Origin of the sequence: Streptomyces sp. MMG1121, from assembly GCF_001280015.1 — a bacterium.
GTDB lineage: Bacteria > Actinomycetota > Actinomycetes > Streptomycetales > Streptomycetaceae > Streptomyces.
The window spans coordinates 55,781-113,014 of record NZ_LGDV01000002.1 but is presented as its reverse complement, the minus strand read 5'-3'; the positions used below and the strand labels follow the sequence as shown (position 1 = coordinate 113,014).

Here is a 57,234-nt window from a genome sequence, read left to right as displayed (position 1 = left end):
GCGCAGCCGTTCGGCGAGGGCGGGCTGGTCGGGCCAGGCGCGGATGGACTCGGCGAGGTAGACGTACGCGTCCGGGTTGGAGGACACCGCACGCGCGACCGGCGGCAGGGCCCGCATCAGGTACTCGGTGTAGACGGTGCGGAAGGGCGTCCACGTCGGGGTCGAGAACTCGCAGATCACCACGCGGCCGCCGGGGCGGGTCACCCGGTACATCTCCCGCAGCGCCACGTCCGTGTCCTGGACGTTGCGCAGCCCGAAGGAGATCGTCACGGCGTCGAAGGTGTCGTCCTTGAACGGCAGCTTCGTGGCGTCCCCGGCCGTGAACGGCAGCCAGGCGTGCTTCTTCTTGCCGGCCCGGAGCATCCCGACGGAGAAGTCGCAGGGGACGACGTACGCGCCGCTCTGCGCGAAAGGCAGCGAGGAGGTGGCCGTACCGGCCGCGAGGTCGAGGATCTTCTGCGCGGGGCGCGCGTCGACCGCCTTCGCCACCTCCTTGCGCCAGCGCCGGTCCTGGCCGAGCGACAGCACGTCGTTCGTCAGGTCGTACCGTTCCGCCACGTCGTCGAACATCGAGGCGACTTCGTGCGGCTGCTTGTTCAGGGAAGCGCGGGTCACCCGCCCATTGTTGCAGCAGGGCCTCCCGGGATCAGTCGCGGCTTCTTCCCGGCGGCCACGTCCTCCACCCAGCCGCACGCCAGGACGAATGCGGCGATCAGGATCCAGCCGATGCCGAACATGAACCACTGGCTGTCCAGCGGCAGGTACGTCTCGAAGGCGGGCACGTTCCAGAACCGGTCGATCAGCGGGACGGCGAGGATCAGGGCGATCTCGTGCCAGAGGTAGATCGTCACCGCGCGCGTTGAAGATCGTCACCGTGCGGTCGAGGCGCCGGAAGCGGGTCAGCCAGGCGAAGTCGATACGGAAGTACGCCTTCGCCCACATCAGCAGCAGGACGAAGCCGGCCGACCAGAAGGCCTGCGCGAGGGGGTTCTCGTCGAGGTCGTAGGTGCCGAAGTCGGCCTGGTGCGAGAAGGCGTACCAGGCGCCGTAGACCATCGCCGCGAGGGAGAGCAGGAGTGCCGGGGCCGGTTTCGTCCGCCGGAGCGGGCCGTCGCGGTGGGCGAAGCCGAGGATCCAGCAGAAGAGGTATGTCGACAGGTCCCACAGGGCGCTGCCGAAGCGGCCCGCCGGGCCCGGCCAGAGGAAGGTCAGCACCAGGATCGGGGCGAGCGACAGGAGCAGGACCGGGACGCGGGACCTGCGGAAGATCCACAGCAGGGCCGGGGAGAGCAGGACGAACCAGAGGTACGTGCGCAGGTACCAGAGGATCTCCCAGGCCTGCTCGCCCCACGCGTTGCCCGGGGGATCGCCGAGCGGGACGACCCAGTAGACGATCTGCCAGCCGGGCATCCAGTCGTGGACCAGCATCGCGAGGACGACGAAGAGGCCCCAGAACCAGAAGGGCGGCAGGAGTCTTCTGAGTCTGCTCTGCACGACCTTCAGCGCCGGGCGTTCCAGGGACTTGGCCATCAGGGTGCCGGCCAGGGCGAACATGATGCCCATCGAGGGGAAGGCCATGCCGCACCAGGCCCAGCCGAAGGTGTGGTACGTGACGACCCTGATCAGCGCGAGTGCCCAACCTGATGACCATGAACTACGGCGAGTCGTACACCGGGGACATGGGCGAGTACGCCATCACCTCCGCCGGGGCCGCGCACGCCCAGCTGAAGAAGGTCTTCGGGCTGTCTGACGCGGGCGCGTGGCGGGGCATCGCGCTCACCGCGATGATCGGGGTCAACGACGTGGCCCGGGAGACGTTCACGCTCTCCGACGCGGCGCAGGTGCGGACGTTCGCGAAGGAGAAGGAGATCGCCTGGGTGTCGATGTGGTCCTCCTTCCGCGACCGGCAGTGCGAGGACGACGACTCCACGTCCGACGACGCCGCGACCAACTGCAGCGGGGTGCACCAGAGTTCGGGAGCGTTCGGCAAGGCTTTCGCCGGCTGAGGCAGGCCGCTTCGGGCGGCCGCCGCAGCCGCCCGAAGCGGCGCCCCGAGGGGTCAGCGGCGGCGGAAGACCAAGCGGCCCGCCAGCACCGTCGCCACGCACGTCCCCGCTCCCCGCTCGGCCAGCTCCGCCTCGTCGCGAACGTCGAAGACGGCGAAGCGGGCGGCCGAGCCGCGGACGGGTGCGGGCACGGACGCCACCGCGACCCCGGCGGCGAACGGGTCGAGGGACGGGATACCGGCCGGGCGGCGGGCGCGGCCGGTGACCACCAGTCCGGTGCGCTGGACGGCGTCCCGAACGGCGCGGTTGCGCAAGGGATCGCAGGCGGCCGCGACCGTGCCGTGCGCCAGCATCCGCTGCACCCCACGCCGGGCGCTCGCGCCCCAGCGGGTGTCGTCCAGCGCGAGCGCGATGAGCGCGTCGCCGGTCAGCGGCTCCGTGCCGAGGTCGTCGGCCTCCCGGGGGTCCGGGTGGTACGCCTCCTCCAGCAGCTCCGTGCCGTGGGCGTTGACGAGACCGGGCGTGAGGATGCCGGGCCAGGTACGCACGCGCGCGTGCGGGTACCCGGCGGCCAGCTCCTCCAGGGACCCGACGGCCGCGACCAGCTCGCCCTCGACGGCGACGGCATCGCCCCTGGAGTCGGCGTGAATCGTCAGCACGGCGGCGTCAGTTGGACGTCAGCAGCTTCAGCTCGGGGTGGGCGGTGCCGCCCTCGATGGCCGTGGAGGAGATGTGGGAGACCACGCGGTCGTCGAGGGGGTCGTTCGCCGGGTCGTCGTGCACGACGAGGTGCTCGTACGTCGTGGCGCGCTGCGCCGGAACACGGCCCGCCTTGCGGATCAGGTCGATGATCTCCAGGCGGTTGGAGCGGTGCTTGGCGCCGGCCGAGGAGACCACGTTCTCCTCCAGCATGATCGAGCCGAGGTCGTCCGCGCCGTAGTGCAGCGACAGTTGGCCGACCTCCTTGCCGGTGGTGAGCCACGAGCCCTGGATGTGCTGGATGTTGTCCATGAACAGCCGGGCGATGGCGATCATCCGCAGGTACTCGAAGAGCGTGGCCTGGGTACGGCCCTTCAGATGGTTGTTCTCGGGCTGGTAGGTGTACGGGATGAACGCGCGGAAGCCGCCCGTGCGGTCCTGGACGTCCCGGATCATCCGCAGGTGCTCGATGCGCTCGGCGTTGGTCTCGCCGGTGCCCATCAGCATGGTGGAGGTGGACTCCACGCCCAGCTTGTGCGCGGTCTCCATGATCTCCAGCCAGCGCTCGCCGCTCTCCTTGAGGGGCGCGATGGCCTTGCGGGGGCGCTCGGGGAGCAGTTCCGCGCCGGCGCCGGCGAAGGAGTCGAGGCCCGCCTCGTGGATCCGGGTGATGGCCTCCTCGACCGACACACCACTGATCCGGGCCATGTGCTCGACCTCGGAGGCGCCCAGCGAGTGGATCACCAGCTGCGGGAAGGCGTCCTTGATGGCCTTGAAGTGCTTCTCGTAGTACTCGACGCCGTAGTCCGGGTGGTGACCGCCCTGGAACATGATCTGGGTGCCGCCCAGCTCGACGGTCTCGGCGCAGCGGCGCAGGATGTCGTCGAGGTCGCGGGTCCAGCCCTTGGCGGTGTCCTTGGGGGCCGCGTAGAAGGCGCAGAACTTGCACGCCGTGACGCACACGTTCGTGTAGTTGATGTTGCGCTCGATGATGTACGTCGCGATGTGCTCGATGCCCGCGTACTTACGGCGGCGTACGGCGTCGGCGGCGGCGCCCAGCGCGTGCAGCGGGGCGTCCCGGTAGAGGACGAGGGCCTCTTCGGGAGTGATCCGCCCACCGGCGGCGGCACGGTCGAGGACAGACTGGAGGTCGGCCTTCTCGGTCACCAGGGCGTCCCTTTCGTCAAGGGTTGTGGACAGACCGGGCCAGCCTACGCCAGGCGTTCCGCCCGGCAGACGTCAGGCCGCGTACGCGCCGATCAGCAGCCCGGCGAGGGCCCCGGCCAGCAGGAACGGGCCGAACGGTATCGCCGTCCTGCGCCCCGCGCGCCGGGCGACGACGAGCGCACCGCCGTACAACGCGCCGAGCAGGAAACCGGCGAAGGCGCCGAGCAGGAGCGTGGACCAGCCGTACCAGCCGAGTACCGCGCCCATGCCGACGGCCAGTTTCACATCGCCGAAGCCCATGCCGGCCGGGTTGACGAGGAAGAGCACGAAATAGCCGGCGCCGAGCGCCAGGGCTCCGTACAGCGCGCCGAGCCAGTGGCCGGCGTGCTCGGGCAGCAAGGCGGCGGGGCACAGCAGGACGAGGGCGGCCGCTGCGAGCGGCAGGGTCAGCGGGTCGGGCAGCCGCTGCACCCGGAAGTCGATCGCGGCCAGCAGTACCCCGACGGGCGCGAGCAGCAGCCAGACCGCGAGTTCCGGCCGGGTGCCGGTGGCGGCGGCGAGGGCGGCGCAGGTCAGGGCGGTGGCGATGGAGAGGAGAGGGCCGGAGGGAGCCGCCGTCGCGGTGGCGGCCGGCGTGGCAGGACGCGCATGCGACGACTCGGCCGCGTACCGCGGCGCGGAAAGACGCGCGCCACCTTGTGCACCACCCCGCGCGCCACCTCGTGCGCCACCCCGCGCGCACTCCCCGCAGCGCGCCGGTCCGAGCCAGCCCCGGAGCGCGTGACCCCGCGAGCACTGATCTCGCCAGCGCTCCCCCGCCGGGACGGCGAAGCGGTACGCGGCCCTGGGCAGCAGCCCTCCTGCCGCCGCGCCCCACAGCGCGGCGACGGCCCACAGCGGCACGTCACTCACCCGGATCTGGGCGATCTGCACCCGTACTGCCTCCCTTCAGCCCGTGCCGCCGGGCAGCGGGCCCACCGAGGTTCCCGCCCTCACACGGCCGGCATGCCATAGATCTGCGGCCCGTTCGCCACCATCAACCGGTCTCCGGCGAGGGCGATCTGCCAGGTGCCGGTGGCTTCGTCCGTGTCGGCGAAGGTCCAGCGGATCCTGCCGGTACGGGCGTCGATGGCGGCGACGCCGCCGGCCAGCTCGTCACCGGCCCCGTACAGCGTCGTCCCGGACTTCACGAAGGTCTGCGCTCCCCTGTTGGGCTGGTCGCAGAGCCACAGCCGTTTCCGTGTCTTGAGGTCGACCGCCCAGACGCCCCGGTCGAAGTCTCCGACGTAGAGCACACCGTCGATGACGGTCGGGTTGTAGAAGCTGCGCCGCCCGTTGGCGGACAGGGTCCAGCGGGTGTCGCCCGTCTCGACGTCCACGGCCGTCAGTTGCTCACCCGGCAGGAAGACGAGCCCGTCCGCGACCGTGGGGATCCAGCTCCACTTGTCCCCGATCTTCTTGGTCCACAGCTGCCGGCCGGTGGCGGTGTCGCGCACGGTGAGGTTGTAGCGGGAGTCGGTGTAGAGAAGACGCTTGCCGTAGACGGCTCCCTGGACCTCGTACTCGTCGGTGCCCCAGTCGCGCTTCTGCAGCCACACCGTCTTCCCCGTGGTGTGGCTGATCGCGGCGATGGCCGTGCGGTACTCGGTGGCGCTCTTCGATTCGCCGGACTCGGACAGGGTGACGTAGACGTTCTCGTCGTCGATCCCGATCGTGCGCTGGATGTCCACCTGCTTGTCCAGCCGACTGCGCCAGACCTCCTGGCCGGTCTTGATGTCGTAGGCGATCAGGATGCCGTCGTATTCGCCGTCCATCAGGAACAGCTTGCCGTCGTGGCAGAACAGCTGGGCGGCGACACGGCAGACGTCCGGCTTGGACCAGCGCTTCTTCCCCGTCTTCACGTCGTACGCCACCAGCGGATCACCGCTGACCAGCAGCAGACCGTCGTAGGTGAGGAGCGGCACCTCCATGCTGACGTCGTCGCTCGACACACTCTGGCGCCACAGGGGCTGCGGGGCGACGCCGGCCGGCGGGGTGGTGAAGTCGTCGGCGGCGGGCTCGGCCGAGGCTCCGTCGTGGCGCTTGCCGTCGGTCCCCACGCCGCCGGCGCCGCCGCCCCGCCCGAACCACCAGGCCGTCCCTCCGCCGACGGCCGCGACGGCGACGGCACCGCCGAGGGCGAGGGAGAGGGCGCGGCGGCGGGTCGGGGCGGTCTCGGGACCGGCGCTGCCGAGCCGCACGGCGGCGGGCTCCGGGCCGGCTCCCGCGGCAGGTACGGACGGACCGGCAGGCGAATGACCGTAGCCCGGTGCGGGAGCCGCGGGCGAGCCGTAGCCCGGTGCGGGGGCCGCGGGCGGGTAGCCGTACCCCGCAGCCGCCGGTCCCGCCGCAGGCATCCCCTGGGCGCCCGGCATCGCCGGTGCCGGGCCGAATCCCGGCGCTGCCCTGCCCGGCTGCGGCTCCGGTGCCTCCAGGTCCAGGATGCCGGCCGCGTGGGTGGCGATCGTGGAGGCCACCGCCGAGGGCAGCCAGTCGCTCAGGACGCCCTCGACGCCCTGCGGGACCAGGGCGGAGGCCAGCTCGGCAGGGGTGGGGCGGTCGGCGGGGTCCTTCTGCAGACACGCACGGATCAGGCCGAGGAGCGGGCGCGGGGTGTCGGTGAGGTCCGGTTCGCCGTGGACGACCTGGTAGAGCAGCGCCGCGTGCGAGACGGCTCCCTCGCCGAAGGCGGTACGGCCGGTCGCCGCGAACGCGAGGACGGCGCCCAGCGAGAAGACGTCGCCCGCCGGGCCGACGTCCTTGCCCAGCGCCTGCTCCGGGGGCATGTAGCCGGGCGAGCCGACCACGACTCCCGTCTGGGTCATCCGGTTGCCGTCCACCGCCCGGGCGATGCCGAAGTCGATGACGCGGGGGCCGTCCGCGGCCACCAGGACGTTCGACGGCTTGAGGTCGCGGTGGATGAGCCCCGCGGCGTGGATCTCCTGGAGGGCGGCCGCGAGGCCCGCGCCCAGCGCCCGCACGGTGTGTTCGGGCAACGGGCCGTGCGCGGCGACGACGTCGGTCAGGTCGGGGCCGAGGACGTACGACGTCGCCAGCCACGGCAACGGTGCGTCGGGGTCGGCGGCCACGACCGCGGCGGTGTAGTGGCCGGAGACAGCCCGGGCGATCTCGACCTCGTGCCGGAAACGGTCACGGAAGCCGGTGTCGGCGGCGAGGTCGGGACGGACGACCTTCACGGCGACGGTACGACCGCCCGGTGAACGGGCCAGGTACACCCGGCCCATGCCGCCGGCGCCGAGCCTGCGCAGCATGCGATAGCCGCCCAACTCCGATGGATCGTCAGGCTGCAGTGTCTCCATGGCGGGACTACCCCGTCCTTCCCCGTCGTGCGTACGGCGGTGATCGCCGGCCTGGGACACAGTAATCACCGCGGGGACGGGAAAGGTGGCGGGGGCGAGTGGACGAGGAGAGGATCGGAGCGACACCCGGATGCCGGTCCCTCAGCCCGCCTTCGACATCCGCGAGACCGGATTGCCCTCCGCCTGGCTGTCGGACGTGTACGTCAGGTCGTCGCCGACCGGCGTCAACTCGATCTGGTGCGGGGACGGATCGCATCCCTCGTGGTTGCCCTTGGCGCCCGTCGAGGTGACCAGGAGCCTGGCCGGCGTCACCTGCTTCAGCGTGAGGATGTCGGTGCACACCCCGCCGAGCTGGTCGGTCTGGACGAGACGTCCCAACTCCTCGCCCACGCCCGCCGGGTGGACGGTCAGACGGAAGGTGCCGATGGGCAGGTTGCCGTCCAGTGCTGTGGCCCGGCCCTGCCAGGTGCCGAGATAGCGGGAGGGCACGGACGCCGGTCCGGACGGTCCGGAGGTGGCGCCGGGGTCGGCGCTGGGCGCCGGGGAGTGCGCCGTACCGCTGCCACGGCTGCCCGCGTCGCTGTGGCCGCCGTCCAGCCACGGCCGCAGCAGGGCGCCCAGCCCCACGGTGGCCACGGCGAGCGCACCGGCCACCGCCAGCGCCACCGTGCAGCTCACCCTGCGCCCCCGGCCGCTCTCCGCCTGGGTGGCCGTGGCGGCCACGCTGACACTGACCTTGCCGTGCGGCGGCGCGTCCCGCCGGGCGGGTACGGCGGGAGGCGCTGCGGGCGGCGGCGCCGTGGGCGGAACCGTCACCGGTGGGGCTCCGAACGCACCGGGCCGCGACGTCGGTTCCCCGGAACCCCGCTCCGAGGGCCCGCTCACCGAAGGGCCGGCGAACCCCACCGGCCCTGAGCGCACCGTCTCCCCCGTGTCCAGATTGAGCAGTTGTACGGCGCTGCGGCTGACCTGTTCCACCAGGGGGCCCGGCAACCAGCCGCCCGTGATCAGGCGGGCGGCGCCTTCGGGGGCCAGGTGATGGGCCAGTTCGCGTGGGGTCGGCCGGGACGACGGGTCCTTGGCCAGGCAGGTCGCCGCCAGTTCCCGCAACTGACCGGTCATTGTGCCGAGTTCGGGCTCCTCGTGTACGACCTGGTAGAGCAGCGCGGCCGAGAAGTCGCCACGGAAGGGCGGTTCACCCGTGGCGGCGTGGACGAGGACCGCGCCCAGGGAGAAGACGTCGGAGGCGCCCGTGGCCCCCTTGCCGAGGATCTGCTCGGGTGCCATGTAGCCGGGGGAGCCGAGCGACACGCCGGTCGACGTCAGGGACGCCGTACCGTCCGTGGCCCGGGCGATGCCGAAGTCGATCAGAAGCGGCCCGTCCAGGGTCAGCAGGACGTTGGACGGCTTCACGTCCCGGTGGACGAGTCCCAGTGCGTGGACGCCCGCGAGCGCCTCGGCGAGGCCCGCGCCAAGGGCCCGTACGGTGTGCGCGGGCAACCGGCCGGTGCCGGTGACGGCCGCCGCGAGGGACGGGCCGGCCGCGTAGGCGGTGGCGACCCAGGGCACCGGGGCGTCCGGGTCGGCATCCAGGACCGGCGCGGTCCAGGCGCCGCCGACCCGGCGGGCGGCCGCCACCTCGCGCCGGAAACGGGCACGGAACTCGTCGTCCAGCGCGAAGTGCGGATGCACGGTCTTCACGGCGACGGTCCGGCCACCCGCGCTGCGGCCGAGATAGACCCGGCCCATGCCGCCGGAGCCGAGCCGGCCGAGCAGCCGGTAGGGCCCGACGGTGGCCGGCTCGTCGGCTTCCAGCTCCAGCATGGCGCACTCCCCCTCAACGCCTCCTGGGCAGCAGCGTAGTGACGCCCGCTTACGGCTGCAGCAGGTCCACCTTCACGTCCGCCGGGAAGCCGGTCGACGGGCCCACCCGGCGGGCGAACTCGGTCACGGCACTCAGCTGCGGGACGCCGAAGCTGAAGTCGAGGGTGGTGAAGTACTGCTCCAGGGTCGCCTCGTCGAAGTTCTCCCAGCGGGCCGCCTGTTCGGCGACCTTGCCGACCTCCTCCAGGGAGACGTTGCGGGAGTCGAGGAAGGCCTCGTGGACCTTGCGGGTGATGAGCGGCTCGCGCTCCAGGTAGTCCCGGCGGGCCGCCCAGACCGCGAAGACGAACGGCAGGCCGGTCCAGTCCTTCCACATCTGCCCGAGGTCGTGGACAGTGAGGCCGTAGCGCGGGCCGTCGAGCAGGTTGGCGCGCAGCGCCGCGTCGCCGATCAGGACGGCCGCGTCGGCCTCCTGCATCATCAGGCTGAGGTCGGGCGGGCAGGTGTAGTAGTCGGGCTGGACGCCGTAGCGCTCCTGGAGCAGCAGCTGGGCGAGCCGGACGGAGGTGCGGGAGGTCGAGCCGAGGGCGACCCGGGCGCCGTCCAGGCGGTCGAGGGGGACCTGCGAGACGATCACGCAGGACATGACGGGGCCGTCGCAGCCGACGGCGATGTCGGGGAAGGCGACGAGGTCGTCGGCATTGCGCAGGAACTCGACGAGGGTGATCGGACCGATGTCGAGATCGCCGCGCACGAGCTGCTCGCTGAGCTTCTCCGGGGTGTCCTTGGTCAGCTCGAAGTCGAGGAGCGTGCCGGTTCTCGCGAGCCCCCAGTAAAGGGGCAGGCAGTTCAGGAACTGGATGTGGCCGACGCGCGGCCGGGTGCGAGAATTGTCCACATCGCGAGACTAGACCCCGCCCGGTACGGCCCCGGACCGACCCCGCCGTCGAACGGACTAGCAGACGTTCAAACATCCGGGTGAAGTGATCTTGGCCTCTATTGCATTCCGCCGCCCGCGTGCTAGGCTCGCCGCAAGTTGCAGTTTGGTTTCCCTTGCAGTACAGAGCCTGCGGAGCATGTGACCGCGGGCTCTCGTCGTTTTCAGACATATGCAGTCGTGCAGCACCGTTTCGCACTTGCAGGTTCTGGAGCAGGGCAACCCTTTTGAGCCCAAGGAGGGCTTATGGCTACCGGAACCGTGAAGTGGTTCAACGCCGAAAAGGGCTTTGGCTTCATCGCCCAGGAGGGCGGCGGCCCCGACGTCTTCGTCCACTACTCCGCGATCAACGCGCAGGGTTTCCGTTCCCTCGAGGAGAACCAGCAGGTCTCCTTCGACGTGACGCAGGGCCCGAAGGGTCCGCAGGCGGAGAACGTCACCCCCGCCTGATCACAGCCTGATCGCAGAACCTGAGTGCAGTACCCAAGGAGCCCCGCGCCGTTCCGGCGACGGGGCTCCTGCCTTTTCGGTCCGGGCCCCGGATGAATTCACGGCGAATTCTCTACACGTGCTGCATGACGAGGATGAACGTCGTGCCCGGCACCAGCGCCTCGTACGAGTGGGCGACGTCCCCTCGGTACGTCATGTAGTCACCCGGGTCCAGTTCGGCCTCTTCTCCGGCCGGCCCCGCCTTCACCCGCCCCGTGCCGACGATCAGGTGTTCCACCGTGCCCGGGATGTGCGGCTCCGCCGCGCGGGCCGAGCCCGGTTCCGCACGGATGCGGTAGATGTCCCGGCGTGCCCCGGGCGGGCTCGCGGACAGCAGGGTGCCGACGAAGCTGGCCTGCTCGGAGGCGACCCCCGGGCCCTGCCCGGCGCGGATCACCTGGACGGCCGGCGTCGGCGGCTCCACCAGCACGCTGAACGGCACTCCCAGCGCGACGCCCAGCGCCCAGATGGTCTCCACGCTCGGATTGCCGCCGCCCGCCTCCAGCTGGGACAGCGTGGACTTCGCGACCCCGGCGCGCTTGGCCAGCTCGGACAGGGACAGCCCGGTGCGGGCGCGCTCGCGCTTGAGGGACGCCGCGATCCACTCCATCGACAGCCGGTCGGGGGGCCGGGGAGGCGGCTCAGCCATACTCGTTCGCTCCATCGGTACGATCGTTCGCCTTGACGGACAGGCGGTCTGCTGTCCATTGTAGGAAACATGCGTTCGGTACAACGAACAACTCAGACATCGGGCCCGGCCGACGACCGGTCCCTGGTCCGTGACAGCTCGCTCGTCTGGCTGGCCAGCGGCATCGTCGGCGTCTCCTTCGGAGCGGTCTCCGTCGCCGGCGGGCTGCCGCTGTGGGTGCCGGTGCTCATGTCCGTGCTGGTGTACGCGGGATCGGCCCAGTTCAGCGCGGTCGGCGTCCTGCTCGCCGGGGGCGGCCCGGTGGCCGCCGCGGCCACCGGGCTGCTGCTCAACACCCGCACGGCCGCGTTCAGCCTGGCCGTGGCGGAGATCCTCGGCACGAGCCGAGCGGCCCGCTTCCTCGGCGCGCACCTCGTCACCGACGAGACGGTCGCCTTCGCCCTCGCCCAGAACGATCCGGTACGGCAGCGGCGGGCGTTCTGGATCTCCGGGCTCGGGCTGTTCGCCGTGTGGAACATCGGGGTGCTGGCCGGCGCGCTGGCCGGCGGCGCACTCGGCGACACCGCCCGCTACGGCCTGGACGCCGCCTTCCCCGCCGTGCTGGCCGCCCTGGTCCTGCCGGCGCTGCGCGCGGACGCGACGGTACGGCGGTGCGCCCTGCTCGGCGCTGCGCTGGCGCTGGCCGTGACGCCCGCCGTACCGGCCGGGGTGCCGGTGCTGGTCGCTCTGGCCGGGCTCTTCCTGCACCGGGGGCCGGCCCGGAAGGAGGCCTCCGTATGAACGCCACGGTCCTCGTGATCCTGGCCCTGGCCGTCGGCACGTATGCCTTCCGGCTGGTGGGGCCGGTGCTGCACGGGCGGGTCGAGATACCCGCCCGCGTGCAGGAGCTGGCCTCGGCCGGGGCGGTGGTCCTGCTGGTCGCCCTGCTGGCCACGGGTGCGCTGACCGAGGGCGGCGGGTTCGCGGGGTGGGCCCGGCCGGCCGGGGTGCTGGTGGGAGTCCTGCTGGCCTGGCGAAAGGCGCCGTTCGTCGTGGTGGTCGTGGGGGCGGCTGCGGCTACGGCGTTGCTGCGGGTGGCTGGGGTCGCCTGAGGTCTTCGCCCACCCGGCTCGCCGCCGCCCGGCCCCCGCCTCGCTTGTCAGTGACTCCCCCTATCGTGCCCCCTCATGACCGACACGCAAGACTTCGTGAGCGCCACACGCACCTTCTACGACGCCATCGCCGACGACTACGCCGACCATTTCCAGGCCGAGTTGACCCACCGGCCGCTGGAGCGGGCGCTGCTCGGGCTGTACGCCGGGCTGGTGGGACCCGGTGGTGCGGTGGCCGATCTCGGGTGTGGGCCGGGGCGGACCACCGCGCGGCTCGCCTCGCTCGGGCTCGACATCTTCGGACTCGACCTGTCCGCGTCCATGCTGGCTGTCGCCCGGCGCGAGAATCCCGGACTGCGGTTCGAGCGGGGCTCGATGCTGGACCTCGACCTCGCGGACGGCTCGCTCGCCGGTGTCGTGTCCTGGTACTCGTCCATCCACACCCCCACGGACCGACTCCCGGCGCTCTTCGCCGAGTTCCACCGGGTCCTCGCGCCCGGCGGCCATCTCCTGCTCGCCTTCCAGGCCGGGGACGAGCCCCGGCGGCTGGAGCGCCCCTTCGGTCATCCGGTGACGCTGGACTTCCTCCGCCGACGCCCGGACGACATGGCGCAGCTGCTCACGGCCGCCGGTTTCACCCTGCTCTCCCGCACGGTCCGCGAACCCGAGGAGCGGCTCGAAGAGAAGGTTCCGCAGGCCTTCCTCTTCGCCCGGAAAGCCGCGTAAAGGCACTCGAGAGCCACTGGAGGCGCACTGGAGGAACGCTTGAATCCGGGAGTACCGGGGGCCTGACCTGGTACGGGAACCAGCGGGGACGGCATGGGGATCGTTCTTCAAGAGCATCGGTCACGACGTCGGGGAGAGCCCGGCGGCCGGATCACGATCCGTCTCATCCTGTCTTCCTGGGGGATACACCATGCGTTCCATCGCACTGCGTACGAAGACGGCTCTGACCGCACTCGCCGGCGCGGGTGTGCTGACGCTCGGCATCGCCACGGCCGCGCCGGCGAACGGCGTGGAGCGGGACCTGACGCACCTCGCCGCCAGGCTGCCGGGCGAGCAGGTGAAGTCCGGACCGGTTCTGGCGGACGAGCGCGACCCGCGCAACGTCACCCCCTGACCGACCTCGCACGGAGCACGCACCACGACGGAGACTGCACCGACAGGGCACAGCCCCCGTCGGTGCAGTTCTTCCTGAACGCCTGCTCGACAGGTGCTGCCGCCTACAGCCGCCTGCCCGCCCCAGTCACGCCCATCGCGTCGTACAGCGCCTCCGCCGCCTGCCTGTGCCGACGGGCCGACAGGCCGTCGCCCAGCGCATCCGCCGCCTCCGCCATGCCGTGCAGCGCGCGGGCGACCTCGAAGCGGTAGCCGAGGCGGGAAGCCAACTCGTGTGCACGGCAGTGCAGTTCCATCGCCCGGTCGGGCGCGCCACGGTGCAGACAGACCAGACCCACCAGGTTCGCCACGGTCGCCTGCCGCAGGGCGTTACCCTCGGCGGTGACCAGATCCAGGGCGCGCTCGGCGTGCTCAGCGACCGAGCGCACATCGCCGAGGCGCTGGCAGACCTGCGCCCACAGCGCGAGGACGACCGCCACGTTCCCCGGTTTGCGCGACTCGTCGCACAGTTCGAGCGCTTGGGCCAGGCAGGCACGAGCCCGCTCGTCGTCGCCGGTGCCGAGGTGGGCGAGGGCCAGCCAGGTCAGTGAGGAGATCTCGTTGTTGCGCTCGCCGAGGCGCCGGTTGAGTTCGGTGGCCCGGGCCGCGTGCCGGGCGCCCTCGGCGTAGTGGCCCGCCCAGGTCTGTACGGTGCTGAGGTTGACCAGGGCCTGCGCCTCGTCGCGGGGTGCTCCCAGCTCCCGGTGCAGACGGATGCCCTCGGACAGGTGGGTGCGGGCCTCGTCGAAATGGCCGAGCGCCCCGTGCAGCAGGCCCAGCACGTCGAGGCAGAACGCCTTGGTGCTGCGATCGTCAGCACTGGCCAGGCCCAGGGCCTCCTGCGCGGTGGCGATGCCGTCCTGGAAGTCGCCGAGCCACCAGTGCGCAACCGCCAGGTTGGTCAGGCTCAGACCCAGCAGCTCCCGGTCGCCAAGTTGCTGGCAAACACCTACCGCGATGCAGCTGACCACTCGGAACTGCTCGTTGTGTCCGCGCAGGTTGAGATAGAACAGCAGGTTGCGGGCCAGCAGCGCGGCGGTGCGATGCAGATCCTGCGCTGCCGCCTGGGCGACGATCGCGAGCAGTGCCTCGTACTCACGGTCGAACCACCGCAGCGCCTGCTCGCCGCCGTCCAGCGGAGGCAGTTCCGGCGCGTCGTCGGCCGGTGGGTCACCGAAGGGCTCGCGACCGGGAAACAGCACTTCACACGCCACATCAGTAGCCAACGTGTAATAAGAAACCAACCTCCCCACCGCCCCCTCCTCATCGTCCTCCGCCTCCCGCACGCTCATCGCATAGGTGCGCACCAGGTCGTGGAACCCGTACAGCCCCGCCTCGTGCTGTTCCAGCAGATGGGCGTCGAGGAGGTTCTCCAGGGTGTCCTCGGCGTCGTGGACGTCGGTGCCGAGCAGCGCGGCGGCCGAGTGGACGTCGATGGCGCTGCCGGGGTGCAGGCCCAGCAAGCGGAACGCGACCCGCTGGCCCTCCTCCATCGCCTGGTACGACAGCCGCAGCGTGGCCTCGACGCTGCGTTCCCCGGCGCTCAGTTCGCGCAGCCGCCGGGTCTCGTCGGCGAGCCGGTCGACCAGGTACTGCACGGTCCAGCGGGGGCGGTTGCGCAGCCGGGCGGTGGTGATGCGCAGGGCCAGGGGGAGCCCGCCGCACAGCCGGGCCAGCCGGGCGGTGGCCTGGGGTTCGGCGGTGGTGCGGTCGGCACCGAGGGTCCGGGTGAGCAGGGTGGCGCTGTCGTCGGCCGAGAGCAGGCCGAGGGAGAGCCACTCGGCGCCGTCCAGGTCGAGCATCCGGACCCGGCCGGTGAGGACGGCCAGGCAGTCCTCGGAGGCGGGCAGCAGCGGGCGTACCTGGGCCGCGTCGGCGGCGTTGTCGAGGAGCAGCAGGAGTCTTCGCTGCGCCGAAACGGTTCGCCACAAGGTGGTGCGGCGCTCCAGGTCGTCGGGTATCCGGTCGTCCGGGATGCCGACGGCGCGCAGCAGGGAGTGCAGCACGGCGGACGGCTCCTGCGCCTTCTCGCCCGGGCTGAAACCGCGCAGGTCGACGAAGAGCTGCCCGTCCGGGTAGTCGGCGGCCAGCAGATGCGCGGCGTGCACGGCGAGCGCGCTCTTGCCGCTGCCGCCCATGCCGTCGACGCCGACGATCCGGGTGCTCCCGGTGGCCGGGGCCCGCCCCACGGCGAGGATCCGCGCCAGCTCCTGCTCCCGCCCGGTGAAGTCCGGCAGGTCGTAGGGCAGGGTGCAGGGCGCGGGCTCGGACGCGGACGGCTGGAGGTAGGCCGCGGGCGCGAGGAGGGCGGCGCGGTCGGCGACGGACTGCGGTACCCGCGGGGCGACTTCGGGACTGTCGCACAGGATGGCCTCGTACAGCCGGGTCAGTTCGGCGCCGGGGTCGATGCCCAGCTCCTCCACGAGCAGCGCGCGGACCCGGCCGAACTCCTCCAGTGCCTCGGCCTGCCGGCCCGCCCGGTACAGGGCGACCATCAGCCGGCCGCGCAGGGTCTCCCGCAACGGGTGCGCGATGACCAACTCGCGCAGGGGGCCGACCAGTTCGGCGGACTGGCCGAGTTCGAGCTGTAACTCGAAGTACTGCTCGGCGACCGCCATGTGGCGCTCCTCCAGCGCCGCGGAGGCCGCGGAGATCACCGTGCCGCCGGCGCCCGCCATGACCGGGCCGCGCCACAGGTCCAGGCAGGCCCGCAGATGCCCGACCGCCTCGGCGGGTCGTCCGGCGGACACCGCCTGCCGGGCCTGGCGTGCCCACTGCGTGAACTCGTGCAGATCCAGCTGCTGTTCGCCGAGCATGGCCCGGTATCCGGCGCCGTCGGTGACGATCGTCGAGGCGCCGTCGGGGATGTGGGTGCGCAGCGCGGCGACGGACTTGCGGATCTGGTGGCCGGCGGTCTGCGGTGGCTCCTCGTCCCAGGCGGCGGCGACCAGCCGGGTCAGCGGCACCATGCGCCCGGGCTCCAGCAGCAGGGTCACCAGGACGCGTTCCTGGGTCGGGCTGCCGAGCCGCAGCCGGCGTTCGCCGTGCCAGCCTTCCAGCGACCCGAGGATGTTGAACCGTACGACAGGACGACCGGATGCCGCCGATTCCACGAACCCGTCCCCTCCGCCCCGTCGCACCGACCGGCCCGAGATGTTCGGGACCACCTAGGTTGTACCCGAACGAGCGGCACGGAGGGGATGATTCCGCCGTCCCGGCGCCCGGCCCGGTCCCGGTGAACGGCCCGGTCCCGGTGAACAGCTGGGTCCCGGTACCCCGTTCGGTCCTGGCGGACAGCTAACCATCTTCACGCGAGCTGGAGGAGGGTCGAATGCATATCGCCTGCCAGGGCCGGGTCGTGGCACAGGATCGCGTTCTCCACGCGGCGCAGCGCCGGGGAGGGCTGGATGCCCAGCTCGGTGTCCAGCAGGCGGCGCATCCGGCGGAAGACGTCGAGGGCGTCGGCCTGTCGGCCCGCGCCGTACAGGGCGATCATCAGCTGCTCGCAGAACCGTTCCCGTAACGGGTGGTTGGTGTGCGCCTCGGTCAGCTCCGCGAGGACGGCGGCGTGCCGGCCGAGGCGCAGCTCGGCGTCGAAACGCAGCTCCATGGCGCGCATCCGGTACTCCTCGTAGCGGGCGCCGGCCAGCTGGCACAGGGTGCCGCCGGGGAAGCCGCCGAAGACGGGCCCGCGCCACAGCGCCAGCGCCGCGCCGAGCAGCCGGGCGGTGTCGTCCGCGTCCTCGGGGGCGGCCGCCTCGGCCCGTCGTACGGCGCTGACGAACTCGGCGGCGTCCAGTTCGCCCTCGGCCACGGTGAGCCGGTAGCCGGAGGGGTGGATGGTGACCCGCGAGGCCGGCCGGTCCGGTTCCAGGGCGCGCAGCTTGCGGCGCAGCCGGCTGACGTGCGCCTGGAGGGCGTTGGCCTGGTTGTCGGGCACGGCCTCGCCCCACATCTCCTCGACGAGGCTCTCCCCGCAGACCGGCCGGCCCTCGCTGATCAGCAGCGTCTGCACGAGGGTGCGCTGCAGGTCGCCGGAGATCTCCGCGGGACCGGACACGGTACGGATCTGCAGTGCCCCGAGGACCGAGAACTTCAGCATCCTGACTCCGCCTCCCGTTGGTGTCGCTGGCGTCGTCGTCCTTCTTCCGGCGACATATCAACGGTGCCCGCGGGCCGTACCGGTTCGTTCCCGATCCGTTCCCGGTCCCCGGATCAGCTCGCGTCGCCGGTGACCAGCGCCGTCAGGGAGGTCACCCGCTGGGCGGCCACCTCGGGCGAGTCGGCGTGCACGACGAGGTGTCCGGGGCCGAGGGCGTCCGGGGGCGAGACGTGCCGCACGTGCGGCAGGACGCCCACCTCGGCGGTCTCCAGCCGCCACGGCGGGTTCAGCACGGCCGCCGCCGCGAACCGGCCCGGCCGCACGGTGTCCACGAGCCGTCCGGACAGCACGTCGACGGCGCCGGCCGCCAGGTCGCAGCCGCCGGCCGCCTTGAGCAGCTCGGGCACCGGGTCCCGGGCGAGGCCCGCCCGGCAGCCGGTGATGACCGGGCCGCGCGGGGTGAGGGCGACGCTGGTGTGGGCGGGCCCGTACTGGTATCCGGTCAGGTCCAGCAGGGCGGTCACCACGGCGCGCACCTCGGCGGCGGTGTCCTCGGTCAGCGGGGCCGGGTGCAGCAGGCCGTAGGGCATGCGCGCGGTGATCCCGACGGCCTGGTGCATGCCGTGCACGCTCAGCGTCTCCACGGTCAGCCCGAGGGAGCCGGGGGCCACCTGGGCGTCACCGGGCGAGAGCCGGTTGTCGCGGACCAGCCGCTGGACGGCCTCGGGGTCGGCCAGCAGCGTGAGGGAGCGGGCGGGGTTGACGAACAGCCCGGCCGCCGCGGCCTCGTCGAGGAGGGCGCGCAGGGCGGGCTCGTCGTGGGCGTCGGCCCGGGCCGAGCGCACTTGGACACCGGCGTGCACGGCCTCGCGGACGAGACGCTGGTCCGGGTTCAGCAGGAAGATCCGGCGGACGTCGTTGTCTTCTTTCATGCCTCTGCTCGGGGGACGAAGTCGGCGAGGGTGGAACGGCAGGTTATGAGCGGGCGATACCGTTCCGGTCCCGGACGGTTCCCTGCACGGGCTCCCGCTGGGCCGGCGGGCTCGGGTGACGGGCTTTCAGAGCACGCTACCGGTTTTCCCGCATGTGCCGCGGGCGGATGCGCGCGACGTCCGCGAGGGCCCGGGCCGGGGGACCGAGCACGTCCCGGAACCGCACTGCCCGGCCGGCCGAGGACGGCCACGGCCCCGACCCCCGGACCGGCCGCGGCAACAGACCGGGACGACGGCCCCCGCACCCGCTACCCGTCCCCGCACCCATGCCGCGGGCGGACGCGCACGGTGTCCGCGAAGGCCCGGGCCGGCGGGCTGAGCGCGTCCCAGCGGCGGACCGCCCAGCCGACCGGGAGCGGTCTCAGGCCGGGCAGGGGGATCAGTCGCAGCGGGCCCTCACCGGGCATGGGCAGCCCGGGTACGGCGGGTACGACGGCCCGGCCCGCGCCCAGTTCGGCGAGCAGCAGCGCGGTGTCCCAGTCGGCGACGGAGGCGTCGTAGGCGAACCGGACACCCGACTCGGCGCAGGCGGCGTCCAGATGGGCGGCGGAGGCGGAGTTCGGCGGCAGCCGGATGAGCGGGACGTCGGCCAGGTCGGCGGGGTCGAGCCGGGGCCGGACGGCCAGCGGGTCGTCGGCCGGGACGGCGAGCACCCACGGCAGCTCGACCACGGTCCGCTGTTCGATGCCCCGCACCGGCGGGCCCAGGGTGATCCAGGCGAGGTCGAGGGTGCCGTCGGCGAGCGCGTCGAAGGTGCCGCGACCCGAACTGACCGTGCGGAACTCCAGGTTGACCTTGGGGTGCCGGCGCCGGAAGGTGACGACCGCGTCGGACATGAAGTGCCGCACGGTGGTGGCGCCGGTGGCCACGCGGACGTGCCCGCTGTGCCCGTCGAGCAGATCGCGCAACTGCCGTACGGCGAGGTCGAGACCGGAGATGCCCTCGGCGGCCGCCGCCTCCAGGACGCGGCCGGCCTGCGTCGGGACGACCCCGCGCGGCTGGCGCTCCAGCAGGGCCAGCCCCGTCTCCCGCTCCAGCCGTTTGACGTGCTGGCTGACGGCGGACTGGGTACAGCCGAGGTCCCGGGCGACGGAGCTGAGACTGCCGGCCCGGCACACGGCCACGAACACACGCAGGTCTTCGAGGGTCACAACACCCAAGCTAACACTGGGGTCTGCCGATAAAACCCAAGGATTGACTGGACCTCAAGTGCCGTACGAGGATCGACGGCGGGCCGCAACCGACCCAGGCGGCAACCCGCTCCACGCCCCCCGCGGAGTCCGGACCGAAGCGGGACCGGCGGGAGCGGGTGCCGACCGTGAACGCGGGCCGCGGCCGGCCCGGTGTCAGCGCCCCCGGACGGCGTACAGTTCCTCCACCTCGCTCGCGAAGTCGCGCATGATCTGGTCGCGGCGGAGTTTCATCGACGGGGTGAGGTGGCCGGCCGTCTCGGTGAAGTCCGTGGGGAGGACGACGAAGCGGCGGATGGACTCGGGGCGGGAGACCAGCTTGTTGGCCTCGTCCACCGCGCGCTGCAGGATCGCCTCCAACTCGGGGTCTCCCAGCAGGAGTTCCGGCGGCACCGGGTGCTTGCCGAGCATCAGGCGCCAGTGGGTGACGCCGTCGGGGTCGAGGGTGATCAGCGCGGAGACGTACGGACGGCCGTCGCCGACCAGCATCACCTGGGAGATCAGCGGGTGCTGGCGCAGCCAGTTCTCCAGCGGCGCCGGGGCCACCGACTTGCCGCCCGCCGTGATCAGCAGTTCCTTCTTGCGGCCGGTGATGGTGAGGTAGCCCTCGTCGTCCAGCTCGCCGATGTCGCCGGTCGCCAGCCAGCCGTCCCGGGTCGCGGGGACGACACCGCCGGCCTGCGGATCCCAGTAGCCGCGCAGGACATGGTCGCCGGCGACGAGGATCTCCCCGTCGGCCGCGATCCGCACCCGTGTCCCGGGCAGCGGCCAGCCGACCGTGCCGAGGCGTGGCTTGAGCGGCGGGGTGACGGTCGTGGCGGCGGTGGTCTCCGTCAGGCCGTACCCCTCGAAGATCTCGATGCCGGCGCCGGCGTAGAACGCGGCGAGGCGGCGGCCGAGCGGGGAGCCGCCGCAGATGGCGTACCGGACCCGACCGCCCATCGCGGCCCGGATCTTGCGGTAGACGAGCGGGTCGTAGAAGGTGCGGGCGGTCTTCAGGGAGCGGCTCGGGCCGCCGCCGGTGCCGGTCTGCCGGGCCTCCAGCGCCTCGCCGTAGCGGACGGCGACGGTCGCCGCCCGGTCGAAGACCGCGACCCGGCCGCCCGACTCGGCTTTCGCGCGGGCCGAGTTGTAGATCTTCTCCAGCATGTACGGGATGGTCAGCAGGGCGGTCGGCCGGAAGACGGCCAGGTCCGGCAGGAGGTCCTCGGCGGCCAGGCTCGGGGCGTGCCCGAGCCGCACCCGCGCCCGCACGCACGCGATGGCCACCATGCGCCCGAACACATGGGACATCGGTAGGAACAGCAGCACCGACGGGTCCTCGTCCTGCGCCTTGAAGACCGGGTAGAGCAGCTCGATGGCGTTGTCGACCTCGGCGAAGAAGTTGCCGTGGGAGAGGGCGCAGCCCTTGGGGCGGCCGGTGGTGCCGGAGGTGTAGATGAGGGTGGCGAGGGTGTCGGGGCCCAGCATGCCCCGCCGTACGGCGACTTCGCCGTCCGGCACCTGCGCACCGGCCTCCGCGAGCCGCGTCACGTGCTCCTTGTCCATCACCCACAGATGGCGCAGGTCGGGCAGGTGCGGCAGCTCGGGGCCGATGGCGGCGGCCTCGGCGGCGGTCTCGGTGACGAGGGCGCGGGCGCCGGAGTCGTGCAGGATCCAGCGGGTCTGGAAGACGGAGGAGGTGGGGTAGACGGGCACGGTGACGAGTCCGGCCGCCCAGGCGGCGAAGTCGAGCAGCGTCCACTCGTAGCGGGTGCGGGCCATGACGGCGATCCGGTCGCCCGGCACCAGCCCCTCGGCGATCAGCCCCTTGGCCGCCGCGAGCACCTGCCCGGCGAAGTCGGCAGCGGTCACGTCCGCCCAGCGGCCGTCGGGCTGCCGACGGCCGAGCACGACGGCGCCAGGGGCGGACTCGGCGTTCTCGAACGGCAGGTCCGCGAGCGAGCCATGGGTGACCGGGGGCACGAACGGCGGTACGTGCGCCTCGCGTACAGAGCCGTCCAGCCGCTGGACCCAGGGCTCCACCAGGACCGGGCGGCCGTCGTAGTCGACGGCCGAGACGGGGGCGGCGGAGGAGGCGGGGGCGTTCGGGTACGGGGTGGACACGGGCGGCTCCTCAGGCGTGCAGCGGTGCACTGCTTGCTGCATGACGTACGTGCCTCGCACACCGAGGCGTTCACCGGCGGCGGGCCGCGGAAAGGGGTTACCGCCGGTCAGGCCAGGTGATCGTACGGGCCCGCCGTGAGGGCCTTGTGCGGGTTCCGGGATGGTCCGGGGCCGGGGATGTGCAACCTCGTGGGTTTTATGACAGGGGCTCGCGTTAAGTGGATCACATAGACTTACCACCGGTAACCTTACTCCAGAGTAATCTCCGACTGGAGGCCTGATGACCACCGTCGTCACCCTCACCGGTACGCCCGCGCTCGCGCCCCTGCTGGCCCGGGGCGCCCTGCGCTCGCCGTTCAGGCGCCCCTCCCCCGACGCGGAGTTCCCGCGCACCAGGCTCGTCCTGCCCGAACTCCGCGTCGATCTGGCGCGGCTGGCCGCCTACGAGCGGGTGTGCGGCTTCGCCACCGGCGTCGGAATCGGCATCGGCGCCGGGGAGGACGCGCTGCCCGTCACCTATCCGCACGTCCTGGGCTTCCCGCTGGCCATGCGGCTGATGAGCGGCCGCGATTTCCCGCTGCCGCTGCTGGGCCTGGTCCACACCTCGATCGACATCGTCCGGCACACCGATCTGCCGGCCACGGGCGAGTACACCCTCGCCGTCCGCATCGACGGCCTGGCCCCGCACCGGCGCGGCACCGAGGCGACGGTGGTGACCGAACTGGCCTCGGGCGACGCCCTCGTCTGGGAGTCCCGCAGCACCTATCTCGCCCGGCACCGCACCGGCGAAGCCCGCGGCCCCCGCGAGGAACGGCCGCCCGCGCTGCCGCGCGTAGCCGAGTGGCGGCTCGGCGAGGACGTCGGGCGGCGGTACGGCGCGGCGTCCGGTGACCGCAACCCCATCCACCTCCACCCGTTCACCGCCCGCCTCTTCGGCTTCCCGAGGGCCGTCGCGCACGGCATGTGGACGGTGGCCCGCTGCCTGGCCGCCCACGGCACGCCCGGCGCGGCCGTGGTCCGGGCCCGGTTCGCCACGCCGGTGCTGCTGCCGGGGACGGTGGCGTACGGCGCGGACGGCACCGGCCGCTTCGAACTGCGCGACGGCCGCGACCGGCTCCATCTGTCCGGGGAGGTACGGCCGCTGACCGGGGAAGCAGAACCGCTCTCCGGCTGAACCCTCCGGCGAACGCACGGTGAATCAAGGCGAGTCGAGGCCGATCGGCAGGGAATTTCCCAGCCCTTTCCCCGCTCGCCCTCATACCCCGTCCTGACCTTCACGGCATGTCTGCCCGGTGTCACCGACCCGTACGGCAGCGCTGACGTCCGCTGCCGGTGGTGTCCGCCGGTCCGGGGGGCGTACGGGGCGCCGCGCGGCGGGCTGCCGGGCGCGGGGCGAAGAAGTTGTACGGGGTGGGACGGAAGCGGGTGGCGCCGGCCCCGCGGAGGTGGGGGCGGTGGGCTGGGCGCCGTCGGTGTTCCTCGCCGTCGCCGGGCGAAGTCCCCCGACGGCGCTAGACCTCGTCAGCCGGCGGAGCCCACCGGTTGCCCCTCATCAGATTGCCCATCCCCGCCCAGGCGAAGTTCATCAGCGTGACCGTCGCCTGCCGGGCCGTGACGCCAGGTGTGGCGTTGGCCCACGCGGCCAGCGACTCCGCCGCGCCGACCAGGGCCTCGGCGAGGCCGGCGACCTCGTGTTCGGGCAGATCGGGGTCGCGGTGGGCCGCACGTGCGGCGACGACGACGAGGCGGGTCACGAACGCGACGATCTCCGTGCGCATCGCGGCGACCTCGGCCGCGAAGGGCTCACCGTGGGTGCGGGCCTGAAGATGGAGGACGGACCAGGCGTCAGGGTGCTCGGCGGTGTGGGCGAAGAAGGCGAGCAGACCGTCCCACAGCTGACGGTCGGCGGGCAGATCGGTGCGGACCCCGGCGCGCACGGCCCGCGTCAGCGCGGTCGCCTCGCGGCGGATGCAGGCGGTGAAGAGGTCTTCCTTGGAGTTCAGGTACAGATAGACCAACGGCTTGGAGACGCCGGCGAGTTCGGCTATCTCGTCCATCGACGCGGCCATGTAGCCGCGTTGGCCGAAGATCCGCACGGCGGCGTCGAGCATCTGCTGCTCCCGCACCGCACGCGGCATCCGCTTGGTCTTCGCCCCACCCATGGGAGCAAGGCTAATGGCGGCCCGGGGACCGGGCGCCACGCCGTCGGTCAGGAGGGCTGGCCCTGCGCCCGGGCGCTGTCGTCGGCGATGTCCTCCTGGCTGCGGTTCGCCTCCAGGTTGGCCTTCATCCGGTCGACCTTGCCCACGATCTGCACCGAGGCCCGCTCCCGCTCCTTGCGCAGCACAACCCAGCTGATCGGCGCCGACAGCACCAGGGAGAGCAGCAGTACCCACAGGAGGTTGGAGTTGCCGAAGCCGCGCGGGAAGATGCCGGAGTAGACGGCTCCCCAGACGACCACGAGGCAGCCGGCGAAGATGCCGAGGCGCATCAGCGTGTAGCGGAGCATCTCAATCCACTCGTCCGATTCCAAAAGGGTCAGCGTCCAGTGAAGCACGGTCCGGGGGCGATCATGCAGGGGGGTCAGACGAGCGGCAGCAGCATGGTGACGTCGTCGCGGTCGTCCCCGGGCGCGACCCGGATGGCGGCGGGCACCCGGCCGACCTCCTTGTAGCCGCAGGAGGCGTAGAACCGCTCCAGGCCCAGGCCGCCCCGGCAGCCGAGCCGGATCGCCTCGACGCCGTCGAGCGTGCGGGCCGCGTCGGCGGCGGCCGCGAGCAGCTCCCGGCCGTACCCGTTGCCCTGGTGCCGGGGGTGGACCATCACCGTGTACAGCCACACCCAGTGCGTCATCAGCCGGTGGGTGTTGGAGGTGAGGAACGCCGTGGCGGCGACCCGCCCCTGCTCGTCGTGCCCGACGAGCAGCCGGCTGCGCCCCTCGGCGAGCTGGGTGAGGTACCGGACCACCTCGGGGCGTATGTCCTCCGCCGTCACCGGCGCCACGAAGCCGACGGCCCCGCCCGCGTTGGAGACGTCCGTCCACAGTTCCAGGAAGCCGTCGCGCAGGTCGGGGGTCATGACGGGGTCCAGCGTGAAGGTAAGGGGCATGCGGGCATCGTATCCATTACCCGCACGCCCTCGTACCGAGCGGAATCACACCCGCATCGGCTGCGGGGACTCCCGGCGGGCCGGGTCGGGACCGTCGTACTCGCGGATGATCTCGTAGCGCGTGTTGCGCTCCACCGGACGGAAGCCGGCGTCCCGGATCAGCTCCAGCAGATCCTCGCGGGTCAGCTTGTTCGGGGTGCCGTAGTTGTCCGCGTCGTGTGTGATCTTGTACTCGACGACCGAGCCGTCCATGTCGTCGGCGCCGTGCTGGAGGGCCAGCTGGGCGGTCTGCACGCCGTGCATGACCCAGAAGACCTTCACGTGCGGGACGTTGTCGAAGAGGAGACGGGAGACGGCGAAGGTCTTCAGCGCCTCGGCGCCGGTGGCCATCTGGGTCCGGGCCTGCAGCCGGTTGCGTACCTTCCCGTCCTTCATGTCCACGAAGTCGTGCTGGTAGCGCAGCGGGATGAAGACCTGGAAGCCGTTCGTCTCGTCCTGGAGTTCACGCAGGCGCAGGACGTGGTCGACCCGGTGCCGCGGCTCCTCGATGTGGCCGTAGAGCATGGTGCACGGGGTCTTCAGACCCTTCTCGTGCGCCAGCCGGTGGATCCGGGACCAGTCCTCCCAGTGGGTGCGGTGGTCCACGATGTGCTGCCGGACCTCCCAGTCGAAGATCTCGGCGCCACCGCCGGTGAGGGACTCCAGACCGGCGTCGATCAGCTCGTCCAGGATCTCCGAGGCCGACAGACCGCTGATGGTCTCGAAGTGGTGGATCTCGGTGGCCGTGAAGGCCTTCAGCGACACGTTCGGCAGCGCGGCCTTCAGCTCCCGCAGCGACCGGGGGTAGTACCGCCACGGCAGGTTCGGGTGCAGGCCGTTGACGATGTGCAGTTCGGTGAGGTTCTCCGACTCCATCGCCGTGGCGAGCTTGACGGCCTCCTCGATGCGCATCGTGTACGCGTCCTTCTCGCCCGGCTTGCGCTGGAACGAGCAGTAGGCGCAGGACGCCGTGCACACGTTGGTCATGTTGAGGTGCCGGTTGACGTTGAAGTGGACGACGTCACCGTTCTTGCGGGTCCGCACCTCGTGCGCGAGGCCGCCGAGCCAGGCCAGGTCGTCCGACTCGTACAGCGCGATGCCGTCCTCGCGGGTCAGCCGCTCGCCGGAGCGGACCTTCTCCTCCAGCTCGCGCTTGAGCCCGACATCCATGCCAACACCTTTCTACGACGACTGCCCCACGGTATCCCTACACCTCTTCGGGCAGCTCTCCGACCCGGTTCTCCCACTTCGTGGACAGCACGATGGTGGTACGGGTACGGGAGACACCCTTGGTCCCGCTGAGCCTACGGATGATCCGCTCCAGACCGTCCACGTCGGCCGCCCGGACCTTGAGCATGAACGAGTCGTCGCCGGCGATGAACCAGCAGTCCTCGATCTCCGGCAGGTCCCGCACCCGCTGGGCGACGTCCTCGTGGTCGGCGGCGTCGGAGAGCGAGATGCCGATCAGCGCGGTGACGCCGAGGCCGAGCGAGGCCGCGTTCACCGTGGCGCGGTAGCCGGTGATGACACCGGCCGCCTCCAGCCGGTTGATGCGGTCGGTGACGCTGGGTCCCGACAGGCCGACGAGGCGCCCCAGCTCCGCGTACGAGGCCCGGCCGTTCTCCCTCAGGGCCTGGATGAGCTGCCTGTCCACCGCGTCCATGCGATCGAAGCCTTCCGGTGAAGAGTTCCGAGTTGATGAGAGGTAGTGCTGAGTAGTACCCGGTGCGACCGCGCCTGCCCGGTTAGTCGGCCGACCCGCCGCCCAGGTCGCCCTTCCAGCGCCGGTACAGGCCGTGCTCGACGCCCGCCGCGTCCAGCACCCGCCCGGCGACGAAGTCCACCAGGTCCTGAATGTGGGTGGCGCCCGCGTAGAAGGCGGGCGAGGCCGGTACGACGGTGGCGCCGGCGTCGTCCAGCGCCACGAGGTGACGCAGCGTCTGCCCGTTCAGCGGAGCCTCGCGTACGGCCACGACCAGCGTCCGGCGCTCCTTGAGCGTGACGCTCGCCGTGCGCTGGAGCAGGTCCTTGGACAGCCCGAGTGCGACACCCGCCACGCACGCCGTGGACGCGGGCACGATCAGCATGCCCTTCGCCGGGTACGACCCCGAGGACGGACCGGCGGCGAGGTCGCCCGCGCTCCAGTACCGCACCCCGCTGATGTCCGCGTCGAAGGTCCCGGGCTTGCCGTCCGCCCCCCGGCCCAGCCATTCCCGCAGGTCGTCCTGCCAGTGGGCGTCCCGGAACGAGATCCCCGTCTCGTCCAGCAGCGTCAGCCGCGAGGCCCGGCTGACCACCAGGTCCACCGCCTCCCCCGCTGCCAGCAACGCCCGCAGCACGGCCGCCGCATAGGGCGTCCCGGAAGCTCCGGACACCCCCACGATCCAAGGCTCGCGCTGCGTTTCTCCTGCGTTCACACCTTGAGCGTACCGGTGGGTCGGGAAGGACTCAGGCCGGGTCGGACGCCTTGGGGTCCGCGTCCCGGACGCGGGGGCCTCGGGCCCGTGCAGGCCCGAGGTCACTCAGACGGTCAGGCCCCGGACCAGGAGGTCCAGCAGGGCACACACGAACAGGGCAATGCCGATGAAGCCGTTGACCTGGAAGAAGGCCCGGTTGAGGCGGGACAGGTCGTGGGGGCGGACGATGCGGTGTTCGTAGAGGAAGGCGCCGGCGACGATCAGGAGGCCGAGCCAGAAGAAGGCCCCGGCGCCCGTGGCCACCCCGTACCAGACGAACAGGGCCGTCGTCAGCGTGTGGCAGACCCGCGCGCCCCGGATCGCCGCCGGGATGCCGAAGCGGGCCGGCACCGACATGACGCCGATCTCGCGGTCGGTCTCGACGTCCTGGCAGGCGTAGATCAGGTCGAAACCGCCGATCCAGATGCCCACGGCGAGGCCGAGGAGCACCGCGTCCCAGGACCAGGTACCGGAGATGGCCAGCCAGCCGCCGATCGGGCCCATGGCCTGGGCCAGGCCGAGGATCGCCTGCGGGAAGTTCGTGAAGCGCTTGCCGTAGGGGTAGACCACCATCGGGATCACCGCCACCGGGGCCAGCGCCAGGCACAGGGGGTTGAGCAGGGCCGCCGCGCCGAGGAAGACCACCAGGGCGATCAGGGCACCGGTCCAGGCGTGCCGGACCGACATCGCGCCGGTGACCAGCTCGCGGTGCGCGGTGCGCGGGTTGCGGGCGTCGATCTCGCGGTCGATGATCCGGTTGACCGCCATCGCGAACGTACGCAGGCCGACCATGCAGACCGTGACCAGCAGCAGCCGGCCCCAGTGGATGTTCTTGTCCCACTCGTACATCGCCGTGAGCGTGGCGATGTAGGCGAAGGGCAGCGCGAAGACCGAGTGCTCGATCATCACCAGCCGCAGGAAGGCCTTCGTGCGTCCCGGCTGAGGGATCGCGGCAGAGGCGGTGCTCACAGGCCGTACTCCTTCCAGCGGCGGTCCACCAGTGCCGCCGTATCCGGGTCGGACTCCACCATGTCGGGCCAGCCGCCGTCGCGCGTGTAGCCCTCCTCCGGCCACTTCTTCGTCGCGTCGATCCCCGCCTTGCCACCCCAGAACTGCTGGTAGGAGGCATGGTCGAGATGGTCGACGGGGCCTTCGACGACCGTGAGGTCGCGGGCGTAGTCGGTGTTGCCGAGGGCCCGCCAGGCGACCTCGTGCAGATCGTGGACGTCACAGTCGGAGTCCACGACCACGATCAGCTTCGTCAGGGACATCATGTGCGCCCCCCAGATCGCGTGCATCACCTTCTGCGCGTGCTTGGGGTACTTCTTGTCGATCGAGACGATCGCGCAGTTGTGGAAGCCGCCGGCCTCGGGCAGGTGGTAGTCCACGATGTCCGGGACGATGATCTTGAGGAGCGGGAGGAAGAAACGCTCCGTGGCCCGGCCGAGCGGGCCGTCCTCCGTGGGCGGCCTGCCGACGACGATCGACTGGAGCAGCGGCCGCTTCCGCATCGTCACGCAGTCGATCTTCAGCGCCGGGAACGGCTCCTGCGGGGTGTAGAAGCCGGTGTGGTCGCCGAAGGGACCCTCGGGCAGCATCTCGCCCGGCTCCAGCCAGCCCTCCAGGACGACCTCCGCGTTCGCGGGCACCTGCAGCGGGACCGTCTTGCAGTCGACCATCTCGATCCGCTTGCCCGCGATGAACCCGGCGAACAGGTACTCGTCGATGTCGCCGGGCAGCGGAGCGGTGGAGGCGTACGTCACGGCCGGGGGGCAGCCGAAGGCGATCGCGACCGGGAGGCGCTCGCCCCGGCGCGCCGCGACCTGGTAGTGGTTGCGGCTGTCCTTGTGGATCTGCCAGTGCATGCCGATGGTGCGCCGGTCGTGGCGCTGGAGCCGGTACAGGCCCAGGTTCCGGATGCCGGTCTCCGGGTCCTTGGTGTGGGTGAGCCCCAGATTGAAGAAGGAGCCGCCGTCCTGGGGCCAGGTGAACAGCGCCGGGAGCCGGTCGAGGTCGACCTCGTCGCCCTGCAGCACGACCTCCTGCACCGGCGCGCTGTCCGCCTTCACCTTCTTCGGCGGGACGTGAGCCATCGCGCCCAGCTTCCCGAAGGCCTCGCGCACACCGACGAAGCCGTGCGGCAGCTCGGGCCGCAGCAGTCCGCCGATCTTCTCGGAGATCTCGCCGTACGACTTCAGCCCGAGCGACTTGAGCAGTCGCCGGTCGGTACCGAAGACGTTCATCGCGAGGGGCATCGCCGAGCCCTTCACGTTCTCGAAGAGCAGTGCGGGACCCCCCGCCTTCTGCACCCGGTCGACGATCTCCCCGACTTCCAGATGGGGGTCGACCTCGGCCTTGATGCGCTTGAGGTCTCCCTCGCGCTCCAGCGCCCGCAGCAGGGAGCGAAGATCGTCGTAAGCCATGCGTACCAGTATCGGCCACCCGCTACTCTGGCCCGGTCACCGGGGCCGTCTCACTTCGTCGGGGGATCGCACGCCATGCTCAGGTATCTGCCGTTTCTGCTGGTCCTGGCGTTGTGGATCTACGCCTTCGTGGACTGCCTGAACACCCCGGAGGAAGAGGTACGGCATCTGCCGAAGGTGGTGTGGGTGATCATCATCCTGCTCTTCGGCGAGGTGCTGGTCGGGCCGGTCGCCTGGCTGATCACCGGACGGGGGCGGCGGGCGGCGGCCGGCGGGCCCACGCCCTCCGAACGGCACCGCACCGCCGCGCCGAACTGGGTCGCTCCCGACGACAACCCCGAGTTCCTCAAGTCGCTCGGGAAAAAGGACGACCCCAAGAGCGAGTGACCGCCGCGAAACGACTTGCCTTCCCCCAACTGACCTGTGGTTAATGGCTGTTACGAGCTGCACCTGATCGTTTGACCTCTGGGGGACAGAGACATGCACCCGGCCCAGGAGCCACCGGCCGCGCCCGCCACCGCACCACCCGCGCCGCCGAGCGCCCCGCCCGCCTCCCCGCCGTTCATGCCCGACGTGCCCGCGCCGCCCCGGCGTCCGGCCGCCATCGGGGTGGAGCTGCGGGTCAGCAAGCGGATCCTGTGGATCGGCGCGGCGGTGTACCCGCTGCACAACATCGCCCGCGTCTACAGCTTCCTCCTGCGCCCCAAGCGCAAGGAGGCCGTGCTGCGGTTCCTGCGCTACACCGCCGGAACGCTGATCACCGGGTTCATAGCGATGCTGCCGGGGCTGCCCTCGCTCGCGGCCGGCGGCGGGGACTCCGGCGCGGCCGGCTATGTCACGTTCGTCTGGATCGCGGCCCTCGCCGTCGAGATCTACCTCGTCGTCGACCTGTTCTCGGTGCTGCTGGCCGCCGACCACCACGTCCTCGCGGTCGAGACCTCGGGCGCGTCCACCGCGCTGGTGACCAGCCAGGACCCGAGGTATCTGGACCAGGTCGTCGGTCAGATCTCCTACGCCATCGATCATCCGGACACCGAGTTCAAGGTGACGGTGGAGAGCCTTCACTTCTCGCCGAAGAACTACTACTTCGGCGACAACGTCAACATGTACGGCGGCAGCGGAAACGTGGGGATCGGCGCATGAGCGGCAACTACTACTACGGCGACAACGTGAACATGTACGGCGGCCAGGGCAACCAGGGCATCGTGAAGAACCACGGGGTCCCCGGTGCCGGGCAGCAGGACCCCGCCCTGGTCGCGGCCCTCGCCGAACTGCACAGCCTCATCGCCGCGTTGCGCGCCCAGGTCCCGGCCCCCAGCGCCCAGCTGCTGGACGAGTCCCTGCCCGCCGTCAGCCCCGACGCCGCCGTGCCCGCGCAGGAGCGGCATCGTGCGCTGATGGCGATCGCCGGGATCGCGAGCACCGTCGGGGCGGTCGGGCAGCCGGTCGCCGAGGCGGTGCGCGCGATCATCGGGATGATCAGCGGGTAGCCGAGCCCCTCACGTCCTCGCCCAGCTCTGCGAGGACGCCCCGGACTGGCAGGTCGCCTCGCCCACACCACCGCCGAAGGCGAGGTCGAGGCAGCCGCCGTCGAGGACCGTGTGCAGGGAGTCGCCGGAGCCCGTCTTCCAGTGGAGGTTGCCGCCGTCCAGGCTGCAGTCGCCGACGAAGACCGCCTGGTTGTTGCCGTTGGCGCTCAGGCAGCTGCCGGTCGAGACGTTGACGACCTTGACGCTGCCGCCGGCCGCACTGCGGAAGGTCCAGCGGGCGGACGGGTCCGAGCAGGAGCCGAGGCCGGAGGAGCCGTAGACCTGGATCAGGCACTTGCCGTTCTCGCCGTTCTTCAGGTGGAAGGTGCCGGACCCGGACCCCGAACCGGACCCTGACCCGGACCCTGACCCGGCGCTCCCGCCCGACGAGCCGCCCGAGCCGCCCGAGCCCCCGGCCCCTCCGGAACTGTTGGATCCACCGCCGGAGCCGCTCGAACCTCCCGAGCCGCCGGCCCCGGATCCCGAGCCGGAGTCACCGCCGCCGCCCCCTCCGTCGGAGCCGTCCGTCCCCTTCTGATCCGTCTGGTCCGGCTGCCCCTTCTCCGCGTTGCCCCCGCCACCCTTGGCACCCTTGTCGTCCTTGCCGCCCTTGTCGTCCTTCTTCTTCCCGCCCGTCGGGGAGGCGGAGGACGAGTCCCTCGTGTCCGGTCCCGGCGACCCGGAGGGGCCCGCCGACGCGGAGACCGAGGTGCCCGGGGTGCCGGCGGCGCCGTCGCGGTGGGTGTCGGTGGTGTAGGGGGCCAGCTGGAAGGCCAGGGTCGCCACCCCGGCGCCGACGACGATCGGTACGACGGCCAGCACCACGCGCTTGCGCCTCCGCTCCCGCTCCGGCCGCTCCGGCCGCGCATCGGGCCGGGGCCTTACGACGACCTCGGGCTCGGGCTCGGGCTCGGCCTCCTCCTCGGCTCCCGCGCCCCCGTCCTCGACTTCGGTCGCCCGCTCCCCCGCCTCCGGCACCTGTGCCGCGAACTGCGCCCGGACGGTGAGGCGTCCGGTGACGGACTCCGGCCAGAGCGGGGTGCCGGTCGGGGCGTGGGCGGCCGTCAGGTCGAGCAGTTCGGCGGCGGTGGGCCGGCCCTCGGGGTCCTTGTCCAGGCAGGACGCGACGACGGAGGCCAACTCCGGGTCCAGGGCGCGCAGTTCGCCCAGGTCGGGCTGCTCGTGCACGATCCGGTACAGCACCGCGTGCCCGGACTCGTCGCCGAACGGCGGACGCCCGCACCCCGCGTACGCCACCACGGACCCGAGCGCGAAGACGTCGACGGCACCGGTCAGCCGCCTTGCCCCGGAGGCCTGTTCGGGTGACATGTAGGCGGGAGTGCCCACGACCATGCCGGTCCGGGTCAGCTGGCTCTGCTCGGCGGCGCGGGCGACCCCGAAGTCGATGAGGGTGACGCCGTCGAGGGTCAGCATGACGTTGGACGGCTTGATGTCCCGGTGGACCATGTCCAGCGCGTGCACCGCCGCGAGTCCCTCCGCCGCCCTGCGCAGCAGCAGCCACAGCGACTCGGCCGGCAGCGCCCCGCCGTGCGCCTCGACGGCCTCGCGCAGCGTCAGCCCGGGCACGTACGCGGTCGCGAACCAAGGCGGCCGGGCGTCGCGGTCCCCGGCGAGCAGCGGTGTGGTCGCTCCGGCGGGCAGCCGGGAGAGGTTGTCCAGCTCGTGTCCGAAGCGGCGGACGAAGTCCTTGTCCTCGCCGACGACCGAGGGCAGGACCTGCTTGACGGCGGCGTACCGCCCCTGGTGCACACCGAGGTAGACGCGCCCCATGCCGCCGGACCCGAGACGTCCGACCAGCGGGATCGGACCGATCCGCCGTGGATCGTCGCCCTCCAGCGGCTCCACGCCGCAGTGTTCCCCGTTCAACTCTTTCCCCCTGTGGATCAGTTGGCTTCCGGAAACCTACCGTCAGCGCGCGTACGACCCGAGACCAACCAGGCAGTAGACGTACGAGTTGATCGTCGCGCCGTTGATGGTGTAGCGGGACGAGAAGGCGTACTGGGTACGGGGGTTGCTGCTGCACCGGCTCATGTCCGTGGTCAGCGGGATGGTCTCGATGACCTGGTAGTGCGCGTCGGACGCGGAGCACGAGACCTCGTCCACGCCACTGACGGACTGGGCGGTGGTGGAGTCCGGCAGGCTGCCGTTGAGGCAGGTGCCGGAGGTGTACGGGCTCGCCTCGGGGGTGGGGGTGGGGGTGGGGCTGGCGTACGGGTTGCTGCTCACGTACGGATCACTCGTGTACGGGTCACTGGCGGTCGGCTCGCTGGTGTACGGGTCGTACGTCCCCGAGTAGGACGCCGAGGGCTCGGCGCCGTCGGCCGAACCGTCGCCGCTCCCGCCGTGGTTGACCGCGAAGAGGACGATCAGCACGAGGGCGACGACTCCGAGCACGCCGAGGCAGGCCACACCCTGCTTCTTCGGCTCGGACGGCTGGGGCGACTGGGGTGACGACATGGGCGGCTCCCGGATGTGAGGATGTGCACCAGGGTGGTGCGACAGACCACTGTTCTAAAATACCTTTCTAGAAAAGCATTCCAGTATGAGCCGGAAACAACAACGCGGTGAAGCGACCGTAGAGACCGTTCTGGACGCTGCCCTGCGCGTGTACGCGGAGGCGGGCGACCAGGGGCTGACGGTGGGGGCCGTCACGAAGGCGAGCGGGGTCAGCCCGGGCAGCCTCTACCACCACTTCGGCAGCATCGACGGGCTGATGAACGCGCTGGTGGCGCGCTGGCTGGAACGGCTGCTGGGCGAACTGGTCGGGGCCCTGGAAGGCACGCGTACGGCGCACACGGGCATCCGGGCCCTGGTCGGCGCCTATCTGGGCTTCGTGCAGGAGCACCGCGAGGCCGCCGCGCTCCTGCACTCCTCCTACGCCGACCGCCAGGGCATGGCCGACGGCCGGCGGCTGCGGGACGCGCAGGAGGCCCGGCTGTCACCGCTGGCCCAGTGGGCACAGCGCTACGTCGACGCCGGCGAGCTGGCTCCGCTTCCGGCGCCGCTGCTCGAGGCGCTGATCCTGGGCCCGGTGATCGCCGTCGCCCGCCGCCGGCTGTCCGGCATAGAGGACGCGAACCTGGACGAGGCCGCGGTGGTCCTGCCGGACCGGATCTGGTTGTCGGTCAGCGCGGCGAAGAACTGAGGGACGGGACGCAGCAGGATCCGGCGCGCCGACCACGCGGTCCTCTCGGCTGCCGGACAATGACCGTATGGACCGGGAACAGGCCCGCGCCTGGCTCGCCACCGCCGTGGCCGAGGCCCGTGCCGGGCTGGCCGAGGGCGGCATTCCGATCGGCGCCGCGCTCTACGGCCCCGACGGCACCCTGCTCGGCCGTGGCCGCAACCGGCGCGTCCAGGACGACGACCCCTCCATGCACGCGGAGACCGCCGCGTTCCGGGCGGCGGGGCGGCAGCGGTCGTACCGGGGCACCACCATGGTCACGACCCTCTCCCCCTGCTGGTACTGCTCCGGTCTGGTCCGTCAGTTCGGCATCTCCCGGGTGGTGATCGGCGAGGCGACCACCTTCCACGGCGGCCACGACTGGCTCGCCGGGCACGGTGTGGAGATCCTGGTGCTCCAGGACCCGGAGTGCGTCGCGCTGATGCGCGCCTTCGTCAAGGACGACCCGGAACTGTGGAACGAGGACATCGGTGACTGACGCGCGTGTTCCCACCATCGACCTGGCCCCCTGGCTGAGCGGCGACGAGGAGAGCCGCGCCGCCCTCGCCCGTACCGTCGACCAGGCCTTGCAGACCGCCGGGTTCCTGCTGGTCACCGGGCACTGCGTGGACCCCCGGTTGCCCGCCGGGATCCGGGCGGCCGCGCGGGAGTTCTTCCTGCTGCCCGCCGAGGTCAAACGGGCCTACGAGGCGAAGGTCGGCGCTCGCGGCTGGCTCGGACCCGGTGCCGAGGCCAACGGGTACGCGGAAGGGACCGAGACACCGCCCGATCTGAAGGAGTCGCTGACCTTCGCCGCGGACGAGGCCTTCGCCGACCCGGTCGTCCGCGCCGAGTGGTCCGCGCCCCACGTGTGGCCGGCGGAGGTTCCCGGGCTCCGGCCGCTGTGCGAGGAGTACCTCGCGAGGATGGCCGGCCTGGAGAAGGAACTGCTGTCCCTGCTGGGCTACGCCCTCGGGCTCGAACCCGACTTCTTCACCCGGCACATGGACCATCCGACGTACGGCTTCAACATCAACTGGTACCCGGGGACGGACGTAGTCGGGCAGCCGGAGCCGGGGCAGTTCCGGATCGGGCCGCACACCGACTTCGGGACCGTGACCATCCTCGACCGGCAGGCCGGCAAGGGCGGGCTCCAGGTGTACACGGAGGCGGGCGGCTGGGAGGACGCGCCCCACGACCCCACCGCGCTCACGATCAACGTCGGCGATCTGCTGGCCCGTTGGACCGGTGACCGGTGGCGGTCCGGGCGGCACCGGGTGCTGCCACCGCCCGCCGACGCGCCGGCCGAGGAGCTGATGTCGCTCGTGTACTTCGGTGAGTGCACCCCGGGCACCCTGGTGGAGTCCGTGCCCGCGCCGGTCGGGCGCGTGGCGTATCCGCCGGTCGACTCGCATGTGTACCTGCGCGAGAAGCTGGACTCGATCACCGTCGGTTAATCAACCCCGCGTTCGCCGGGCCACCCGATCGTTTGAAATGAACCGGGCGGGCATGTCCCGGTCGCGTCCCACGGCATTGCCTTGGCGGGGGCCCGCATCCAGGGCCCCTTTTCTGTGATGGGAGACGCGTGCGAATCACTGACATCCAGCGCTGCGAGGCCCGGCCGGGACGGCTCGTCGAGTGGACGCTGAGCCCGGCGACCGTCGCGGCGGCGACGGCGCTCCCGGAGGACTCCAGGCCCCCCGCCTACATCCAGGAGTCCCACATCCGCACCGCCAAGTGCGTCCGGGAGGGCGGGTTGTTCGTGCCGACCTGGCTCGGCACCACCTTCGACCTGCCGGGTCCGGTGGACCTCGACGTGCTCCAGGAGGCGCTGCGTGCCTGGACGGTACGGCACGAGACGCTGCGCAGCGGCTTCCGCTGGGCGGGTGACGAACTGCGCCGGTTCACCCTCGACGCGGCCGACGTGACCCTGCACCGGGAGGAGGCGGGCGACTTCCCCGACGCCGAGGAACTGGTCCGGCACCTCCAGGACCGTTTCGACACGGTCGCGGACGCGCTGCGCTGGCCCAACCTGATCTACACGGCGGTCGTCCGGGCCGACGGAGTCAGCGTGTACATGGCCTTCGACCACAGCAACGTCGACGCCTACTCCCTGCAGCGGATCCCCGCCGAGGTGCAGGAGCTGTACACGGCGGGCCTGACCGGTGCCGAGCCCGACCGCGGTGAATCGGTGGCCAGTTACGTCGACTTCTGCCAGATCGAGCGGGCGGACGCGGACGGCATCGACGCCCGGCACGCGGTCGTCGACCGCTGGCGCGCCTTCATCCGGCGCTGCGACGGCACGCTGCCGAGCTTCCCGCTGGACCTCGGCGTGGAGCCGGGCGGCCCGCTGCCGCGCCAGCGGATGCTGAGCGAGCCGCTGGCGGAGGCGGCCGAGGCGGCGGCGTTCGAGGCGTACTGCCGGCCCTACGGCGGCAGCCAGGTCGGCCTGCTGGCCGCGACCGCGCTGATCGTGCGCGAGCTGGGCGGCCAGTCGGTGTACCGGACGGTGGTGCCTTTCCACACGCGGGTGAGGTCCCGGTGGAGCGACTCGGTCGGCTGGTACGTCGGGGGCGCCCCGATCGAGGTCGCGGTGGGCCGTACGACGGCCCTGCGGGACGCCATGCGGACCGTGCGGGACGAGCTGCGCGCCAACCGTCCGCTGACCCGGATGCCGCTGGCCCGGGTGCTCAGCCTGCTCGGCGCGGACTTCCGGCCGACCTCGCCGGACCTGTACTCGATCGTCTCGTACTGCGACACCCGGTCCATGCCGGGTGCCGAACGCTGGGCCGAGCAGCGGGCACACGGGCTGATCCGGGTGTCGTACGGCGACCAGGTGTGCGTGTGGGTGAACCGGCTGCCCGAAGGGCTCTGGCTGGCCAGCCGGTATCCGGACACGGAGGTGGCGGCGAAGAACCTGCGGCTGTACGTCGAGCGGCTGCGCGACCACATCGCCTTCGTCGCCCGGGGCAGCCTGACGGCGGTGTCGTGAATGGTGGTGTCGTGAGCAGCGGTGTCGTGATCCGGAACTGACATCACCGGATTTCGTAACCCAACGGACACCACTGACCCTGGCCCGAAGCAACTCCCCCTTCTTACACTGCTGTTGAGGGGGGCGATCGGGTGGGCAGACGGTTGCACGGGCGCGGGGCGCTGTTCGACGCCGATCCGGCCGGTCTCGCGCCGCGGCTCATCGGCCTGCGCCCCCATCACCACCGCGCCGCCACGCTGGAGCACCCGGACGAGCCGCCCTTCGTGGTGCTCACCGGTGCCCGGGGGCTCGGCAAGAGCGCGGTCCTCGCCGAGCTGCGGGACGCCTACCAGGGGCACACGCCGGTCGCGCTGGCCGACTGCGCGGAGGAGCAGTTCGCCCGGCCGCCCGCCGACCGGCCCGCCGCGTCCTGGTCGCCGCTCGCCCAGGCCGTGCTGGTGATCGCCGAACAGCTCGCGGAGCCGGTGACCGGCGCCGGGCGGATCACCTTCCCGCGGCTGATGTCGGGCCTGGTCGCGGTGGCCGCCGGCGGCTGGGGCGACGCCGACTCGGAGCGGATCCGCCGGGAGGTCGAGCGGATCCTGCTGCTGAACGAGAGCGGCTCGTGGATCAGCGGGTTCGCCGGGCGCTGGGCCGGGAAGGTGGCGGCCAAGGTGGTCGCCGCGGCCACCGGCACCGGCCCGCTGGTGTCGGGCGCCATCGAGGCGACCCTGGAGTCGATCGCCGAGGGCTTCTCCAGCCGGCGGCACCAGAAGGCGTCCGTGTGGTACCGGACGTACCCGAACGCGGGCGGGCACGCGCAACGCGGGCTGATCCTGCTCTCCCGGCACTTCCGCGAGGACGGGCCCGCGCGCGAGCACGCCGAGCGCCATCTGGTGCGGGCGCTGCTGGCCGACCTGACGGAGGCCTACAGCGGCGTGCTGCCGCGGATGCAGCGCCTCGGCCGCCCTGTGGTGCTGCTGGACAACGCGCAGACGGCGCCCGGCCCGGGGCTCGTGGCCGCCGTGCTGCGCGACCGGGCCGAGGGCGTCGCCGACCAGGTGGCGTTCGTCGCGGCCCGGCGCGGCGAGGGCCGCGACGAACTGCGCAGCGCGGCTCGGCGGGAGCTCGCGGAGGTGGCCCGGCGCACCGACTGGACGCCGGACGCGGCACCCTCCTCGCGGGCGCTGCTGGTCGCGCTGACACCGCTGAGCCCGGACGACACCCTGCACATCGTCGGCTCGGTCTGCGGGGACCTGCCGGTGCCGCCCCATCTGCCGCACGCCGTGCACCGGTTGACCGGCGGCAACCCGCTGGGCATCGTGCTGCTCGCCGAGTCGGCCGCGCAGAACCTGCCCGGGGCGTCCTCACTGGGCGAGCTGCTCACCGCGCCGGTGCGGCCCGCCGAGGACCTGCCCGGCACACCCGCCTACGAGGCGCTGCTGGACCGGCTGGTGCCGCCCGAGCACTTCGCCGAGCTGACCGTGCTGGCCGCCGCCCACGACCACGGCTCGGCCTGTGCGGTGGCGTCCGCGCTGCTGCCGGACACCTTCGGACCGGCGAGCGTACGGGAGTTGCGGACGCTGCTGGCGGCCGAGGGGCTGCCGGACGTGCCGGGCCGGTTCGTCGGGGACCGGTTCGTACGGACCCTGCTGCTGCTCCGGCTGCATCTGCTGGACGGGGACGAGGCGGCCCACGCCTCGTGGCGTACCGCGCACGAGACGCTGGCCGCCCACTACACCGCGCCCGAGGACGCCCGCTTCCGGCTGCATCACGAACTCGCCCTGGGTGTCACGGAGTCCGCCGTCGCCCATCTGCGGGACACCTTCCCCACGGCCGACACCCGCGACTGGCTGCACACGCTGCGCTTCGCCGCGTCCGCGCCCTACTTCCACGCGCACGACGCCGAGGGCCGCGACTTCACCGGCCGCGGCGACCGGAGGACCGCGGTGGCGCTCGGCCGCACGGACGCCGCACACGCCGTACCGGAGGGCGCGGACGCCGTGCTGCACTTACGGATACGGCGGTTGCTGCACGCGGTGTGGCAGCTGGCGGACCCGCTGGTGCTGCCCGACCCGCAGGTGTGCGACCGGCTCCGCTTCGAGCTGGAGCAGCTGTCCAATCTGCGGCCGGCGGCGGGCGCACTGCTGTGGCGGGCCTCCCGGGACTGGCCGGCGGCGGCGCTCGCCGGGCGCCCCATGACCGGACCCGAGGACGACGGCGACGGGGACGGCGACGGCGGTCCGGACGACCACAGCGGGGAGGCGTGATGGCGCGCAGGGGTGTCGGGACGTGGTTGCGCGAAGGCGTGTGGGAGATCCCGCTGCGCCGGTATCTCGCCCTGCTGCTGGCGGCGGCCCTGGTGACCGGCGCGGTCTTCGCGGTCCGCGTCCTCACCCACGACGACCGCTCCTGCGCGCCCGGGGTGTCCCGGCCGGCGGGCAGCGACGAGTGCGTGGGCGTGGCGACGGGGCCGGCGGCCTACGACTTCGGGCAGAGCCGGCTGAGCGACGCCGTGCAGGCGATCGCCCGGGAGAACTCCCAGCTCAAGCCGGGAAGTTATGTCACGGTCGCGCTGATGCTGCCGTACACCTCCACCTCCCCGACGAGCCTGAACGACATCCAGCACCAGCTGCAGGGCGCCTATCTGGCGCAGTACCAGGCCAACCACGACTCCAACGGGCAGTCGCCGCAGATCCGGCTGGTGCTCGCCAACCCGGGGGCCACGGGCGGGTACTGGCGGCAGACGGTGGACCGGCTGGAGCGGATGACGACGAGCGCCGACCGGCTGCGCGCGGTGGCGGGCATCGGGCAGAGCACCGAGCCCAACAAGGCGGCCGTCGCGGAGCTGACCCGGCTGCACATCCCGGTGATCGGCTCCTCCATCACCGCCGACGACCTCGCCAACGGCCAGGACGGCAAGGACCCCTACCCCGGGCTCGCCCGGGTGGCGCCGACCAACACCGACGAGGCCCGCGCGCTCACCTCGTTCGCCAAGGTGACCGCGGGCAGGGCGCTGCTGGTGTACGACAAGCCCGGCGACCCGTACACGCGCACGCTGCAGCAGTCGTTCGCGGCGCTGATCAAGGGCTCGCCGTACGAGCCGCAGCCGTTCACCCCGCCGGCCGACCGCAGCCAGGAGGGGACGACCGCGAACACCTTCCGGCAGATCACGAACCTGGTGTGCGACACCTCGCGGGAGACCGACACGATCCTGTTCGCGGGCCGGCACGTGCAGCTCAGGCAGTTCATCAACGCGTTGGGCGGACGCGGCTGCCAGGACCGGAAGTTCACCGTGCTCACCGGTGACGAGGCCTCCTATCTGACCTACGAGAAGGCCCTGAACCGCGACGCCCTGCGGCACAACCTCTCGGTGCGCTTCACCTCCCTCGCCCACCCGGACGAATGGACGAAGGACCCGCAGCCGACGGGCGGCTCGGCGGCGGACTTCGCCACCCTCCAGGCCCTGCTGACGTCCGCCGAGCGGGCGCCGGTGGGCCCGATCGGCTCGGTCGCCCTGGACGACGGGCAGCTGATCATCGGCTACGACGCCCTGCGGCTGGCCGTGCACGGCATCCGCGAGGCGGTGCCGGACGGCAAGACCATCCCCGAACTCGCCGACGTCGGCCTCCAGTGGCCGCAGGTCAAGGGCTCGTCGCTGCGGGTGAACGGGGCGAGCGGCTGGATCTGCCTGGACGCCCACGGCAACCCGTACGACAAGGCCGTACCGATCGTCGAGCTGACCCCGGAGGGCGGCTCGCGCTTCGTACGGATCGCCTGGCCGGAGGGGAAGCCGCCGGCGAAGGAGTGCCTGCCCCCGGCCTAGGAGGGCCGGGGCCGCCGGTCTAGGCGGAGCCGAGTCGTTCGACAAGTCGTTCGAATCGAATCCGCCAGTCGGCCTCGGACTCGCCCTCGCCCCGGTACTCCCGGGTGAAGCGCAGCACGCTCGCCGTGTCCCCGTCCCGCTCCAGATGGAACCGGATCCGGCCGCCGCCCTCGAAGGTGTACTCGGCGACCCGGTCCACGTCCCAGGCCGTGACCCGCCCGGAGCCCAGCTCCCCCAGGCCGACCGCGCCGTCGAGCCGGGGCTGGAGCACATCGACGGCGGCGCACCACCCCGCGAGCCCCTCGGCGGTGGCCACCGCCGGCCAGACGTCCCCCATGGGTCGCGGGAGCCGCACCAGGAAGTGGAGTATGTGCGCGTTCCCCCGGGTCCGGCCGGCGCCCTGCGCGATGGAACCGCTCATGACACCAGCCTGCGCCCCGGCCCGGGGAAACGCACCCGGTCACGGCCGCCGCCCGGCCCGGTCCACGATCACCCGGTGCAGGGTCTTCCGGTCGGCGCGCAGCCGCCAGGCGTGGCTGTGGACGGAGCGCGCGCAGGTGCCGAAGAGAGCGCCGAAGGCGTCGGCGTACCCGGCCCGGATCCGGCTGCGCGGATGTGTGTCCGCGCTCTCTTGCCCGTCGTACGACGAAGGCCGGTTCCCGTGACCTGAGTCACGGCAACCGGCCTGTGCCGTAAGGAAGTCCGTCAGGGGTTACACGCCCGCGTACGAGTGCTTGCCGGTGACGAAGATGTTGACGCCGTAGTAGTTGAACAGCCAGCAGCCGAAGGCGATCATCGCCAGGTAGGCCGCCTTGCGGCCCTTCCAGCCGGCCGTCGCGCGCGCGTGCAGGTAGCAGGCGTAGGCGACCCAGGTGATGAAGGACCAGGTCTCCTTCGGGTCCCAGTTCCAGTACCGGCCCCAGGCGTCGCCCGCCCAGATCGCGCCCGCGATGATCGTGAAGGTCCACAGCGGGAACACCGCCGCGTTGATCCGGTAGGCGAACTTGTCCAGGGACGCCGAGGCGGGCAGCCGCTCCAGCACCGAGGTCGCGAAGGCGCCGGGCTTGCCGCCGTTCTGGAGCTTGGTCTCGTAGGCGTCCTTGAACAGGTACAGGATCGTGGCGACCGCGCCGACGTAGAACACCGCGCCGCAGAAGATCGCGGTGGAGACGTGGATGTACAGCCAGTACGAGTGCAGGGCCGGGACCAGCTGGTCGCTCGCGGTGTACAGGACGGTGACCGCGAGGCCCAGGTCCAGCAGGACCGTGGTGACCAGGAACAGGCCGAGCCAGCGCACGTTCTTCTTCAGCGCCAGCAGCGTGAGGTACACGGCGACGGCGACCGTGGAGAAGGTGATGTTGAACTCGTACATGTTGCCCCACGGGGCGCGCTCCACGGAGGCCGCGCGGGCGATGACGCCGCTCAGCTCCACGAGGAACGCGAGCACCGTGAGGGAGACCGCGACCCGGCCGAACAGGTCGCCCTGGGCGTCGCCGCCGTGCGCGCCGGGACCGTCCGGCACGTCCCGGGCGCCGGAGGCGGCGCGGACGACGACCTTGGGCCGCTCCAGTACGGCGGTGCCGCCGGCCTGCTTGACGGTGACGGCCGGGCCGCTCGCCTTCGCCTCGCCGGCGTCGGTCAGCGCGTTGGCCGTACGGGCCACCTTGCTGCGGCTGCCGAAGATCCATTCGAGGATGTACGCGAAGAAGGCCAGGGTGTAGACGGCCATGGACGAGTAGATCAGCGTGTTGCTGATGCTCGCCAGGTGTTCGTTGGTCGCGGCAGCGAGCTCGGTTGCGGCGGCGAGAGTCACTTCTCAGCCCCTTCGGCAGGTACGACGGAAGATTCGGTGGAGTCGGCGTCGGCGTCGGGGGCTCCCGGCGCCTGGTCGTACAGGGTTCCGGCGAGGTCGCCCAGTTCCTCGGGCACCTTGGCGGACTCGCTGCGGCCGAGCCCGGCCATCTCGACGACCGTCACGCCGTCGGCGCCGCGCACCGCGCGCACCCACACCCGGCGGCGCTGGATGAACAGGGACGCGGCCAGACCGAAGATCGCGGTGATCGCGCCGCCCAGCGCCCAGATGCTGCCGGGCTCCTGGACGATCTCGAAGCCGGCCCACTGCTTGATGTCCTTCTCGAAGGTGACCGACCCTGCGCCGTTCGGCAGCGTGAGGGTGTCGCCCGGCTGGAGAAGCTTCTTCAGCGGCTGGTTCTTGGCGTCCTTGTACGCCTTCATGTGCGTCTTGTCGAGCTGGTACACGCTCTGCGGAATGCCCGAGTCGACGCCGAGGTCGCCGTGGTAGGCGTTCAGGGCGAGCAGCGGGTTCAGCAGCGCCGGGAACTGCGACAGCATCGTGCCGCTCTTCGCGTCGAAGGTCGGCACGAAGAAGGCCTGGAAGCCGAGCTGCTCCGACTGGCCCCGCGCGTTCTTGTAGCCGTCCATCACCTTGATCACGCCGTTGGAGGTGACGTTGCCGTCGAGCGGCAGCAGCGGCACGGCGTCCTGGTAGACCACCTTGCCCTTGCCGTCGCGGACGGTGATGACGGGCGCGTAACCGTGGCTGACGAGGTAGACCTTGGCGTCGCCGATGTGCAGCGGCTCGTTGACCTTGACGGTGGTCGACTTCTCCTTGCCGAACGCACCCGCGCTGTACGCGATCTTCGCCTGGTAGGTGCGCGGCGTGCCCTTGTTGGGACCGCTCACCTCGTAGGTGCCCCGGAACTGCTTCAGGTCGAAGCTGAACGGCACGAGGTCGTCGTTGCTGAACAGGCTGCCGGACTTGAAGTCGTCGTACTGGATGATGGAGTTGGAGAAGCCGTCGCCCTCGACGACCAGCTTGGTGCCGTCCGACTTGTACAGCTGGCCCCAGGCGAAGGCGATCAGCAGCACGATCAGGGCGAGGTGGAAGGCCAGGTTGCCCAGCTCGCGCACATAGCCCTTCTCGGCGGCTACGGCGTCACCGGCCACATGCGCGCGGAAGCGCTTCTTCCTGAGCAGCGCGAGCGCGGCCTCGCGCACCTTCTCGGGGTCTTCCGTGGTGCGCCAGCTGGTGTACGCGGGCAACCGGTTCAGCCGCTTGGGCGCGCCCGGCGGGCGGCCGCGCAGCTGGCCGACGAACTGCCAGGTGCGCGGGATGATGCAGCCGATGAGGGAGACGAACAGCAGGATGTAGATCGCGGAGAACCACACCGAGCTGTAGACGTGGAACAGGCCGAGCTTGTCGTAGATCGGCGCGAGGGTCGTGTGGGCCTTGCGGAAGTCGTCGACCTTGTTGATGTCGGCGCCGGTCTGCGGGATCAACGAGCCGGGGATCGCGCCCAGCGAGAGCAGCAGGAGCAGCAGCAGCGCGACCCGCATGGAGGTCAGCTGCCGCCAGAACCAGCGGGCCCAGCCGATGACGCCGAGGCCGGGTGCGAGGGAGATCTCCTCCTTCGGCGCGGTGGACAGCTGGGAGCCGGCCGCGCCGAGATCCTCCTGGCGGTCCTCCAGGTCCTGGCTCTTGTCGGTTGCCGTGTCGCTCATCGATCAGATCCCCACAGTGAAGCCGTTGGACCAGGTCTGCATTTGCTGCACCAGGCTGTTCCAGGCACCGGTCAGCAGCAGCACACCGGTCACGATCATCATCGTGCCGCCGATGCGCATCACCCACACATAGTGGCGCTTGACCCAGGCGAACGCGCCGAGCGCCTTGCGGAAGGCGACGGCGGCGAGCACGAACGGCACGCCGAGGCCGACACAGTAGGCGATCATCAGCACCGAGCCGCGCCCGGCGCTCGACTGGTTCATGGAGAGCAGGTTCACCGACGCGAGGGTCGGGCCGATGCAGGGCGTCCAGCCGATGCCGAACAGGGCGCCGAGGACGGGCGCGCCGAGCAGTCCGGCGGTCGGCCGCCTGTGGAAGCGGAACTCGCGCTGGGTGAGCCAGGGCATCAGTCCCATGAAGAAGACGCCCATGACGATCATGACGATGCCGAGCACCTTGGACAGCGTGTCCTGGTACTCCTGCAGGTTCGAACCGAAGTAGCCGAACAGCGCCCCGCTGGAGACGAACACGGCGCTGAAGCCGAGCACGAACAGCGCGGCTCCGCCGACCATCCGCCCGCGCCGGGCCTCGCCCAGGTCCGTGCCCGCGACTCCGGTCACGTAGGAGAGGTAGCCGGGCACCAGCGGCAGCACGCAGGGCGAGAAGAAGGAGACGAGCCCGCCGAGCAGCGCCACCGGCAGGGCGATCAGCAGGGCGCCGTTGAGCACCGTCTGGTTCTGGCCCGTAGCAGCCAGCGTCAGCAGCCCGCTCACGTCACTTCTCCGCCAGGACGGGCTTGAGCATCTTCAGCAGGGCCGTGTCGTCGAGCGCCTCCAGGGCCCGCGCGGCGACCTTCCCCTGCTTGTCGATGATGAGCGTGGAGGGGATCAGCTGCGGGTTGAGGGTGCCCTTCTTGAAGCGGAGCATCAGCTTGCCCGTCGGGTCGTACAGACTCGGGTAGCCGATCCCGTTCTCCTTCTCGAAGTTCACCGCGGGCGTGGTGCTGGTGTCGCGGGTGTTGATCCCGACGAACTGCACGCCCTTGCCCTCGTACTGCCGGGAGACCTTGGCGAAGTACTGCGCCTCTTCCCGGCACGGGCTGCACCACGAGCCCCAGACGTTGACGACGACGACCTGGCCCTTGAAGGAGGCGACGTCCAGGGTCTTGCCGTCGATGGTCTTGCCGGACAGGTCCGGGGCCGCGTCGCGCTTGCCCACGGGGGCGGTGGCGATGCCGTTGTTGCCGGTGACGAAGTTGGTGTTGCCACCGCCGCCGGAGGTGCCGCCCTTGCCGCACGCGGACAGGGTCAGGGCCGCGATGGCGGCCACGGCGCTCAGCAGGGCGGCGCGGCTACGGGTACTCATGTGAAAAGTTTCGCATGCCAGTTCCGAGGATCTCGCGCACCCCCCTGCCGGGCGGAAAACCGCATTTCAGGAGCTATTTACACGGGACATTTCCGGCAAGGGGTCGAACGAGAGGCACGCGGGGTACTAGGCGAGGAAGGTCTTCCAGCCGCCGGCGGGCTGCTGCCCGGGAGCCAGCGTGCGCAGCTTGGCGAGCACCTCGGGCTTCTGCACGTCGATCCAGTCGACGAACTGCCGGAAGGAGACGAGGCGGACGTCGGCGCCCTTCTCCTTCTCGCGCGCGATGTGCTTGAAGGCCTGCTCGACGGAGTCCATGTAGATCCCGCCGTTCCAGTGCTCGAAGTGGTTGCCGATGAAGAACGGCGCCCGGTTCGTCTCGTACGCCCGCTGGAAGCCGGCTATGTACGCCCCGGCCGACTGCTCGCGCCAGGCCGGGTAGTTGGAGGCCGGCGCCTTGGTCGAGTTCTGCGACTGGTTGTACATCATGTTGTAGTCCATCGACAGGACCTGGAACTTGCGCCCGGGGAAGGGGATCGCCTGCAGCGGCAGGTCCCACAGCCCCTTCCGCTTCACCGGCCACGTCTGCAGGCCGCCGGGCGAGGAGGCGTCGTAGCGCCAGCCCAGCTCGCGGGCGGTGGGCAGCAGGTTGTCCTGGCCGAGCAGACAGGGCGTACGGCCGCCGACCAGTTCCTTCTCGTAGTCGAACGGCAGCGCCGGCATGTCGGTGAAGCCGGTGTTGGTCTTCCACTCCTTGACGAAGGCCTTGGCCTGCTTGATCTCGCTGTGCCACTGCTGGGGCGTCCACCACTTGACCGAGGTGTGGGCCTCACCGCAGAAGTGGCCGTTGAAGTGGGTGCCTATCTCGTGGCCCTCGAGCCAGGCCCGGCGGACGTTGGTCAGCGTCGCCTTGACGTGCTCGTCGGTGAGGTAGCCGATGTCGGAGGCGCCGATGCGGTTGTTCGGCGGGGCGTACAGGCGCTTCTTCGACTCGGGCAGCAGGTAAAGGCCCGACAGGAAGAAGGTCATGCTCGCGCCGTGCTCCTTGGCCAGGTCCAGGAAGCGCGGGAAGAGTCCGTTGCCGACCTCGCCGGCACCGTCCCAGGAGAAGACCACGAACTGCGGCGGGGTCTGGCCCGGCTCCAGCGGCTCGGGCTTGGCCGGCTGGTGCGGCTGCTTGCCGGTGAAGGAGGTGGAGCCGTCCCCGATGAGCCGGCCCTGGGGTGCGTCGCCCGCGTCCCCGCCCTGCCCGTTCTTGCCGTCACCGGAACCGGACGCACCCCCGTTGCCGTCCGATGACGTGTGGCTGCCGCAGCCGGCGAGAGTGGCGGCGGCCGCGGCACCCGCGCCGAGGCCGAGTGCTCCCCGGCGGGAAAGGGTCCGGGAGACGGTGCGCATGGAAAATCCCCGATTCGTCGCGCCTGCTGGTGTGGTCACCCACTCAGAGGGCACGGCGATCGGGGAGGTTCCGATAATTCTTATGTTTTTCGCAATAGTTGCGGCAAAGGCATGTTAAGCGGCGCCAAACGGACCGTCACGAAACGGTGTCGAGCTGGTTTCCCGCCGGTGGTCAGGCCCCGAACGCCTTCCCCTGAGCCGCGTTCTTACCCTTCTGCGGCTTGGCGCCGGCCCGCAGATGGGCCGGGACGAGATCGATGGCGGGCTCGCTGTAGCCGACCGACACGATCTTGTCGCCGAGGTAGGTGAACGTCGTCAGGGAGGCGAGGGTGCACTGCCGCTTGCGCGGATCGTGCCACAGCCGGCGCCGCTCGACATAGGACCGGACGATCCAGATCGGCAGCTGATGACTGACCAGCACCGCCTCGTGCCCGCGCGCCCGGTCCTTGGCCGCGTTCAGCGCGCCCATCATCCGCACGACCTGGTCGACGTACGGCTCGCCCCAGGACGGCCGGAACGGATTGACGAGGTGCTTCCAGTTGTCGGGCTTGCGCAGCGCGCCGTCGCCGACACCGAAGGTCTTGCCCTGGAAGACGTTGTCGGCCTCGATGAGCCGCTCGTCGGTGTCCAGGTCGAGCCCGTGCGCCTTGGCGATCGGGGTGGCCGTCTCCTGCGCCCGCTCCAGCGGCGAGGCCACGACGTGGGTGACGTCCCGGTCGGCGAGGTGCTCGGCGACCCGGTCGGCCATCCGCCGGCCCAGCTCGGACAGGTGGTAGCCGGGCAGCCGCCCGTACAGAACCCCCGTCGGGTTCTCTACCTCACCGTGCCGCATGAGATGAACGACGGTGACGTCCTTGCTCGCGTCGCTGCCGCTGTCGCTGATGCTCACGCGGTGGCCTCCGCAGCCGCTCGGGCCGCCGCCGGAAGGGCGTCGGCGATCTTCTGGAGGGCCCGCTCGTCGTGGGCCGTGGACACGAACCAGGACTCGAAGGACGACGGCGGCAGATAGACGCCGTTCGCGAGGAGGGAGTGGAAGAACGCCGTGAAGCGGAAGGACTCCTGCCGCTTGGCGTCCTCGTAAGTGCGCACCCGCCGGTCGGTGAAGAAGACGGAGAACATGTTGGAGGCGCTCTGCACCCGGTGCGCGACGCCCTCCTTGCTCAGCGCCTCGGTGACGAGGGCCTGGATCTGCGCGGACACGGCGTCGACCTTGTCGTACGCGACATCGTCCAGGAGCCGCAGCTGGGCGAGCCCGGCGGCGGTGGCGACCGGGTTCCCGGACAGCGTGCCGGCCTGGTAGACGGGCCCGACGGGCGCGAGGTGAGCCATGACGTCGGCCCGCCCGCCGAAGGCGGCGGCGGGGAACCCACCGCCCATGACCTTCCCGAAGGTCATGAGGTCGGGCTTGACGCCGTCGATCCCGTACCACCCGGCGCGGCTGGTCCGGAACCCGGTCATGACCTCGTCGGAGATGTAGAGAGCGCCGTTCTTCCGGCAGGCGTCCCTGAGCCCCTGGTTGAACCCGGGGTCCGGCGGCACGACGCCCATGTTGCCGGGCGAGGCCTCGGTGATCACACAGGCGATCTCACCGGGGTGCCGGTGGAAGGCCTCCAGCACCGCCTCCAGATCGTTGTACGGCAGCACGATCGTGTCGCCGGCCTGGGCGCCGGTGACACCCGGGGTGTCGGGCAGCGCGAAGGTGGCGACCCCGGACCCGGCGGCGGCGAGCAGCGCGTCCACGTGCCCGTGGTAGCAGCCGGCGAACTTGATGACCTTGGACCGCTGGGTGAATCCGCGGGCGAGCCGGATGGCGCTCATGGTCGCCTCGGTCCCGCTGCTGACCAGCCGCACCTGCTCGACGGGCTCGACCCGGGCGACGATCTCCTCGGCGAGCGCGACCTCGCCCTCGCCGGGCGTGCCGAAGGACGTACCGCGCGCGACGGCCTCCTGGACGGCCGCGATGACCTCGGGGTGCGAATGCCCCAGGATCATCGGCCCCCAGGAGCAGACCAGGTCGACGTACTCGCGCCCGTCGGCGTCGGTGAGGTACGGGCCGCGGCCGGACACCATGAAACGAGGCGTGCCGCCGACGGCGCGGAAGGCGCGCACCGGGGAGTTCACACCGCCGGGCGTGACGGCTGAGGCGCGGTCGAAGAGCGCCTGGGAGACGGGCGCATCGTAGGGATAGGGCGTTTCGCTCAGGGCACTCATGACGTGCGGCTACTCCGGCTTCTCGGACTCCGGTTGCGGGGTGACCTCCTCAGGGTAGGCCGCGGCCCGGCGGGAGCGCGGTCCGCCTCAAGATCGAAGCGCCATCCGCCGCCGTCGTCCCCGCCACCGCGATCCGCCATCTGCGAGACTGAGACCTGATACACACAGCCCTCACGCACGTAATGATCAGGGGATGGTTCAGAGGCCGGGAAGAACCCGTGGACTGTTGTTCCACCGCACGTTTCGGCGGGCGGCCGTGGGGGAGGTCACTGACACGATGATCGGGTTGCGCGGCGGGGGCCACGCGTCCTAGAAAAGCAGTCGGGTGGAGATATGCATCGCGGTGGCGGACTGGGCGAGGGGACTGATGACCTGGGTCCTCGACGTGCCCGGCGGGGAAGGCACCGGCGCGACGCGGAGGAAACGACCGAGACACGTCAGACTGACGCACATCAGACGCGGGGTGCCCCGGGTGAGCGCCTTTGGGCGGGGAGCAGGAATGGTGGTCGGGTGGGGGTGACGTACAAATACTTCGGCGCGCCGGACGGCGCGACCGCGGCCCGCGTCCCCATCTCGATGCGCCCCGAGGAACTCGGCGGCGACGAGCTGGGCATGAACGGCATGTTCACCAAGATCAAGCCGGAGACGATGGCCGCGATGGTGCTGACCGGCATCGAAGGCGTCCCCCTGCACAAGGTCCCGCCCCTGGAACTGGTCGTCCTGCACCCGGACTACGCGGTCGTCAAACTCCCCATGACGGTCGTCGACCCCCTGCGCGGCATCGGCGAGGAGGCGGTCGGCGCGGCGGCCTTCATCTGGTCGACGGTGCCGGATCGAGGGGGGCCTCGGGACGCGTTCAATGTGTACCAGCTGCTGCACGAGTGGCAGGACTTCTCGCATCGGCTTCATGAGGCGGGGCATCAGCCTTATTGCCTTGTCTGGCCCTGAGCTGGGGTTTCGTTGCGTGCGGGCGGGGTTTTCGGACCCCGCCTTTGTCATGCGCCAGGAGGGCTCCGTGAAGGCCCCGGGCAAGGGTTCGAGCCTGCCGTGAACACCGGCGCCGATGGGACGGCCGGTACGTGATCCATGCTGTCCCCTTCGTCAGCGAGACCGCGGACGTAATCGCGCAGGAAGTCGTGAAGCCGGTCCGGTCAAGGTCACCTCTGCGCCACCCACTGTCGGGTATCGGCCATTCAGAACGGCCGAGCGCCTGCACCTGAGCACAAGTACTCATGTGCCTCATCACGCCGGGGTGTTGGGTGGTGGCATGCCTGATGAGTCGCCGCCCTCGTGACTGCGGGCGAGGCGGCCCTGCGTGGATGGCCTGTTCTCGGCCGCTCACCGCTACGCGGCGACCATGGTCTGTCACTGCTGGTAGTTAAAGTTGCTGGTGCGGATGTGAGCCGTTGGTTGTTCTGACGATCGGGGAGGGTGTTGTGCGTCCGAGCGATGGCGGAGCGACGTCGGGCACGTCGTCGTGGACGTCTGGCCTGTTCGACGTGGCAGGCGAAGCCGTCGCCGATGTGGCCACGGAACTGTCGTCGTTCACCACCTTCCAAAAGCGCGTCGACACTCTGGTCCACGACCTGAAGGGCTCGCAGGCAGGTCCGGGCAAGATCGGGCAGGAACAGCTCGCACGCCATCAGTTCGGGGGCGGGGCCGGGGCGTGGGCAGAGGCGGCCGGACTGTTCAGCACGTACGAGACGGTGATCAGCGAGTTGGAGACGCTGTCAAAGCTGCTGTCGGACTCCATGGAGGGCATGGGCATCGCGGTCATGGCCTCGCACAAGGGCTACCAGAACGTCGATCTGGACGTCCGTGACCGCATGGCGGCGATCAGCGCGGAGACGACGAAGAACTACGGCGGCGGCTACGACCCCGAGGGGCTGAGCAAGGCCCACGGCGGCGGGAACGGGACGCAGACGGGGCAGCCGTCGAAGCCGGCGCAGGCGGGCGGCGACGCGGGCGGTTCGATCTGATGGGACGGACGGGAGCGGGGGCGTTCTGATGTCTGGCAAGGGATCCGGCGGCGGTACGGCCTTCGAGGACATGAGCCACGAGCAGATGCTGGCGTGGCTCGACCAGGCCGACCCCGGCATGGTGCAGGCCGCCGCGGACCGACTCACCGCGGCCGCCAAGGAGATCCGCAAGATCGCCGAGGAACTCAAGGTCCGCCCACAATGGGTGGAATGGAAGGGTGAGGGCGCGCACGCGTTCCGCACCTGGTCCGCCGACCTGGCCAACTCCACTCTGCGCCTTGGTGACTTCAGCGAAGGCGCTGGGAAGTGGCTGAGCGAGGCGTCCGGGGCGATCGCGCACGCGCAGGCATCGATCCCGCGCGACACCAAGGGCGCGCAGGCGAACCCGGACGCGGCGAACGCGGCACACAACGACCCGGACACGGGAGCGGTGAGCACCAAGCCCGACAGCGAGCCGGCCGCACTGGCAGCACACAAGGAGAAGGTCCGCCTGGAGGCGGCGGCGCAGATGCGGAAGCTGGGGCAGACCTACGAGTGGTCGGCCACCCAGATGAACAGGCTGGAGCGGCCGAAGTTTCCGCCGCCACCGACGGCGCTCGTGCCGGGAGGAACCCGGTCGATTGACGGTAGCGAGGCCAAGGCCCGCCCCGGTGGGATTGCTCCGGGGGCCGCCTCCTCGCCTGACGGTGCTGGCGTCGTGCACGTGGCGCAAGGCCGGGACAGTTCCACGGGTACCACGGCCGCTGGCGGCGACGTGCGAAAGTCGCCGGTTGTGGCATCACCTGCGCACGTCGTGCCGGTGGAGGCAGAGCAGCCCACGCGGATGGGCATCGACTCGGTGGCTTCCCTGCCGCAAGCGCCGCACACGCCGAGCACCATGGGCGGTCTCCCGGGCCCAAGCCATGCTGACGCGGGTGCCACACCGGCCACGCCGACGACGGGGATGCTTCCGTCGCCCATCGCTGGCGGGCCGAAAGTGACCCCGGGCCCATTGAGCCCAAGAATGCCTTCGGGCCGGTTGGGCCCGAGTGTGCCCTCGGAACCCCCCGGCCTGCGGCAGACACCAATCGGAGGCCGGACTCCGGCCATGCCTGAACTCGGAGGCCGGACCTCGGCTCTGCCTGAACAGGGAGCAACCCCGTCCACGCCAGGCCGTATGCAGAGCGGTAGCCGCGGCGTCATCGGTGGCCGACCGGTTCCGTCTCCTGCGGGCAACTCGTCGGGTGCCATCCCCAGGGGGACCGTCGTGGGTGCTGAGGAACCGACCGCTCGCGGTCCGGTGGGGATTGCTGCGGGCGCTCGCTCTTCGGGGCAGGTGGCAGGGCGGCAAGCAACGGGGCCAGGCAGCCGTCTCCCCGTGCGGAACAGTGGTGTGATCGGCGACAACACGAAGCAGCCGGGGCGTACGGGTGCTCGTTCGTCTTCCGCGGTAGGCGGGGCTGTGGAGCGAGGGGGAATCTCGGGCGGGAAACCTACCGCCGCGCGAGGTGCTGGCGCTCGTAGCGGTGGCACGCGGCAAGCGCCTCAGGCGGCATCCACCCGACGTGAGGACACGAGACGGAGTGGACGCAACAACCGCACCGAAGACGAGGATGAAGTACGGCGGCAGCAGGACCGTCGCTATGTGCCGCCAGTAGTCGACTGACAGGTCAGCAACAGTGAGAGGGACATACATGCTCGCCAACGGAATGCGTCACCGGCACCGTTGGGCTGCGGTATCGGCTGCCGTGGGTCTGCTGTTGGTGGGCGCCGCCGCAGCACCGGTGCAAGCGGAGTCGACGCGCAGGGAGCAGTGGTTCCTCGACGCTATGAAGGCCGAGCAGATGTGGCAGACCAGCACCGGCAAGGGCGTTACGGTCGCAGTGATCGACACCGGCGTCGATCCCACCAATCCCGACCTGAAGGGCCAGGTACTCAAAGGCAAGGATCTCGCCCCAGACCAGCCAGGTGACGAGCACACCGACTACGAGGGACACGGCACTGGCATGGCCGGCCTGATCGCCGGAACCGGCGCGTACGGCGGGGGAAACGGCGCCTTCGGTCTCGCCCCCGGTGTCAAGATTCTCCCGATCCGCTTGCCGAAGGGAGACACGGCAGCCAATGAGGCAGAAGGAGACAGACGCTTCAACGAGGCTGTCGCACAAGCGATCCGATACGCCGCCGATGAGCATGCGAAGGTCATCAACATCTCCCAGGCCGCACCGGAAGGCTCACCGCAGCTGACCACAGCGGTCACATACGCTCTCGACAAGGGATCTTTGATCTTCGCCGGCGTCGGAAACGACGGAGGCGGGGCCAACGAGGTGATGTACCCGGCTGCCACGCCGGGCGTGGTCGGTGTCGCGGCCGTGGGTAAGGATCTCCACAGGACTACTGAATCCGAGACCGGGTCACAGGTGGACATGGCCGCACCCGGCGAGGACATGGTCCACGCTTGTGGAAGCAAGACCGGACTGTGCGAGACCCATGGAACAAGCGATGCCACCGCCCTCGCTTCGGCCAGCGCTGCCCTGATCTGGTCCAAGTACCCGGACTGGACCAACAACCAGGTCCTCCGCGTAATGCTCAACACCATCGGCGCCCCCACCAGCGGCGCCAAGCGCAACGACGCCATCGGATACGGCATCGTCCGTCCGAGAATCGCCCTGCAGAACCCCGGCGATCCCGGCCCGGCGAACATCTACCCACTCCCCGATTCCAAGACAGCGGCGTCTCAGTCGGCTTCGCCGAAGGTATCGGGATCTGAAGGCTCGGATGCTTGGGCAAAGGGTGGCAACTCGCCTGCGGTGGCGTCAGCGTCCCAGGACAGCAGCACCTCCTGGATAGTGCTGGGCGTCGGCGCTGTCGTACTTCTCGGACTAGGGATCGCGGTTGCCGTCGTCATCCGGAAGCGTCGGACAACCGCAGCGCCGTTCCCAACGACCGCGCCCACCCCGGGCCAAGGGCACTACCCCGCCCGTGGGTTTACGCCCTCGTCGTACGGGCCACCGGTCCCACCGGACAACCGCCCCCCGTCCGATCGAGGACCTGGCGCTGTCTGAGTACGCCTACTCAGACGGGCTGGTGGCTGATACGGATGGGGCACTCGACGCAGCGTTACTACTGTGCTCCTCGACCACCGCAGCATCGCGGTCGCACGTTGACAACAACTCGGCGACGTGCAACGAGATACGGGGAGGGGCCACGCATGGCGTGGGACGAGTGGGAGCAGCTCAAGGCAGGTGCGGCCCAGCGGATGCAGATCGACCATCTGGCTGATCCGGGAGGCGGGGGATCGAGCTGTACCCCCGGCGGGTCGGCTCCTGACCTGAAGGCGTCGAAGGGTCCGTGGACCAAGGCTTCCGGCGTGGCTCAGGATCTGCGGACGGTCACGAACGCGGGGCTGACGGAACTCAAGACGGCCCACGAGGGTGTCAAGGGTGGGACCGACGGCTTCACGAGCACCGCCGCGCTGAACGAGATCCTGCCCACTTGGGAGAAGCGGCTGACCTCGGTGCGCAACGAGTGTGACCGGTTGCACGGCGCGCTCGCCAAGGCCGGCCGAGTCTTCGGCGAGATCGATCCCGCCGTCGCAGGCAAGGTCAACGGCGTGAACGTGGGCGGCAACAAGCCCGATTGGGCGCGGTGAGGCAAGCATGCCCACATGGCAGCAGCTGCGTGACGCGAAGTTAACCGAGTACGAGAACGCGGCCGACGGCTGGAGCATGGTCAGCAACCGGGCCGACGCCGCACGCATCCGGACCGATCAGGAGATGGCCAGCCCGCTCCGTGCTACGCAGAAAGGCGAGGCGCAGACCTCGGCTGAGCGGGATCTGACCCGGCTGGGCCAGAACTACCAGTACATCCATAGCGAATGTGGTCTCGTCCGTACGACCCTGAACGCTCTCGCCTCGGAACTGTCGGGTGCCCAGAAGAAGCTGAAGCAGGCCCTCGACGACGCGGCCGATCTCAAGTTCACGGTCAACGAGGACGGCTCGGTCGAGTACCCGAGGAGCACCGAGCTTCCCATGGCCCCCGGCACCCCCTCCGGCACCGGAACCGCCAAGCCGGGCGCCCCGGTCCCGTACCTGCCCGGCGCGGGCGAGGCTAATGGCGACCCCAACAAGGGCAAGGCCGAGGACATCGCCGAGCGCATCTCGCAGGCGGCGAACAGCGCCATCGAGATCGACAACCGGTACGCGAAGATCCTGCGCGAGCTGAAGGCCCCGGACGGCTTGGCCGTCACCGACGACATGCTCCTGGACGAGGCCCACGACATGGGCGATGTCCAGAAGACGGTGGGAACCTACCTCAGCAAGGACAGCATTCCGCAAGGCAAGTCCCCGGCTGACAACAAGAAGTGGTGGGACGGCCTCACGCAGGAGGAGCGCGAGGAGTATCAGACGGTGTATCCGGCAGAGATCGGTGCGCTCGACGGACTACCAAGCGTGGTCCGTGACTCGTCCAACCGGATCGTGCTGGACGAGTCGCGTGTCCAGGTCAAGAGCGAGCTTGACGCGCTGGGTCCGGAGCCACCCAAGACGATCCTCAACGAGGCTGGGAGGACCTGCAGCAACCCGGAGTGGAACATATGGAACGCCAAGGGCGGCACGCGGTTCAAAAACCAGCTCACGGGCATGGACGCCATCGAGTCCCGCTTCGACCAGACTGGCATCGACGGCTTGCCGTCGGCCTACCTGCTGGGCTTCGACCTCAAGGGCAACGGACACGTCATCCTGGCGAACGGCAACCCGGACACGGCGGACAACACGGCTGTGTATGTGCCGGGGACGAAGTCGAAGCTTGAGGGGGCCGGAGGGGACATCGGGCGCATGACGCGGGTGTGGAAGGAAGCCCACGGCATGTCAGTGAGCCAGTCAACCTCAACGATCACGTGGATCGGATACGACGCCCCGCAGAGCATCGTCCCCGAGGCCATGGAGAAGCACTGGGCCTACGAGGGCGCACCCAAGCTCAACAATTTCCTGGACGGTCTGCAGACGGTCCAGGGCGGCCCGGACGCCAGCCACACCACTGTCATCGGCCACAGCTACGGATCCACCACCGTCGGCGCCGCGTCCAAGGCCCCCGGGCACTTTGCTGCGGATGACATCGTCGTGGCGGGCAGCCCCGGCATGCTGGTCGGCGACGCGAGTGATCTGGACGTCGGCAAGAACCACGTGTGGTCCGAGGCCGCAGGCGACGACGCGGTCCCACTGGGCGGCAAAGTCGCCCACCTCGGTGGCTACAAGTGGGGCGTCCAGACCTTCCACGGGCTGCCCTACGATGCCGGTTACGTCCAGACAGTCCCGTCAGACGAGGCATTCGGTGCCCACAGGATGCACGTCGACACCAGCGGTCACAGCGGTTACTGGGACGAAAGATCGGACAGCCTCAAGAACCAGGCAGCGGTAGTCGTCGGCCGCTATGACAAGGTCCAGGAGGACAATTGATTCCCCCCTCCCGTCACCGCTCCC

51 protein-coding genes and 3 pseudogenes (1 of these 54 running past the window's edge) are annotated in these 57,234 nt (G+C 71.0%); 22 read left to right on the top strand and 32 right to left on the bottom strand.

Features of this window, described 5'->3' with window-relative positions:
- Both ADK64_RS02765 and ADK64_RS42400 read right to left on the bottom strand, forming a co-directional pair.
- A protein-coding gene (locus ADK64_RS02765) for a demethylmenaquinone methyltransferase (protein ID WP_053654584.1) crosses the window boundary here: on the bottom strand, positions 1-615 show its 5' portion. The gene continues 81 nt to the left of window position 1, outside the view; the window shows 615 of its 696 coding nt (coding positions 1-615); it begins with the start codon at positions 613-615; its stop codon lies beyond the left edge, outside the window.
- A pseudogene (locus ADK64_RS42400) lies at positions 612-1,635 on the bottom strand (acyltransferase family protein); the annotation flags it as partial. The pseudogene ADK64_RS42400 and the gene ADK64_RS02765, both read right to left, overlap by 4 nt.
- Before the next feature lie 2 nt (positions 1,636-1,637).
- Here ADK64_RS42400 and ADK64_RS02760 point away from each other — a divergent pair.
- A pseudogene (locus ADK64_RS02760) lies at positions 1,638-2,006 on the top strand (hydrolase); the annotation flags it as partial.
- Positions 2,007-2,059: 53 nt separating this feature from the next.
- Here ADK64_RS02760 and ADK64_RS02755 read toward each other — a convergent pair.
- The 6 genes from ADK64_RS02755 to ADK64_RS02730 all read right to left on the bottom strand — a co-directional run bounded on the left by ADK64_RS02755 (position 2,060) and on the right by ADK64_RS02730 (position 9,953).
- Positions 2,060-2,665, bottom strand: a complete 606-nt coding sequence (locus ADK64_RS02755) for an imidazolonepropionase-like domain-containing protein (RefSeq protein ID WP_053654530.1) — start codon at positions 2,663-2,665, stop codon at positions 2,060-2,062.
- A 7-nt stretch (positions 2,666-2,672) separates the two neighbouring features.
- Positions 2,673-3,872, bottom strand: coding sequence for a cyclic dehypoxanthinyl futalosine synthase (mqnC, locus tag ADK64_RS02750; RefSeq protein ID WP_053654529.1), 1,200 nt, complete (start codon positions 3,870-3,872; stop codon positions 2,673-2,675).
- 72 nt (positions 3,873-3,944) lie between these two features.
- A complete protein-coding gene (locus ADK64_RS02745) occupies positions 3,945-4,805 on the bottom strand; it encodes a prepilin peptidase (RefSeq protein ID WP_234384440.1) in 861 nt (286 codons plus the stop codon).
- A gap of 59 nt (positions 4,806-4,864) precedes the next feature.
- Positions 4,865-7,231 carry a protein kinase domain-containing protein gene (locus tag ADK64_RS02740; RefSeq protein WP_053654528.1) on the bottom strand — a complete coding sequence of 789 codons (2,367 nt, stop codon included), beginning with the start codon at positions 7,229-7,231 and terminating at the stop codon, positions 4,865-4,867.
- Positions 7,232-7,372: 141 nt separating this feature from the next.
- Entirely contained in the window at positions 7,373-9,055 is a 1,683-nt protein-coding gene (locus ADK64_RS02735) for a serine/threonine-protein kinase (RefSeq protein ID WP_053654527.1), read from the bottom strand.
- 49 nt (positions 9,056-9,104) lie between these two features.
- Positions 9,105-9,953 (bottom strand): menaquinone biosynthetic enzyme MqnA/MqnD family protein, encoded by an 849-nt coding sequence (locus ADK64_RS02730; protein WP_053654526.1) that lies wholly within the window; start codon positions 9,951-9,953, stop codon positions 9,105-9,107.
- A gap of 285 nt (positions 9,954-10,238) precedes the next feature.
- On the opposite strand from ADK64_RS02730, the gene ADK64_RS02725 reads away from it, so the two are divergent.
- Positions 10,239-10,442, top strand: a complete 204-nt coding sequence (locus tag ADK64_RS02725) for a cold-shock protein (protein ID WP_053654525.1) — start codon at positions 10,239-10,241, stop codon at positions 10,440-10,442.
- A 112-nt stretch (positions 10,443-10,554) separates the two neighbouring features.
- Here ADK64_RS02725 and ADK64_RS02720 read toward each other — a convergent pair whose 3' ends face one another.
- Positions 10,555-11,130, bottom strand: coding sequence for a helix-turn-helix domain-containing protein (locus ADK64_RS02720; RefSeq protein ID WP_053654524.1), 576 nt, complete (start codon positions 11,128-11,130; stop codon positions 10,555-10,557).
- Positions 11,131-11,199: 69 nt separating this feature from the next.
- On the opposite strand from ADK64_RS02720, the gene ADK64_RS02715 reads away from it, so the two are divergent.
- The 4 genes from ADK64_RS02715 to ADK64_RS02700 all read left to right on the top strand — a co-directional run bounded on the left by ADK64_RS02715 (position 11,200) and on the right by ADK64_RS02700 (position 13,341).
- Complete coding sequence (locus tag ADK64_RS02715) at positions 11,200-11,910, top strand: AzlC family ABC transporter permease (protein WP_053654523.1); 711 nt, start codon at positions 11,200-11,202, stop codon at positions 11,908-11,910.
- On the top strand, positions 11,907-12,221 hold the full coding sequence (locus ADK64_RS02710) for an AzlD domain-containing protein (protein WP_053654522.1): 315 nt from the start codon (positions 11,907-11,909) through the stop codon (positions 12,219-12,221). The genes ADK64_RS02715 and ADK64_RS02710 overlap by 4 nt, the downstream gene beginning before the upstream one ends.
- A gap of 75 nt (positions 12,222-12,296) precedes the next feature.
- Complete coding sequence (locus ADK64_RS02705; RefSeq protein ID WP_053654521.1) at positions 12,297-12,947, top strand: class I SAM-dependent DNA methyltransferase; 651 nt, start codon at positions 12,297-12,299, stop codon at positions 12,945-12,947.
- Between the two features lie 190 nt (positions 12,948-13,137).
- Entirely contained in the window at positions 13,138-13,341 is a 204-nt protein-coding gene (locus tag ADK64_RS02700; RefSeq protein WP_053654520.1) for a hypothetical protein, read from the top strand.
- A 103-nt stretch (positions 13,342-13,444) separates the two neighbouring features.
- Here the strand turns inward: ADK64_RS02700 and ADK64_RS02695 are convergent, their stop codons facing one another.
- From ADK64_RS02695 to ADK64_RS02675, 5 genes are all read right to left on the bottom strand, one after another.
- Positions 13,445-16,492 carry an AfsR/SARP family transcriptional regulator gene (locus ADK64_RS02695; protein WP_053654519.1) on the bottom strand — a complete coding sequence of 1,016 codons (3,048 nt, stop codon included), beginning with the start codon at positions 16,490-16,492 and terminating at the stop codon, positions 13,445-13,447.
- A 194-nt stretch (positions 16,493-16,686) separates the two neighbouring features.
- Positions 16,687-17,481 carry an AfsR/SARP family transcriptional regulator gene (locus ADK64_RS02690; protein WP_053654518.1) on the bottom strand — a complete coding sequence of 265 codons (795 nt, stop codon included), beginning with the start codon at positions 17,479-17,481 and terminating at the stop codon, positions 16,687-16,689.
- 113 nt (positions 17,482-17,594) lie between these two features.
- Positions 17,595-18,413, bottom strand: a complete 819-nt coding sequence (locus tag ADK64_RS02685; protein ID WP_053654517.1) for a hypothetical protein — start codon at positions 18,411-18,413, stop codon at positions 17,595-17,597.
- 308 nt (positions 18,414-18,721) lie between these two features.
- Positions 18,722-19,624, bottom strand: coding sequence for a LysR family transcriptional regulator (locus ADK64_RS02680; protein WP_053654516.1), 903 nt, complete (start codon positions 19,622-19,624; stop codon positions 18,722-18,724).
- Positions 19,625-19,819: 195 nt separating this feature from the next.
- Positions 19,820-21,769 (bottom strand): AMP-dependent synthetase/ligase, encoded by a 1,950-nt coding sequence (locus tag ADK64_RS02675; RefSeq protein WP_053654515.1) that lies wholly within the window; start codon positions 21,767-21,769, stop codon positions 19,820-19,822.
- Positions 21,770-22,049: 280 nt separating this feature from the next.
- On the opposite strand from ADK64_RS02675, the gene ADK64_RS02670 reads away from it, so the two are divergent.
- Positions 22,050-22,943 carry a MaoC family dehydratase gene (locus tag ADK64_RS02670; protein WP_053654514.1) on the top strand — a complete coding sequence of 298 codons (894 nt, stop codon included), beginning with the start codon at positions 22,050-22,052 and terminating at the stop codon, positions 22,941-22,943.
- A gap of 337 nt (positions 22,944-23,280) precedes the next feature.
- Here the strand turns inward: ADK64_RS02670 and ADK64_RS02665 are convergent, their stop codons facing one another.
- The 8 genes from ADK64_RS02665 to ADK64_RS02630 all read right to left on the bottom strand — a co-directional run bounded on the left by ADK64_RS02665 (position 23,281) and on the right by ADK64_RS02630 (position 29,795).
- Entirely contained in the window at positions 23,281-23,931 is a 651-nt protein-coding gene (locus ADK64_RS02665; RefSeq protein WP_199829459.1) for a TetR/AcrR family transcriptional regulator, read from the bottom strand.
- A 47-nt stretch (positions 23,932-23,978) separates the two neighbouring features.
- Complete coding sequence (locus tag ADK64_RS02660; protein ID WP_053654513.1) at positions 23,979-24,278, bottom strand: DUF4229 domain-containing protein; 300 nt, start codon at positions 24,276-24,278, stop codon at positions 23,979-23,981.
- A gap of 74 nt (positions 24,279-24,352) precedes the next feature.
- A complete protein-coding gene (locus ADK64_RS02655; protein WP_053654512.1) occupies positions 24,353-24,877 on the bottom strand; it encodes a GNAT family N-acetyltransferase in 525 nt (174 codons plus the stop codon).
- A 45-nt stretch (positions 24,878-24,922) separates the two neighbouring features.
- On the bottom strand, positions 24,923-26,086 hold the full coding sequence (gene mqnE, locus ADK64_RS02650) for an aminofutalosine synthase MqnE (protein WP_053654511.1): 1,164 nt from the start codon (positions 26,084-26,086) through the stop codon (positions 24,923-24,925).
- A gap of 37 nt (positions 26,087-26,123) precedes the next feature.
- Entirely contained in the window at positions 26,124-26,579 is a 456-nt protein-coding gene (locus ADK64_RS02645) for an Lrp/AsnC family transcriptional regulator (RefSeq protein WP_053654510.1), read from the bottom strand.
- Between the two features lie 82 nt (positions 26,580-26,661).
- Entirely contained in the window at positions 26,662-27,333 is a 672-nt protein-coding gene (locus ADK64_RS02640; protein WP_053654509.1) for a UbiX family flavin prenyltransferase, read from the bottom strand.
- Between the two features lie 105 nt (positions 27,334-27,438).
- Positions 27,439-28,341, bottom strand: coding sequence for a menaquinone biosynthesis prenyltransferase MqnP (gene mqnP, locus ADK64_RS02635; protein WP_053654508.1), 903 nt, complete (start codon positions 28,339-28,341; stop codon positions 27,439-27,441).
- Positions 28,338-29,795, bottom strand: coding sequence for a menaquinone biosynthesis decarboxylase (locus tag ADK64_RS02630; protein WP_053654507.1), 1,458 nt, complete (start codon positions 29,793-29,795; stop codon positions 28,338-28,340). Before ADK64_RS02630 ends, mqnP begins: the two co-directional genes overlap by 4 nt.
- A 75-nt stretch (positions 29,796-29,870) precedes the next feature.
- On the opposite strand from ADK64_RS02630, the pseudogene ADK64_RS02625 reads away from it, so the two are divergent.
- From ADK64_RS02625 to ADK64_RS02615, 3 genes and pseudogenes are all read left to right on the top strand, one after another.
- Positions 29,871-30,167, top strand: a pseudogene (locus ADK64_RS02625) (PLDc N-terminal domain-containing protein); the annotation flags it as partial.
- Positions 30,168-30,275: 108 nt separating this feature from the next.
- Positions 30,276-30,938 carry a DUF6232 family protein gene (locus ADK64_RS02620; RefSeq protein WP_234384439.1) on the top strand — a complete coding sequence of 221 codons (663 nt, stop codon included), beginning with the start codon at positions 30,276-30,278 and terminating at the stop codon, positions 30,936-30,938.
- The gene (locus ADK64_RS02615) at positions 30,935-31,285 is read left to right on the top strand and encodes a hypothetical protein (RefSeq protein WP_053654505.1); all 351 of its coding nucleotides are present in this window, start codon (positions 30,935-30,937) and stop codon (positions 31,283-31,285) included. Before ADK64_RS02620 ends, ADK64_RS02615 begins: the two co-directional genes overlap by 4 nt.
- A gap of 9 nt (positions 31,286-31,294) precedes the next feature.
- Here ADK64_RS02615 and ADK64_RS02610 read toward each other — a convergent pair whose 3' ends face one another.
- A complete protein-coding gene (locus ADK64_RS02610) occupies positions 31,295-33,211 on the bottom strand; it encodes a serine/threonine-protein kinase (RefSeq protein WP_234384438.1) in 1,917 nt (638 codons plus the stop codon).
- A gap of 42 nt (positions 33,212-33,253) precedes the next feature.
- Positions 33,254-33,802, bottom strand: a complete 549-nt coding sequence (locus ADK64_RS02605; RefSeq protein ID WP_053654503.1) for an LppU/SCO3897 family protein — start codon at positions 33,800-33,802, stop codon at positions 33,254-33,256.
- Positions 33,803-33,887: 85 nt separating this feature from the next.
- On the opposite strand from ADK64_RS02605, the gene ADK64_RS02600 reads away from it, so the two are divergent.
- The 6 genes from ADK64_RS02600 to ADK64_RS02575 all read left to right on the top strand — a co-directional run bounded on the left by ADK64_RS02600 (position 33,888) and on the right by ADK64_RS02575 (position 41,305).
- Positions 33,888-34,490: a TetR/AcrR family transcriptional regulator gene (locus tag ADK64_RS02600; protein WP_053654502.1), complete on the top strand. Its 603-nt coding sequence runs from the start codon at positions 33,888-33,890 to the stop codon at positions 34,488-34,490.
- A 67-nt stretch (positions 34,491-34,557) separates the two neighbouring features.
- Positions 34,558-35,007, top strand: a complete 450-nt coding sequence (locus ADK64_RS02595; RefSeq protein WP_053654501.1) for a nucleoside deaminase — start codon at positions 34,558-34,560, stop codon at positions 35,005-35,007.
- Positions 35,000-35,965 (top strand): isopenicillin N synthase family dioxygenase, encoded by a 966-nt coding sequence (locus ADK64_RS02590; RefSeq protein ID WP_053654500.1) that lies wholly within the window; start codon positions 35,000-35,002, stop codon positions 35,963-35,965. Before ADK64_RS02595 ends, ADK64_RS02590 begins: the two co-directional genes overlap by 8 nt.
- Before the next feature lie 128 nt (positions 35,966-36,093).
- Complete coding sequence (locus ADK64_RS02585) at positions 36,094-37,500, top strand: condensation domain-containing protein (protein ID WP_053654499.1); 1,407 nt, start codon at positions 36,094-36,096, stop codon at positions 37,498-37,500.
- 131 nt (positions 37,501-37,631) lie between these two features.
- Positions 37,632-39,749, top strand: coding sequence for a hypothetical protein (locus tag ADK64_RS02580; RefSeq protein WP_053654498.1), 2,118 nt, complete (start codon positions 37,632-37,634; stop codon positions 39,747-39,749).
- A complete protein-coding gene (locus tag ADK64_RS02575) occupies positions 39,749-41,305 on the top strand; it encodes a hypothetical protein (protein WP_053654497.1) in 1,557 nt (518 codons plus the stop codon). Before ADK64_RS02580 ends, ADK64_RS02575 begins: the two co-directional genes overlap by 1 nt.
- A gap of 19 nt (positions 41,306-41,324) precedes the next feature.
- Here ADK64_RS02575 and ADK64_RS02570 read toward each other — a convergent pair whose 3' ends face one another.
- The 8 genes from ADK64_RS02570 to hemL all read right to left on the bottom strand — a co-directional run bounded on the left by ADK64_RS02570 (position 41,325) and on the right by hemL (position 49,790).
- A complete protein-coding gene (locus ADK64_RS02570; RefSeq protein ID WP_053654496.1) occupies positions 41,325-41,726 on the bottom strand; it encodes a hypothetical protein in 402 nt (133 codons plus the stop codon).
- A 291-nt stretch (positions 41,727-42,017) separates the two neighbouring features.
- Positions 42,018-43,118: a c-type cytochrome biogenesis protein CcsB gene (gene ccsB / locus ADK64_RS02565; protein WP_053654495.1), complete on the bottom strand. Its 1,101-nt coding sequence runs from the start codon at positions 43,116-43,118 to the stop codon at positions 42,018-42,020.
- Positions 43,115-44,827 carry a cytochrome c biogenesis protein ResB gene (gene resB / locus ADK64_RS02560; protein ID WP_053654494.1) on the bottom strand — a complete coding sequence of 571 codons (1,713 nt, stop codon included), beginning with the start codon at positions 44,825-44,827 and terminating at the stop codon, positions 43,115-43,117. The genes ccsB and resB overlap by 4 nt, the downstream gene beginning before the upstream one ends.
- Before the next feature lie 3 nt (positions 44,828-44,830).
- Positions 44,831-45,601, bottom strand: coding sequence for a cytochrome c biogenesis CcdA family protein (locus ADK64_RS02555; protein ID WP_053654493.1), 771 nt, complete (start codon positions 45,599-45,601; stop codon positions 44,831-44,833).
- A gap of 1 nt (position 45,602) precedes the next feature.
- Entirely contained in the window at positions 45,603-46,193 is a 591-nt protein-coding gene (locus tag ADK64_RS02550; RefSeq protein ID WP_053654492.1) for a TlpA family protein disulfide reductase, read from the bottom strand.
- Positions 46,194-46,319: 126 nt separating this feature from the next.
- Positions 46,320-47,588, bottom strand: coding sequence for a hypothetical protein (locus tag ADK64_RS02545; RefSeq protein ID WP_053654491.1), 1,269 nt, complete (start codon positions 47,586-47,588; stop codon positions 46,320-46,322).
- A 172-nt stretch (positions 47,589-47,760) separates the two neighbouring features.
- Entirely contained in the window at positions 47,761-48,420 is a 660-nt protein-coding gene (locus tag ADK64_RS02540; protein ID WP_053654580.1) for a histidine phosphatase family protein, read from the bottom strand.
- Between the two features lie 53 nt (positions 48,421-48,473).
- Positions 48,474-49,790: a glutamate-1-semialdehyde 2,1-aminomutase gene (gene hemL, locus ADK64_RS02535; RefSeq protein WP_053654579.1), complete on the bottom strand. Its 1,317-nt coding sequence runs from the start codon at positions 49,788-49,790 to the stop codon at positions 48,474-48,476.
- 519 nt (positions 49,791-50,309) lie between these two features.
- On the opposite strand from hemL, the gene ADK64_RS02530 reads away from it, so the two are divergent.
- The 6 genes from ADK64_RS02530 (at position 50,310) to ADK64_RS02510 (ending at position 57,210) form a co-directional block, all read left to right on the top strand.
- Positions 50,310-50,747: a hypothetical protein gene (locus tag ADK64_RS02530; RefSeq protein ID WP_003974483.1), complete on the top strand. Its 438-nt coding sequence runs from the start codon at positions 50,310-50,312 to the stop codon at positions 50,745-50,747.
- A 551-nt stretch (positions 50,748-51,298) separates the two neighbouring features.
- Entirely contained in the window at positions 51,299-51,778 is a 480-nt protein-coding gene (locus ADK64_RS02525) for a hypothetical protein (RefSeq protein WP_234384437.1), read from the top strand.
- Between the two features lie 28 nt (positions 51,779-51,806).
- Positions 51,807-53,423, top strand: a complete 1,617-nt coding sequence (locus tag ADK64_RS45765; protein WP_159046144.1) for a translation initiation factor IF-2 — start codon at positions 51,807-51,809, stop codon at positions 53,421-53,423.
- A gap of 28 nt (positions 53,424-53,451) precedes the next feature.
- Complete coding sequence (gene mycP, locus ADK64_RS02520) at positions 53,452-54,819, top strand: type VII secretion-associated serine protease mycosin (protein ID WP_053654490.1); 1,368 nt, start codon at positions 53,452-53,454, stop codon at positions 54,817-54,819.
- Positions 54,820-54,965: 146 nt separating this feature from the next.
- Positions 54,966-55,406 (top strand): hypothetical protein, encoded by a 441-nt coding sequence (locus ADK64_RS02515; RefSeq protein ID WP_053654489.1) that lies wholly within the window; start codon positions 54,966-54,968, stop codon positions 55,404-55,406.
- A 7-nt stretch (positions 55,407-55,413) separates the two neighbouring features.
- Complete coding sequence (locus ADK64_RS02510) at positions 55,414-57,210, top strand: alpha/beta hydrolase (RefSeq protein ID WP_053654488.1); 1,797 nt, start codon at positions 55,414-55,416, stop codon at positions 57,208-57,210.
- Positions 57,211-57,234 lie beyond the last annotated feature (24 nt).

Coding starts and splice junctions, on each gene's coding strand:
- ADK64_RS02700 (WP_053654520.1), top strand. CDS start 13,138: ATGCGTTCCATCGCACTGCGTACGAAGACGGCTCTGACCGCACTCGCC.
- ADK64_RS02670 (WP_053654514.1), top strand. CDS start 22,050: ATGACCACCGTCGTCACCCTCACCGGTACGCCCGCGCTCGCGCCCCTG.
- mqnE (WP_053654511.1), bottom strand. CDS start 26,086: ATGGATGTCGGGCTCAAGCGCGAGCTGGAGGAGAAGGTCCGCTCCGGC.
- ADK64_RS02595 (WP_053654501.1), top strand. CDS start 34,558: ATGGACCGGGAACAGGCCCGCGCCTGGCTCGCCACCGCCGTGGCCGAG.
- ADK64_RS02665 (WP_199829459.1), bottom strand. CDS start 23,931: ATGGGTGGGGCGAAGACCAAGCGGATGCCGCGTGCGGTGCGGGAGCAG.
- ADK64_RS02545 (WP_053654491.1), bottom strand. CDS start 47,588: ATGCGCACCGTCTCCCGGACCCTTTCCCGCCGGGGAGCACTCGGCCTC.
- ADK64_RS02540 (WP_053654580.1), bottom strand. CDS start 48,420: ATGCGGCACGGTGAGGTAGAGAACCCGACGGGGGTTCTGTACGGGCGG.
- ADK64_RS02735 (WP_053654527.1), bottom strand. CDS start 9,055: ATGCTGGAGCTGGAAGCCGACGAGCCGGCCACCGTCGGGCCCTACCGG.
- ADK64_RS02515 (WP_053654489.1), top strand. CDS start 54,966: ATGGCGTGGGACGAGTGGGAGCAGCTCAAGGCAGGTGCGGCCCAGCGG.
- ADK64_RS02660 (WP_053654513.1), bottom strand. CDS start 24,278: ATGCTCCGCTACACGCTGATGCGCCTCGGCATCTTCGCCGGCTGCCTC.
- resB (WP_053654494.1), bottom strand. CDS start 44,827: ATGAGCGACACGGCAACCGACAAGAGCCAGGACCTGGAGGACCGCCAG.
- ADK64_RS02570 (WP_053654496.1), bottom strand. CDS start 41,726: ATGAGCGGTTCCATCGCGCAGGGCGCCGGCCGGACCCGGGGGAACGCG.
- ADK64_RS02715 (WP_053654523.1), top strand. CDS start 11,200: ATGCGTTCGGTACAACGAACAACTCAGACATCGGGCCCGGCCGACGAC.
- ADK64_RS02710 (WP_053654522.1), top strand. CDS start 11,907: ATGAACGCCACGGTCCTCGTGATCCTGGCCCTGGCCGTCGGCACGTAT.
- ADK64_RS02655 (WP_053654512.1), bottom strand. CDS start 24,877: ATGCCCCTTACCTTCACGCTGGACCCCGTCATGACCCCCGACCTGCGC.
- ADK64_RS45765 (WP_159046144.1), top strand. CDS start 51,807: ATGTCTGGCAAGGGATCCGGCGGCGGTACGGCCTTCGAGGACATGAGC.
- ADK64_RS02645 (WP_053654510.1), bottom strand. CDS start 26,579: ATGGACGCGGTGGACAGGCAGCTCATCCAGGCCCTGAGGGAGAACGGC.
- ADK64_RS02725 (WP_053654525.1), top strand. CDS start 10,239: ATGGCTACCGGAACCGTGAAGTGGTTCAACGCCGAAAAGGGCTTTGGC.
- ADK64_RS02705 (WP_053654521.1), top strand. CDS start 12,297: ATGACCGACACGCAAGACTTCGTGAGCGCCACACGCACCTTCTACGAC.
- ADK64_RS02620 (WP_234384439.1), top strand. CDS start 30,276: ATGCACCCGGCCCAGGAGCCACCGGCCGCGCCCGCCACCGCACCACCC.
- ADK64_RS02510 (WP_053654488.1), top strand. CDS start 55,414: ATGCCCACATGGCAGCAGCTGCGTGACGCGAAGTTAACCGAGTACGAG.
- ADK64_RS02550 (WP_053654492.1), bottom strand. CDS start 46,193: ATGAGTACCCGTAGCCGCGCCGCCCTGCTGAGCGCCGTGGCCGCCATC.
- ADK64_RS02630 (WP_053654507.1), bottom strand. CDS start 29,795: ATGGCTTACGACGATCTTCGCTCCCTGCTGCGGGCGCTGGAGCGCGAG.
- ADK64_RS02690 (WP_053654518.1), bottom strand. CDS start 17,481: ATGCTGAAGTTCTCGGTCCTCGGGGCACTGCAGATCCGTACCGTGTCC.
- ADK64_RS02720 (WP_053654524.1), bottom strand. CDS start 11,130: ATGGCTGAGCCGCCTCCCCGGCCCCCCGACCGGCTGTCGATGGAGTGG.
- ADK64_RS02740 (WP_053654528.1), bottom strand. CDS start 7,231: ATGGAGACACTGCAGCCTGACGATCCATCGGAGTTGGGCGGCTATCGC.
- ADK64_RS02615 (WP_053654505.1), top strand. CDS start 30,935: ATGAGCGGCAACTACTACTACGGCGACAACGTGAACATGTACGGCGGC.
- ADK64_RS02605 (WP_053654503.1), bottom strand. CDS start 33,802: ATGTCGTCACCCCAGTCGCCCCAGCCGTCCGAGCCGAAGAAGCAGGGT.
- mycP (WP_053654490.1), top strand. CDS start 53,452: ATGCTCGCCAACGGAATGCGTCACCGGCACCGTTGGGCTGCGGTATCG.
- ADK64_RS02685 (WP_053654517.1), bottom strand. CDS start 18,413: ATGAAAGAAGACAACGACGTCCGCCGGATCTTCCTGCTGAACCCGGAC.
- ADK64_RS02600 (WP_053654502.1), top strand. CDS start 33,888: ATGAGCCGGAAACAACAACGCGGTGAAGCGACCGTAGAGACCGTTCTG.
- ADK64_RS02575 (WP_053654497.1), top strand. CDS start 39,749: ATGGCGCGCAGGGGTGTCGGGACGTGGTTGCGCGAAGGCGTGTGGGAG.